We start from the raw sequence: 56640 nt of genomic DNA, 5'->3' as shown, positions 1-56640 counted from the left end.
CGTAGTCGGCGGGGGTGAATTTCACAGCCACGTCGGCGAACGGCTGCGCCACGAACGTCAGCAGCACTGTCGCGATCGTGCCGGCGACGAAGGAGCCGATGGCGGCGGTCGCCAGCGCCGGGGCGGCCCGCCCGGCGCGGGCCATCTTGTTGCCCTCCAGCGCCGCCACCATCGACGCCGACTCGCCGGGGGTGTTGAGCAGGATCGCGGTCGTCGAGCCGCCGTACATGCCGCCGTAGTAGACGCCGGCGAACAGGATCAGGGCGCCGGTGGGATCGAGCCGGTAGGTGATCGGCAGCAGCAGCGCGACGGTCAGGGCCGGCCCGATGCCGGGCAGCACGCCGACGGCGGTGCCGAGGGTGACGCCGAGGAACGCGAGCAGCAGGTTGGTCGGGGTGAGCGCGTCGCCGAACCCGTTGAGCAGCAGGTCGAGGGAGTCCACCTCAGAACCCCCAGGGCCCGGCCGGGAGCGAGATCCCGATCGCGGCGTCGAAGGCGAGGAAGACCAGCGCCGCCACGCAGAAGCCGGTGGCGAACGAGCGCAGCCGGTGCGGGGCGCCCAGCACGACAGCTGTGCACCCGAACAGCAGCGTCGCGGAGACGACGTACCCCAGCCAGGGCACCACGACCGCGAAGCCGAGGAGCACGCCGAGCAGCACGCCCATCCGCTTCCAGTCCTGGGCGGTGGTGTGCGCGGAGACCTCCCACACGCCCATGTCGCGGCGCCCGCGGATCGCGAGCAGCACCCCGACGAGGAACATCAGCGCGCCGACGACCCAGGGCGCGGTGGCGGCGCCGACGAGGTCGTCGCCGTTGTCCAGCCGCCCGGCCTGGACCAGCACGACCGCGCCGATCACGACCATCAGCGCGCCGAGGACCATCGTGGCCAGCGCCGTGCGCCGGTCGTCGGCGACGCCGAGCTGCTCGGCCTCCTGCGGGCCGACCAGGTCGCCGCGGACGTTGACCGACTCGTGGCGCCGGGACCGGCGGCTCACGAGACCCGTCCGATCCCGAGGTCGGCGACGACCGCGTCGACGCGCTCGATCTCCGCGGTCACGAAGGTCCGGAACTCCTCACCCGGGGCGAACGCGTCGGTCCAGCCCTCGCGCTCCAGCGCCTCGGCCCAGGCGTCGGTCTCGACCATCTCGGCCATCAGGTCCTCCAGCCCGTCGCGCTCCTCGTCGGTGAGGCCCGGCGGCGCCACCACCCCGCGCCAGTTGGTGAGCTCGACGTCGATGCCTCCCTCACGCAGGGTCGGCACGCCGGGCAGGGCCTCGCTCGGCTCGGCACCGGACACCGCGAGCGCCCGCAGCGCCCCGGCATCGATCTGCGGCTTGAGCTCCGAGACGCCGGAGAGCCCCACGGTGGCGCTGCCGCTGAGCAGCGTCGCGACGGCCTCGCCGCCGCCGGAGTGGGCGATGTAGTTGATCCGGCTGGCCTCCAGCCCGGCCGCCTGGGCGACCAGGCCGGCCAGGATCTGCTCGGCACCGCCGGCCGACCCGCCGGCCCAGGAGACCGACCCGATGTCGGCCTCGAGCGCGGCCACCAGGCCCGCGGGGTCGCGGATCCCGGAGTCGGCCGGCACCACGATCGCGAGCGGCTCGGTGGTCAGCTCGGCGATCGGGGTGACGTCGGTCAGGTCCACCTCGGGCTCGTTGGCAGCGATCGCGCCGACCATCACCAGGCCCATCACCATGAGCTGGTTGACCTGCCCGTCGAGCTGCGCGAACTGGCTCAGCCCGATCGTGCCGCCGGCGCCGCCCACGTTGTAGACCTCGCTGCGCCCGGTCAGGTCCTGCAGCGCACCCTGCATCTCGCGGGCGGTGGAGTCCCAGCCGCCCCCGGGGTCGGCGGGCGCCATCACCTGGAGCTGCCGGTCGCCGAGCAGGTCCTCGGCTGCCGACGAGGCCTCGTCGCCGGTCCGGGTCACCACGACCAGCGCGACCGCCAGCACCACCGCGAGGGCGTACGGCAGGAACCTCTTCACCCCTGCGCGATACCCCGTGACCCAGGTCACAAACGCCTGTCACCCCCGCACACCCCGGGACCGCCCCGGGGCGCGGTCGCTCAGCGCCGGGCGCTGAGCGCCGCCACGTCGGCGAGCAGGGTCGCGACGGTCTCCTCGGCGCACTGCCGGTTGGCCCCGATGCCGCCGGAGGGGCCGCGCTTGATCCAGCCCACGACGTACGCGCGCTCGGCCGCGCCGCCCACCACGCGGCCGGCCTCGTGCGGCACGGTGCCGGTCGCGTCGTCGAAGGGCAGGCCCGGGACCGGGGCGCCGCGGAAGCCGATGGCGGGGACCACGAGCCCGGCCTCGAGGGTCTCCGGGCCGGTGGGACGCACCAGCCGCACCCGCTCGGCGCGGCCCTCGCCCTCGATGGCCGCCAGCGTGGAGGAGAACGCCAGCACGACCCGCGGCCGTTCGGCCGGCGGCAGGTCGGCGAGCGGCTCCTCGGTGCGCACCACGTCGAGGTCGGGGTGGTGCTCGAGCTCGAGCATCTCGCTGTTGCTGTACGCCGCGTGCTCGGGGCCGCGGCGGCCCAGCAGGACCACCTCGCGGATCCGGCTGTCGCGCAGCGCGGCCAGGGCGGGACGGGCGATGTCGGTGCCCGCGAGCCGGTCGGGGTCGGTGAGCAGCACCCGGGCCACGTCCAGCGCGACGTTGCCGACGCCGGCGACGACTGCCCGCTCGGTGTCGAGCGGCACGCTGCGGGGTGCGTCGGGGTGGCCGTTGTACCAGCCGACCAGGCGCCGGGCCGGGACCACGCCGGGCAGCTCCTCGCCCGGCACGTCGAGGCGGCGGTGGTCGCTGGCGCCGACGGCGTACAGCACGGCGTCGTGATCGCGCAGCAGCTGCTGGTGGGTCACGTCACGGCCGACCTCCACACCGAGCCGGGTCTTCACCCGCGGGTGCTCGCGCAGGGCGGCGAAGCGGGACCCGATCCGCCGGGTCCCCGGGTGGTCGGGGGCGACTCCGAAGCGGATCAGCCCCCCGGCCTCGGAGAGCCGCTCGACCATCGTGACGCGCACGCCCGCGGTGACCAGCGCCTGGGCGGCGTACCCGGCCGACGGGCCGGTGCCGACGACCGCGACCCGCAGGTCGCGCGCGCCGGCCGGCGGCGCGGCCGGGAAGTGCGGCGGGCCCCACTCCTGCGGCTCGGTGCCGTCGTACCAGGCCGCATTGAGCGCGGCGTAGGCCTCCTCGGGCCCCCGCAGCAGGTCGATCGGCTTGACCGCGTCGACCGGGCAGGCGTCGGCGCAGGCGCCGCAGTCGATGCAGATGCGCGGGTCGATGTGCACCATCTCGGTGCTGCCGAACTCGCGCTCCTCGGGCGTGGGGTGGATGCAGTTGACCGGGCAGACCGACACGCAGGAGGCGTCGTTGCAGCAGGCCTGGGTGACGGCGTAGGCCACATCGGCTCCTAGAGCATGTGCACGCGGCGGTAGATCGCGCGTGCGGGACGGGTGAGCAGGCCGACCTCGGCGAGGAAGTCCATCAGGTGCACGCAGCTGGAGCGCATCATCGTCTGGTGGTGGGTGTTGCGGGCCGCCTCGGCCACGGCCCGGTCCGCGTCCAGGCCGGCGGCCGCGTACACGTCCCTGTTCACCATGTTCTTGACGATGACGTAGGCAGCGATCGCGATCACGGTGCTGCTGGCCCGTCGGCGGGCCGCGCCCGCGCCGGCCATCCGGTCGCGGATCTCCTGGCGGGCGAACTTCATGTGCCGCGACTCCTCGACCACGTGGATCTTGCTGGTCGTGCGGACGATCGGCAGCACCTCCTCGCCCCGCATCCAGTCGCGCTGCATGACGTCGAGGATCTCCTCGGCGACCAGGATCCCGCCGTACGCCTGCTCGGCCCCGGCGAACGACTTGAACAGCCGGGCCAGCTCCACGGCTGGCCGGGTGGGGAAGTAGGCGGAGATGCCCATCTTCTGGCAGGCACGGGCGAACATGATCGAGTGCCGGCACTCGTCGGCGATCTCGGTGAGCGCGAACTGGAACTCCGGGTCGGAGTAGTCGCTCACGTAGCGGTCGCGCAGCACCATCTGCTGCAGGATCATCTCGAACCAGATGCCGATGCTCATGATCGAGGCGACCTCGTGGCGGGTCAGCGTCACCCGCTGCTCGTGGCTCAGCTCCTGCCACAGCGGGGTCCCGTAGAGCGTGCTCCACTCCGGGTTGAGGCCGTAGTGGTCCGGCGAGAGCGGCGCGTCCCAGTCGACCTCGGTCATCGGATCGTAGGAGAGGGTCGCGCTGGACTCCAGGAGCCGGCGGGAGACGTCGGCGCTGGACTGCGCCTGGGGCGCGTGCTGCTGGGTGGCGGTCATGCGGATCACCTCCGGGTCGTGGGTACGACGCGTACCCCTAACTTTGAGCGTACGTCATGTACCCCCTACATGGAAGGCTTAGACTCGATTCCGTGTCCGCTTCTCCCGCTCCCGACGACGGCGCGCCCGACGGCCGCGCCGCCCGCTGGGCAGGGCAGCACGAACGCCGGCGGGCGGAGTTCGTCGACGCGGCCCTGGCCGCTATCGCCGAGCACGGACCCGACGTGTCCACCGAGCAGATCGCCCAGCGCGCCGGCGTCGCCCGGACCCGGCTCTACAAGCACTTCTCCGGCGCGGGCGAGCTGAACCGGGCGATCGCCGCTCGCGCTGTCGAGCTGGTCTCGGCCGAGCTGACCCCGCTGTGGGAGGCCTCCGGCACCCCGCGCGAGATCATCGAGGGCACGGTGGTCGCCCACCTCGGCTTCCTCACCGAGCACCGCAACCTCTACCGCTACCTGGTCCGGCACTCCGCCTCGGGCGCGATGGACGGCCACGACGCGGTCACCGACATCAAGGGCGCGATCGCGGGGCACCTGACCGGCCTGTTCGCGGAGTTCCTCAATGCCGCGGGCGCCGAGATCGGGCTCGCCGAGCCGCTCTCCCACGGGCTGGTCGGCTTCGTCGACGCGGCAGCCAACCGGTGGGTCGACTCCCCCGGCTCGCTGCCGCTGGAGCAGATGACCGAGTTCGTCTCCGGCTCGATCTGGGCGATCCTCGAGCACCAGCTGCGTGCCGTCGGCCTCCAGATCGAGCTGGACGAGCCGCTCTTCGGCTGAGCGCTCCTAGGCCGGCTGGTAGGACCAGACCTTCCCGGTGAAGGCCCGGCGCGCCGGCGCCCAGTCCACGGCCCGCGGGGGCCGGTCGTCCCGGGAGGTGCGCACCGAGACGGCGTACCGCCGCGACGGCCCGAGGCAGTCCGGCAGCAGCCGCACCACCGTGCGACGCCCGGCCATGCTGACCCGGGCGCAGTCGCGGTCGCTGATGTCGCGGCCGTCCCGGGTGAAGGAGCGGGCCCGGAACACGGCGTACTCGGAGAAGGAGTACGCGGTGATGTGCAGGTCGGGCGCCCGGTCGGCGTCGAGGTTGACCCAGACGTCGGTGGCGTCGCCGACCCGGACCCGCCGCGCGTGCTTCACGACGACCTTGGCCCGCGTGTTCGCGGCGGGGGCCGAACGGAGGGTGAGGGACCGGATGTCGTACGCCGCGCCGGGGTCCGCGGGGTCGGTGTAGGTCCGCTGGACCGGGGTGGCGGCGGCCGCCGAGGGGGCGGTCAGGACCCCGGTGGCGGCGACGAGTGCCGCCGCGGCGGCGGTCAGCCGGATCGGGCGGGACTGGAGGAAGGTCATGGGGGGCTCCGTTCGCTGGGTGCTGGGTGCTGGGTGCTTCCCGAGCCTGCCCCCTCAGCTGGCCCGGCGCATCCCCAGGACCGGTGCTTTTCCACAGCGGCCCCGGGCGCCCTTGCCGCCCCCGGGCCGGTGCGGCGTACTGGACGGCATGACGCAGCTCGAGCTCGACCCCGGCACTGACGCGACGATCGCCCGCTGCCACACGCTGGCGACGCGGCGGATCGGCGAGCTGGCCCGCCCTCCGGTCCTCGACGCCGGGCCGGCGACCGGCGACCTCCTCGCGATCTGCTCCCGGCTGGTCGGGACCGCCGGCCAGCTCGCCGTCGTCAGCGCGGCGACGGCCGCCGCGGTCCGGGCCGTGGGTGCGGAGCTCGGGTCGACCGACGAGCAGCTGCACGCTCGCTTCGAGCGGCTGCGGGGCGGGTCGTGAGCGCCCTCACCGCCGGCATCGAGACCCGGGTGGACGGCTCCCCCGACAGCGTCGACGCAGCCGCCACCTGGCTGCGGACCTCGCTCGCGTCGGGCCTGCGCGGCGCCGGCGACCAGCTCGCCGCCGCCCGGGCCGCAGCGCTGGCCGGGTTCCACGGCCAGGCCGGCTCGTCCTACGAGCGGCTCGACGCCCGGCTGCTGCGGCTGGTCGACGAGCACGCCGCACGGGTGGAGCGCGCGGCCGGCGCCCTCACGGCGTACGCCGCCCGGCTGCGGGCCCTGCAGCAGCTGATGGCCTCGTGCCGCGACCGGGCCACCGCGGGCGGCCTGACAGTCGCCGGCACCCTGATCCTGGAGCCGCCGGTGCGGGTCCTGGGCGCGACCGGGGACCCGGCCGAGCTCTACGACCAGCTCGCCCGGGAGGTCCCTGCCGAGCACCTGCGCTTCGTGGCCTGGGCCGCGGAGCACCTGGCCGCGGCGGCGCGCGACGTCGAGACCGACGACGTCGCGCAGTGGGCGCAGCTGGTCCGCCGGCACTTCGACGGGCTCGGCCGCAGCGTCGGGCAGAAGCTGGCGGAGCACGCGGTCGAGGAGATCGCCCGCTCGCTGCAGGACCGGGCCGACGACCTGGAGCGGGCCCGCGGCACCGGCGAACCGCCTCGGCGGGCGCCGGGACCGGTGCCGCTCGACGAGGCGGACCGGCTGCGCGGCCTGTCCAGGCTCGCCGACGCCACCGGCCGGGCGCTCGGGCCCGCCGGCACGGCGGTGGACGGCCTCGGCGCCCTGGAGGGCGACAAGCCGGCCGGCGGCCTGCTCGCGGTCGGTGTCGGCACCGGGCTGGCGCTCGCCACAGCGCCGGTCACCGTGCCGACGGTCGGGACGGTCGTGGTCGGCGCCGCGGTCGCCTACTTCGGCAGCGAGGGCACCAAGTGGGGCTGGGACCGGCTGCCCGACAGCTTCACCGACCCGGCCGACGAGTGGGTCGAGGACCAGTGGGAGGACACCAAGGACGAGGCGGGCGAGGCCTGGAAGTCGGTGAAGGGATGGTTCTGAGCTGGGTGATCCGGCTGCGACCGGTGCCCGCCCCGGAGGCGGCCTACCGCAGCGTGGCGCACGTGGTCGTCCTCGTCCAGATGCTGTTCCTGATCGCCGTCGAGGGGCTCTTCGCCTGGCTCGGCGTGCTCACGCTGTCGGTGCCCGGGGAGGAGAGGGTCGGCGGCGTGACGTTGGGCGTGGCACTCACCGCGCTGGCCATGACCGTGGCCTTCCTGGCCGGCCTCGTCCGGCCACTGCGGCGCGGGGATCCGCCGCCCGCCGTGCCCGTCGGCGACGGGCTCGACCTGCCGGTGCGCCGGCTGCCGATCGCGACCGCGCGCGTCGGGTTCGTGGCCTGCGCCGCAGCCGGCGCCTTCGCGATCGGGTGGCCCCCGGGGCCGGGTGACCGAGTCCTCGGCGTGGTCATCGTGCTCCTCTTCGCCGGCGCGCTCACGCTGACGTGGGTGGTCTCACCCCAGATCCGCTTCGACCCCGACGGCCTCACGCTGCCGCTCTGGATCCCTGCCCACCGGCACCTGCCCTGGGCGGAGATCGAGCGCATCGAGGCGCTCGGCAACTTCCACCCGCACCTGGGGGTCGTCCTGGTCGGCTCGACCAGGCCGATCACCTGCTCGCTGCACTCCCACGCCTGGGCGCCCTCGGCGATCCTCGCCGCCGCCCGGCACTTCACCGAGCACCCGGAGCTGCGCGCGACGCTCACCGACCCGGCGGCGCTCGAGCCGTTCCGGACCTGGTCGTGATCCGGGCCGCCCCTCAGAGCTCGAAGACGATCCGGGCGGTCGTGCGCCCGGCGAGCACGTCCTCGACCGACTCGTTGACCTGGTCCAGGCTGCGGGTCTGCGACACGACGCGGGTGCGGCCCCGGGCGTGCAGCTCGAAGACCTCGGCCAGGTCCTCGCGGGTGCCGACGATCGACCCGATCACCGAGAGGCCCTTGAGCACGGTCGGGAAGATCGGCAGCGCCATCGGCCCCGCGTCCTCGGCCGGCAGCGCGACGCAGACCAGGCGTCCACCGCGACGCAGCGCGGCGAAGGCCTGCTCGAAGACCGACGGGATCACCGCGAGCACCACCGCGACGTCCGCGCCGCCGAGGGCCTCGATGGCGGCGACCGGGTCCTCGGTGCGGGCGTTGACGACGTGGTCGGCGCCGAGCTCGGTGGCCATCTCGAGCTTGGCGTCCTCGACGTCGACGGCGATCACGGTGCCGCCGACGATCCGGGCGTACTGCACGGCGAGGTGCCCGAGGCCGCCGATCCCGAAGATCGCGACCCGCTCGGTCGGCTGGATGCGGGCGACCTTGATCGCCTTGTACGTCGTCACGCCCGCGCAGGTCAGCGGCGCGGCGTCGATCGGGTCGACCCCGTCCGGCACCGGGACCGCGTAGTCGGCGTCCGCCACGGCGTACTCGGCGAAGCCGCCGTCGACGGAGTAGCCGGTGTTCTGCTGCTCCTCGCACAGCGTCTCCCAGCCACTGATGCAGTGGTCGCAGTGCCCGCAGGCATGGCCCAGCCAGGGCAGCGCCACCCGCTCGCCGACGGACCGCTGGGTCACCCCCGGGCCGACCTCGGTGACGATGCCGACGCCCTCGTGCCCTGGCACGAACGGAGGGCTGGGCTTGACCGGCCAGTCCCCGTGGGCGGCGTGGATGTCGGTGTGACACAGTCCGCTGGCCTCGATGCGGACCAGCACCTGCCCGGGACCCGGGGTCGGCACCTCCCGGTCCTGGAGCTCGAGCGGTCGGTCGAATGCGGTGACGACGGCTGCCTTCATGATGTCCTCCGAGTAGGACAGGCACGGTGCCTGGCTTCCCAGAGTCCACCCATCGGGCCCTCGACGGAAGGGCGCTCAGTCCTGCGACCAGGCCGCCCAGAGCCGGGCGTAGCGTCCGCCGGCCCGCACCAGCTCGTCGTGACCGCCCAGCTCGACCGGCTCCCCGGCCTCCAGCACGAGCACCCGGTCGGCGCTGCGGGCCTGCACGAGCCGGTGGGCGATCGTGATCGTGGTCCGCCCCTCGGTGGCCGCCAGCGCGGCCTCCTCGAGCACCCGGGCGCCGGCGGAGCCGGCCTCGGCCGTCGCCTCGTCGAGGACGACCACCCACGGGTCGGCGACCAGGACCCGGGCCAGCGCGAGCTGCTGGGCCTGGGCCGGGGTCAGCGGAACGGTCCCGGCGCCCACCTCGGTGTCCAGGCCCTCCGGCAGCGCCGCGACCCAGTCCGCGGCGCCGACGCTCCGCAGTGCCGCCTCGAGCTCCGCGCGGGTCGCGCTCGGCCGCGCCAGCAGCAGGTTGTCGGCCACGCTGCCGGCGAGGACGTGGATCTCCTGGGTCACCGTCGCCACCACGGGCCGGTCCGCCAGCGCCGCCGCGCGGACCTCGACCCCGCCGATCGTGACCGAGCCGCTGGTGGGGACCAGGCGCCCCGCGACGACCAGCCCGAGGGTGCTCTTGCCGGCGCCGCTGGCGCCGACCACCGCCAGCCGCTCCCCCTCCGCGACCTCGAGGTCGACGCCACGCAGGGCGGGGTGCTCGGCGTCGTACTCGTGGCTGACAGCGGTGACCGCGACGCCTCGGTGGGCCGGCGCCGTGCCGCCGCCGCGGGCCGGGGCCGGGAGCAGCGCGATGCCGGCGAGCCGGGTCAGCGAGGCGCCGGCCGACTGCACCTCGTCGAAGAGGAACAGCACCGCGCCGACCGGGTTGAACAGCCGGTGGAAGTACAGGGCGGCGGCGGTGACCGCGCCGACCGTCGCCGCGTCGGCGCGCACCAGCGCGAAGCCGGTCGAGAGCACGAGCAGGAGCCCGACCGCCTCGGCGCGGTTGTTGCGGCCGCCGAAGCGCATCAGCAGGTCGAAGACGTCGATCGAGAGGCTCGCCGAGCGCCAGGACGCCCGATCGACCGTGCGCTGCTGCTCCTCGGCGAGCCCGAAGGCGCGCAGCGTCCGGCTGCCGTGGACGCCGGTGAGCAGCGCCTCGGCGCGGTCGCCGTTCGCCTCCCGCTCGCGCCGGTAGTAGGGCCCCGACCGGGGCAGGTACCAGCGCAGGGCCACTGCATAGAACGGCGCGGCCGCGAGCCCGGCCAGGCCCAGGCGCCAGTCGAGCGCCGCGAGCCCGCCGACCGTGAACACGATCGTCACCACTGAATTGACCAGCAGCGGCACCGCCTCGGTCAGCGACCCCGCGACCACGCGGACGTCGTCGCCCACCCGGGACATCAGGTCGCCCTGGCCGGCGGCCTCGAGCTCCTCGGTCTCCAGGTGCAGGGCCCGGTCCAGCACCTGCTCGCGCAGCTCCGCGAGCGCCGGCTCGCCGGCGCGCGCCAGCGTGGACACCGACAGCGCGGTGGCCACCGCCCCCACCACCGCCGCGCCGCCGATCCAGGCCGCGGCGCTCAGCACGTCCCGGGTGCTGCCGCCGGTGCTGACCAGGTCGGCCACCCGGCCCAGCTGCCACGGCGCGACCAGTCCGGCGAGACCGACGAGCGCGAACATCACCGCGCTGGCGACGAAGGCGCCCCGGCGCCGCATCAGCAGGGTCCGGGCCAGGCCCGCGGCCTCGGCCGCGCTCGAGACCGGCAGCCGGGTCATCGCAGCACCGCCGCTCGGTAGGCGACGTCCGTGGCCAGCTCGCGGTGCGACCCGCGGGCCACGACCCGCCCGGCGCGGAGGTGGACGACGGTGTCGGCGTGCGCGAGCAGCGCCGGGCTGCTGGTGAGGACCACCGTCGTGCGCGTCGGCGCCCCCGGCTGCTCCGGGTGCCGCAGGCCGTGCAGGCCCTCGGCGATCCGGGCCTCGGTGACGGCGTCGACGGCCGTGGTGGGGTCGTGCAGGACCAGCACGGCGGGGTCCGCCGCCAGCGCCCGGGCCAGGCCGAGGCGCTGACGCTGGCCGCCGGACAGCGCGGTGCCGCCGACGCTCACCCGCTCGTCGAGCTTCGCGGCCGACTGCTCCACGACCTCGTCGGCGGCCGAGGCGCTCAGCACCCGCGCGAGGCGGTCCTCGTCCACGTCGCCGCGCGGGTCCACGTTGCTGCGCAGCGTGCCGTCGAAGAGGTCGACGTGGTGGTCGGCCACGAGCAGGACCTCGCGGACCTGCTCGACAGCCAGGTCGGTGATCGGGGCGCCGCCGAGGCGCACCGCCCCGTCGGCGGGGGCCGCCTCGCCCCGCAGCAGCGTCATCAGGGCCGCAGCGTCGGCCGGGTCCTCGACGACCACGGCCACCGAGCGACCCGGTGCGGCAGCGAAGGTGACCTCGGCCAGTGGTCCGAACGACACCCGGTCCAGCTCGAGGCCGGCTCCCGCGCCCGGTGCGGGCGGCACTGCCGATCCGGTCCCCGGTCCACTCGCCACCAGCGGCGGCGTCGCCAGGAACGAGACGATCCGCTCGGCCGAGGCCCGGGACTGGGCGAGCTGTGCGACCAGGTAGGTCAGCATCCGCAGCGGCTCCCCCAGGAACTGGCTGATGCCCACCACGGCGACGAACTCGCCGACACCCACCTCGCCGTCGACGGCCCGCAGGCCGGCCACCAGCGCCACGACCGCCAGGAAGACGCCGCTCAGGCCGACCGTCATCCCCTGCATCAGGCCCTCCCAGCGGGCCGCGCCGACGCTGGCCACCGCCGCCCGCTGGCTCTGGGTGCGGTAGCGCTCCAGCGCCGCGTCCTCGGCCCCGATGCCCTTGAGCGGGCGCAGGCCGCGGACGAAGTCGCCGGCGATGCCGGCCGCCGACCCCAGCGCCTCCTGGCGTACGCCGCTGCGGCGTACCAGCCGGGGGGCGAGGGCCTGGGTCGCCACCAGCACACACGGCACCCCGACCAGCACCACCAGCGCCAGCACCACGTCGATCGCGGCCAGCACGACCGCGCTCACCACGAGGCCGACCGCGGCGGCGAGCGTGAACGTGAGCTGGCGGACGACCGTGGCCACCATCTCGGCGTCCGTGGTCGCGATGGTCAGGACGTCGCCGGGCAGCCGGTCCGACCGGGCCCCCCGTGGTGAGAGGACGTGCCCGGAGACCTCGGTCCGCAGCGCGTGCGACTCGACCTGCAGCGCCCGGAGCCCGACCCGGGCGCCGAAGCGGTAGGAGAGGCTGAGCACGACGAAGTGGACGGCCAGCACGACCGCCCACAGCACCATCTGGGCCAGGTCGCCGGTGACGACCGCGCGGTCGATGATCACCCCGATCAGTGCGGGGACCATCAGCTCGGCGACCTGCCACACGGTCACCAGGGCCACGGACACGACCAGGGGTCGCCGTTGCCGGCGCAGGGTACGGCGGATCAGTGCCCCCGCCGTGCGGGGCGGGGCGCCGTCAGCGGCGTACCTCAAGCGACGTCGGCCTCCATGGCCGCGACGAAGTCCGCCTTGACCCGGCGCCACTCCTCGTCGGCCAGCGTCCGGTGCCAGTACGGCGAGCAGGACATCGCGGCGCGGCTGAGTCCCCGCTCGACCAGCAGGTGGCGCCGGATGCCGCGGATCTCGTCGGCCTCCCCGTGCACGAACGCGTCGACCCGGCCGGCGGGGAACGCCAGCTGCTCGAGCGCGTCGAGCAGCAGCCGGTCCGGGGCGGCGCTGCCGGCCCGGTGCAGCCACCGCAGGTCCAGCCGGCCCGGCGACTCCAGCGGGAGCTCGTGGCTGGCGTCGTCGCAGACCAGCCGCACCACGACCGGCCGGCCGGCGGGGACGGCGCCCAGCGAGGCCGCGATCGCCGGGAGCGCGGACTCGTCACCGACGAGGAGGTGCCAGTCGGCCTCGGGGTCGGGGCGGTAGCCGCTGCCGGGTCCCTCGAGCACGAGGACGTCGCCGGGCCGCGCCGCGGCCGCCCACGGGCCCGCCACCCCGGCGTCGCCGTGGACCACGAAGTCGATCGTGAGCCGGCGCCGCCCCTCGTCCCAGGCCCGGACCGTGTAGCGCCGGCGCGCCGGCCACCACTGCCGGTCGTGCTCGGCGCGCACGGTGGCGGGGTCGAAGACCGGCCCGTACGGCGCCCCGGCCGGCGGGACCGCGATGTTCACGTACGCGTCGGTGTGGTCGGGCATCGCGAACCCGGCGAGCCCCTCCCCGCCGAGCACGACCCGCACGATCGAGGGCGTCACCCACGCCGTCGACTCCACCTGTCCGAACATCGCACCGCTTTCCCTGAGACGTCGAGCACCATCGCTGCGCAATTAGGTTAGCCTTACCAACTGTCAGGCGCGGACCCGTTCCAGCCCCTGGCTTCCGGTGCTCAGCGGAGCACTTCCATGCCGAAAGGAAACACCGTGCCCCCATTCCGCCTCCTGGCGGGCTCTCTCGGAGCCGCTGCCCTCCTCCTCGCCGGGTGCGGAGGATCCTCCGACGACGACGGCGACCAGGGCTCCTCGAAGGAGTCGTCGGGTGCCTTCCCGATCACGATCGAGCACGCGCTGGGCACCACCACGATCGAGGAGGCCCCCGAGCGGGTCGCGACGGTGAACTGGGCCAACCACGAGGTTCCGCTCGCCCTCGGCGTCGTGCCGGTCGGCATGGCGGCGGCGAACTTCGGCGACGACGACGGGGACGGGGTGCTGCCCTGGGTCGCCGACAAGCTCGAGGAGCTGGACGCCGAGACGCCGGTGCTCTTCGACGAGACCGACGGCATCGACTTCGAGGCCGTCGCCGACACCGCCCCGGACGTGATCCTCGCGTCGTACTCGGGCCTGGACCAGGAGTCCTACGACACCCTGAGCGAGATCGCCCCGGTGGTGGCCTACCCGGAGTCGCCGTGGTCCACGGACTGGCGCGACATGATCCGCCTCAACAGCGAGGGCATGGGGATGGCCGAGGAGGGCGATGAGCTGATCGCCGACCTGGAGTCCGAGATCGACGCCACCGTCGCGAAGCACCCGGACCTCACCGGGAAGACCGCGATGTTCCTGACCCACGTCGACACCACCGACCTCAGCGAGGTCAGCTTCTACACCACCCACGACACCCGGGCGCGGTTCTTCGAGGACCTCGGCCTCGGGACGCCGGAGAGCATCGCCAGCGCGTCGGCCGAGACCGACGAGTTCTCGCTGACCCAGAGCGCCGAGCAGGTCGACGCGCTCGACGACGTCGAGGTGATCGTCACCTACGGCGACCAGGAGCTGGTCGACGCCCTCGAGGGCGACCCGCTGCTCTCGAAGATGCCGGCGGTCAAGAACGGCGCCATCGTGCTGCTGCCGAACAACCCGCTCGGCACCGCCGCGAACCCCACCCCGCTGTCCATCTCCTACGTCCTCGACGAGTACGCCGGGATGCTGGCCGAGGCAGCTGCCGGGACGCAGTGACCGCACCCGACGTCGAGACCGACACCGCCTCGGCCGCCGCCCTCGTGCGGCGGCCGAGGCGGCTTCGGCTCGTGTGGCTGCTGGTCGTCCTCGCGGTCCTGGTCGCCCTGACCGCCTGGTCGGTGGCCGTCGGCTCGCGCTCGGTGACCTGGGAGGACATCGTGGCCGCCCTGGGCGGCAGCAGCGAGACCCTCAGCGAGGCAGCGGTCACCAAGCGGATCCCGCGCACGCTGCTGGCCGTCGTCGTCGGCGCCGCGCTCGGCCTGGCCGGCGCGGTCATGCAGGGCGTGACCCGCAACCCGCTCGCCGACCCCGGGATCCTGGGCGTCAACATGGGCGCCTCCCTCGCGGTGATCACCGGCATCGCGTGGTTCGGGCTGACCTCCCCGTCCAGCTACATCTGGGTCGCGATCGTCGGGGCGGCCGTCTCGGCGGTCTTCGTCTACGCGGTCGGGTCGCTGGGCCGCAGCGGCGCCACCCCGCTGAAGCTGGCGCTCGCCGGCACGGCCACGTCCGCGGCGTTCGCCTCCTTCATCACCGCCCTGGTGCTGCCCCGCAACGACATCGCCGGCGGCGTGCGCTCCTGGCAGATCGGCGGGGTGGGCGGCGCCTCGTTCGAGACGATCCGGCTGGTCGTCCCGTTCCTGCTGGTCGGGTTCGCGCTGTGCCTGCTCACCGCGCGCGGGCTCAACTCCCTGGCCCTCGGCGACGACGTCGCGGCCGGGCTCGGGGAGCGGGTGGCGCTGACCCGCGGCACCGCCGCCCTCGGCGCGGTGCTGCTGTGCGGCGCCAGCACCGCGGTCGCCGGCCCGATCGGGTTCGTCGGCCTGGTCATCCCGCACCTGTGCCGGATGCTGGTCGGCGTCGACCACCGCTGGCTGCTGCCGTTCTCCGCGATCGCCGGCGCGAGCCTGCTCACCGCCGCCGACGTCGTGGGGCGCATCGTCGCCCGGCCCAGCGAGATCGACGTCGGCATCATCACCGCCCTGGTCGGGGCCCCGTTCTTCATCCACGTCGTCCGCCGGCAGAAGGTGCGCGCGCTGTGAGCACCCAGACCGTCCAGCAGGTCACCCGCGGCCGGGTCCGGCGTACCGTCCGGCGCCGCGCCGTGATGGCCGTGCTCGCCGTCCTGCTCGTGGCGGGCTTCGCGACCAGCCTGATGGTCGGGCGCACCTTCTACCCGCCCGGCGACGTGCTCGCGGTGGCGCTCGGCCAGGACGTGCCGGGGGCGTCGTTCACGGTCGGCCGGCTCCGGCTCCCCCGCGCGGTCCTCGCGGTGCTCTCCGGGCTCTGCTTCGGCCTGGCCGGCGTCACCTTCCAGACCATGCTGCGCAACCCGCTGGCCAGTCCCGACATCATCGGCATCAGCGCCGGCGCCAGCAGCGCCGCGGCGTTCGCGATCGTGACGCTGTCGCTGAGCGGCCCGGCGGTCTCCGCGTTCGCCATCGTCGTCGGCCTCGGCGTGGCGATCCTGATCTACGTGCTGTCCTTCCGCGACGGCGTCGCCGGGACCCGGCTGATCCTGATCGGGATCGGCATCGCCGCGATGCTCGAGAGCGTCACCAGCTACATCCTGAGCCGGGCGGCGGCGTGGGACCTGCAGGAGGCCACCCGCTGGCTGACCGGCAGCCTCAACGGCGCCGGCTGGGGCGACGTGGTGCCGACAGTGGTCGCGCTGCTCGTGCTGGGCCCGCTGCTCCTCACCCGGACCCGGGACCTCGAGATGCTCCAGCTCGGCGACGACGCGGCCTCCGCGCTCGGCGTCCGCGTCGAGCGCACCCGGCTGTTCGTGATCGTGGCTGCGGTCGGGCTGATCGCCTTCGCCACGGCCGCGACCGGCCCGATCGCGTTCGTGGCCTTCCTCGCCGGGCCGATCGCGGCCCGGCTGGTCGGGCCGGGCGCGTCGCTGCTGATCCCCTCCGCGCTGGTCGGCGCCCTGCTGGTGGTCGTCGCCGACTTCTGCGGCCAGTACGCCTTCGGGCACCGTTATCCCGTGGGCGTGGTCACCGGCGTGCTCGGCGCGCCGTACCTCGTCTACCTGATCGTCCGCTCCAACCGCACCGGAGGCTCGCTGTGACCGCCCAGCACACGCTCACCGTCGAGGACCTCACGCTCGGCTACCGCGACCGGACAGTGATCGAGGCGCTCGACCTGGCCGTGCCGACCGGGAAGGTCACCGCGATCGTCGGGGCCAACGCCTGCGGGAAGTCCACGCTGCTGCGCTCGATGTCCCGGCTGCTGGCGCCGCGCGCGGGACAGGTGCTGCTCGACGGCAAGCAGGTGCACCGCCTCCCGGCCAAGGAGCTGGCCCGCACCCTGGGGCTGCTCCCCCAGTCCCCGGTGGCCCCCGAGGGCATCGTGGTCAGCGACCTGGTCGGACGCGGGCGCAACCCGCACCAGCGGATCCTGTCGCGGTGGAGCGCCGAGGACGACCAGGCAGTCGCCGCCGCGCTCGACGCGACCCAGACCGCCGACCTGGCCGACCGTCCCGTCGACGAGCTCTCCGGCGGGCAGCGCCAGCGGGTCTGGATCGCGATGGCGCTCGCCCAGCAGACCGACGTGCTGCTGCTCGACGAGCCCACCACGTTCCTCGACGTCAGCCACCAGGTGGAGGTCCTGGACCTGCTCACCGACCTGAACCGGTCCCGCGGCACCACGATCGTGATGGTGCTGCACGACCTCAACCTCGCCGCGCGGTACGCCGACCAGCTGATCGCCCTCGCCGGCGGCCGCCTGCACGCCGCCGGCGACCCGCATGCAGTACTCACCGAGGAGACGGTCCGGGCCGTCTTCGGCCTGGAGTCCAGCGTCGTCGTCGACCCGGTCTCCGGCCGGCCACTGATGCTGCCGATCGGGCGGCATCATGTGGCCGGGGCCTCGGTCCCGACCTCGGTCGGGGCCTCGGTCCCGGACCAGCGGTGAGCTGGCCACCGTTTCGGGCTGGGCTCCGGGCCCGGCGGTGAGCTGGCCACCGTTCGGTGCGCCGAAACGGTGGCAGACTCACCGCTCCCCCGGCGGACCCGGCGGACCCGGCCAGCCCGGCCAGCCCGGCCAACCCGGGGAGCCTCAGACCCCGGGCGCGAACCGGTAGCCCATGCCGGGCTCGGTGACGAACAGCCGCGGGTGGGACGGGTCGGCCTCGAGCTTGCGCCGGATGCTGGCCAGGTGCACCCGCAGGTAGTTGGTCTGGCGCTCGTAGCTGGGGCCCCACACCGCCCGCAGCAGGTCGGTCTGCCGGACAAGCCGGCCGCGGCCGCGGACCAGGTGCTCAACGATCTTCCACTCGATCGGGGTCAGGTGGATGTCCTCGGTGCCCCGGCGGGCCCGGGAGTCGCTGACGTCGAGGACCAGGTCGCCGACCTGGACGCACAGCGGCGGCTCCTCGGCGCCCGCGCGGCGCGCGGCGGCGCGGACCCGGGCCAGCAGCTCCTCGATCGAGAACGGCTTGGTGATGAAGTCGTCCGCGCCGAGGTCGAGCGCCTCGACCTTGTCGTCGGACCCGGTGCGCGCCGAGACCACGATGACCGGGACCTGGGTGAACGAGCGCAGCTGGCGCAGCACCGCGACCCCGTCGAGGTCGGGCAGCCCGAGATCGAGCAGGACCACGTCGGGCATCCGCTCGTCGACGATCTGGAGCGCGGAGCGCCCGTCGCCGGCCGTCTCCACGTCGTAGTCGCGGGCCCGCAGGTTGATGGAGAGCGTGCGGCAGATCGCCGGGTCGTCGTCGACCACGAGCACGAAGGTCATGCGGATTCCTTGCCTGGGATGCGGAGCTCGACGACGAAGGTGAGCCCTCCGCCGGGAGTCTCCTCGGTGCTGATCGTGCCACCCATCGCCTCGGTGAAGCCGCGCGCCACCGCGAGGCCGAGCCCGACGCCGTCCTGGCGGGGCACGTCGCCGAGACGCTGGAAGGGGGCGAAGATCCGGCTGTGGTCCCGGTCCGGTACGCCGGGGCCGCTGTCGGCGATGCGCAGAGCGACGACGTCGCCGCGGACGGCCGCGTCGACCCGGATCCGGGACGGCGCGGGGGTGTACTTCAGCGCGTTCTCGCAGATGTTGGCCACGACCCGGTCCAGGAGGCCGGGATCGGCCAGGACGGTGGGATCGCCGGTGGGGTCCTCGGCGCAGCCGAGCGCGACCTCGATCCGCTCGTTCCCCTCCAGGGAGGCGATCGCGTCGTGGACCACGCCGGCCAGCGACACCGGCGAGAGCGAGACCTGCACGGTGCCGGTGTTGATCCGGCTCATGTCGAGCAGGTTCGCGACCAGCGCGGTCAGCCGGTCCGTGGACTCCTCGATGGTCTCCAGCAGGTCGGCCTCGTCCTGCTCCGACCACCGCACGTCCGGCGACCGCAGACTCGCGACCGCCGCCTTGACCGCGGCCAGTGGCGAGCGCAGGTCGTGGGAGACCGCTGCCAGCAGCGCCGTCCGGGTGCGGTCGGTGTCGGCGAGCCGGGCCCGCTCGAGCTCGGCGCCGATCGCCCGGCGGCGCTCCTCCATGACCTTCGCGTAGGCGGCGTACGCCGTCAGCAGGCCCCGGTCGGTGGCCGGGAGCCGGGCGCCGTCGAGCGCCAGCGTGGTGCGCTCGTCGACCGCGGCCGCCATGTCGGCCGCCTCCGAGGAGGCCGGGGCCGCCCCGTGGCTGGCGACCACCTCCTCCGCGTCCTGCTCGCCGCGGCGCAGGACCGCCGCCCCGCGGGCGTTGAACAGCTCGCAGGCCGAGGCGAGCAGCCCCGACAGGTCGTCGCTGGCGTTGAGCAGGCTGTGGGAGAGGACCGTGAGCGCGTCCGCCTCGGCGCGCGCCTTCGCCGCCTGGGCGGTACGCCGGGCCGCGGTGTCGACGACTGTCGCGACCGCGATGCCGACGATCATGAACAGCAGGATCGCGAACGCGTTCTCGGGCTCGTCGACGGTCAGTGTGTGGACCGGAGGCGTGAACAGCACGTTGAGCAGGACCCCGCTGACCACCGCCGAGACCACCGCCGGCACCAGGCCGCCGATGAGCGCGGTCGCCACCACCAGGACCATCAGCGCCATCGCCTCGGTCGGCAGCCCGTGCACGTCCTCGGTCCAGATCAGCAGCAGACTGCCCAGGAACGGCGCCAGCACCCCGAACCCGAACCCCAGGCCGCGACGCCGCCCGCTCAGGCTCTCGGCGGCGCGCCACCGGGTCCCGGCCCGGGCGTAGTCGTGGGTGACGATGTGGATGTCGATGTCGCCGGCGCCGGCGATCACCCGCTCGCCGATGCCGGGCCGCAGCAGCGTGGAGATCCGGCCCCGCCGGCTGGCGCCGACCAGGAGCTGGGTGGCGTTCTCGGCCCGGGCGAAGTCGAGGATCGCCTCGGCGGGGTCGTCGCCCACGACCGCGTGCAGGGTGCCGCCGAGGTCCTCGGCCTTGCCGCGCAGCTCGGTGAGCCGGTCCGGCGACATCGCGGTCAGCCCGTCGGGCCGGGTCACGTACAGCGCGCGCCACTCGGTGCCCGAGCCCCGGGAGGCGATCCGGGCGGCGCGGCGCATCAGCGTCAGCGACTCCGGCCCGCCGCTGACCGGGACCACGATCCGCTCCCGGGCCGGCCAGCTGGCCTCGATGTGGTGCTCGGTGCGGTAGCGGTCCAGCCCCTCGTCGACGCGGTCGGCCAGCCACAGCAGCGCCAGCTCGCGCAGCGCGGTGAGGTTGCCCTCCCGGAAGTACTGGGACAGCGCGGCGTCGACCTTGTCCGCGGCGTAGATGTTGCCGTGCGCCATCCGCCGCCGCAGCGCCTGCGGGCTCATGTCGACCAGCTCGATCTGGTCCGCCGAGCGGACCACGTCGTCCGGCACGGTCTCGCGCTGCCGGACGCCGGTGATCGCCTCGGTGGCGTCGTTGAGCGACTCCAGGTGCTGGATGTTGACGGTGGTGACCACCTCGATGCCCGCGTCGCGCAGCGCCTCGACGTCCTGCCAGCGCTTCGCGTAGGCGCTGCCCGGGACGTTGGTGTGCGCCAGCTCGTCGACGAGCACCACCGCCGGGTCCCGGGCCAGCACGGCGTCGAGGTCCATCTCCTCCTGGACCGTGCCGCGGTAGGAGACCGAGCGCCGCGGCACCACCTCGAGGCCGCGCACCGCCTCCTCGGTCCGGGGCCGGCCGTGGGTCTCGACGTACCCGACGACCACGTCGGTGCCGCGCCGCTGCCGGCGGTGCCCCTCGTCGAGCATCGCGAAGGTCTTGCCGACCCCGGGCGCGGCGCCGAGGTAGACCCTCAGCCTGCCGCGCTCGGGGCGTCCGGCGCCCACCTGGCTCAGCTGGCTCACCTGATCATCACGACCGCATCTTCTCCTGCACCGCCAGGTTGAGCTCCAGCACGTTCACGCCCGGCTTTCCCAGGAAGCCCAGGACCCGCCCGGCGGTGTGGTCCGCGACGAGGTCGCGGACCGTCTGCTCGTCCAGGCCGGTGGCCGCGGCGACCCGGGCGGCCTGGAGCTCGGCGTACGCCGGGGAGATGTGCGGGTCGAGGCCGGAGCCGGAGCCGGTCAGCGCGTCGGCTGGCACGTCGGCGGGGTCCGCGGACTCGGCGTCCGCCACCGTGGCACGCCGCTCGGCCACCAGGTCGAGCAGGTCCGGGCTGCTCGGGCCGAGGTTGCTCGGGGCCGAGGCGAGCGTGTCGTAGTCGTTGGCCGAGGGGCGGGAGTGGAACCACTCCTCCCCCTCGAACTGCTGGCCCAGGAGCCGGGAGCCGACCACCTGGCCGTCGTGACGGACAGGCTGGCCAGCGGCGCGGTCGCCGAGTGCCTGGCCGACGCCCCACACGGCGACGGGGTAGCCGACGCCGAGGATGGCGGTCAGGACGAGGAGGGCGCGCAGGCCGGCGAGGGACTGGCGGGCGAGGTCAGGAAGCATGATGATCAGCCGATTCCGGGGATGGTCGAGACGAGCAGGTCGATGAGCTTGATGCCGACGAACGGCACGAGCACGCCGCCGAGGCCGAAGACGAGCATGTTGCGGCGCAGGATGGCGGTGGCGGAGGCGGCGCGGAAGCGCACCCCGCGCAGGGCGAGCGGGATCAGCGCGATGATGATCAGCGCGTTGAAGATGACCGCCGAGAGGATCGCCGACTGCGGCGTGGCCAGGCCCATGATGTTGAGCGCGTCCAGGGACGGATAGGCGGCCACGAACATCGCGGGGATGATCGCGAAGTACTTCGCGACGTCGTTGGCGATCGAGAACGTCGTCAGCGCCCCGCGGGTGATCAGCAGCTGCTTGCCGATCGCGACGATGTCGATGAGCTTGGTCGGGTCGGAGTCGAGGTCGACCATGTTGCCGGCCTCCTTGGCGGCCGCGGTGCCGCTGTTCATCGCCACCCCGACGTCGGCCGCGGCGAGCGCGGGGGCGTCGTTGGTGCCGTCCCCGGTCATCGCGACCAGCCGGCCGCCGGCCTGCTCCTTGCGGATGTAGGCCAGCTTGTCCTCGGGGGTCGCCTCGGCGAGGAAGTCGTCGACCCCGGCCTCGGCCGCGATGGCCTGGGCGGTGAGCGCGTTGTCGCCGGTGATCATCACCGTGCGGATGCCCATCGAGCGCAGCTCGGCGAACCGCTCGGTCATGCCCTCCTTGACCACGTCCTTGAGGTGCACGACCCCCAGGACCCGGCCGGACCCGGCCGCCTCGTCCCGGCAGGCGATGACGAGCGGGGTCCCGCCCGCCCGCGAGATGTCGCCGATCGTGTCGGTGACGGCCGTCGGGGGCGTCGTCCCGACCCACTCCGCGACGGCGGAGGCGGCACCCTTGCGGATCAGGGTCCCCTCGGCGAGGTCCACGCCCGACATCCGGGTCTGGGCTGTGAACTCGACGAACTCGGCGCCACCCGGCAGGTCACGGTCGTCCGCGCCCTGCTCGAGGGCGAGCTCGACGATGGAGCGGCCCTCGGGAGTCTGGTCGGCCAGGCTGGAGAGCCGCGCCGCGTCGCGCAGCTCGGACTCGCTCACGCCCGGCGCCGGCACGAACCGGCTGGCCCGGCGGTTGCCGTAGGTGATGGTGCCGGTCTTGTCCAGCAGCAGGGTGCTGACGTCGCCCGCGGCCTCGACCGCGCGGCCGGACATGGCCAGCACGTTGACGCGCACCAGCCGGTCCATGCCGGCGATGCCGATCGCCGAGAGCAGCGCGCCGATGGTCGTGGGGATCAGGCACACCAGCAGCGCGACCAGCACCACCACGTCCTGCGGCGCCCCGGCGTACTCCGCCATCGTGGGGAGGGTGGCGACCGCGGCGAGGAACACCAGCGTCAGGCTGACCAGCAGGATCGACAGCGCGACCTCGTTGGGGGTCTTGCGCCTCGAGGTCCCCTCGACCAGGGCGATCATCTTGTCCAGGAACGTCTGGCCGGCCGCCGCGGTGATCCGGACGACGATCCGGTCCGAGAGCACCTTGGTCCCGCCGGTGACCGCGCTCCGGTCACCGCCGGCCTCGCGGATGACCGGGGCGGACTCGCCGGTGATCGCGGACTCGTCGACCGAGGCGATGCCCTCGACGATGTCGCCGTCGCCGGGGATGACCTCCCCGGCCTCGACGACTACCCGGTCGCCGACCTGGAGCTCGGTGCCGGCCACCTGCGTCTCGGCCCCGGAGGAGTCCAGGCGCCGGGCCACGGTGTCGCTGCGGGTGGCCCGCAGCGACGCGGCCTGGGCCTTGCCGCGGCCCTCGGCCACCGCCTCGGCCAGGTTGCCGAACACGACGGTGAGCCAGAGCCAGATCGCCAGCGAGATCGCGAAGACGCTCGGGTCGGTGACCGCGACGACGGTGGTGAGGATCGAGCCGAGCCAGACCAGGAACATGACCGGCGAGCGCCACAGGTGCCGCGGGTGCAGCTTGCGCAGCGCCTCGGGCAGCTGCTGGACGCCCTGGGTGGCCAGGGTCCGCAGGGTCAGACCGGTGGTGGGCTTGTCGCCCGCGGGAGGTGTCGGGGTGGTCGGGCTGGTGGCGGTGCGGGTCGCGGTGCTCATGCGAGTGCCTCTGCGATGGGGCCCAGGGAGAGGGCGGGGAAGTAGGTCAGGCCGGTCAGGATCAAGATCACGCCGACCAGCAGGGCCACGAAGATGGGCTTGTGGGTCGGCAGCGTGCCCGCGGTGGCGGGGACCTTGCCCTGCTCGGCCAGCGAGCCGGCCAGGAGCAGGACGAACACGATCGGCAGCAGGCGGCCCAGCAGCATCGCCAGCCCGATGGTGATCTGGAAGAAGTCCGAGGTCACCGTGATGCCGCCGAAGGCGCTGCCGTTGTTGTTGGCGCCGGAGGTGTAGGCGTAGAGCACCTCGCTGAAGCCGTGGCCGCCGGCGTTGCCCATCGCGTCCGGTGTCGAGTCCAGCGCCATCGCGATGCCGGTGCCGATCAGCACCAGGGCGGGCGTGGTGAGCGTGTACAGCGCGACGTACGTCATCTGCCGCGAGCCGATCTTCTTCCCCAGGAACTCCGGGGTGCGGCCCACCATCAGGCCGGCGATGAAGACGGCCACGATGGACATCACGAGGATGCCGTAGATGCCGGAGCCGACACCGCCGGGAGTGATCTCGCCGAGCATCATGTTCACCAGCGCGGCACCACCGCCGACCGGCGTGAAGGAGTCGTGGGCGGCGTTGACCGCCCCGGTCGACGTCCCGGTGGAGACCATGCCGAACAGGGCGCTGGCCCACTCGCCGAACCGGGTCTCCTTGCCCTCCATCGCGGCGCCGGCGGCCTGCCCGGCCTGGGACCGGGCGCCGGCCTCGCCGGCCGTGATGATCGCCAGCGAGATCGTCATCAGCACACCCATGGCGGCCAGGACCGCGAGGCCCTGGCGGCGGTTCCCGAGCATGGTGCCGAGGGTGCGGGTCAGGCTGATCGGGATCACCAGCATCAGGAAGATCTGGAGCAGGTTGGTGGCCGCGTTGGGGTTCTCGAAGGGGTGGGCGGAGTTGGCGTTGTAGAAGCCGCCGCCGTTGGTGCCGAGGACCTTGATGGCCTCCTGGCTGGCCACCGGGCCGCCGGTGAGGACCTGGTCGTGACCGGCGAGGGTCGTCATCGTGGTGTCGCTGAAGCTCTGCACGACGCCGCCCGCCATCAGCAGCACGGCGCCGAGGAAGGCCATCGGGAGCAGGATGCGCAGTGTGCCGCGGGTCAGGTCGACCCAGAAGTTGCCGAGCTCGCCGCTGCGGACCTGGACGAAGCCGCGGATCAGCGCCACCGCGACCGCGATGCCGACCGCCGCGGAGAGGAAGTTCTGGACCGCCAGGCCGGCCATCTGCGCGGCGAAGCCGAGCGTCGACTCGCCGCCGTAGGACTGCCAGTTCGTGTTGGCCACGAACGACGCGGCGGTGTTGAACGACATCCAGAACGGCATGCCGTCCAGGTCGCGGTCGAACGGCAGCGCGGCCTGGCCCATCAGGATCGCCATCAGCACCACGACGCTGACCAGCGAGAACCCGACCACGCTCAGCGCGTAGGCCTTGGGGCTCTGCCCGGCGGCCGGGTCGACTCCGGTGAGCCGGTAGACCACCCGCTCCACGCGCAGGTGCGAGGTGCCCGTGTACACGCGCGCCATGTAGTCACCCAGCGGCACGTACACGGCCGCCAGCAGCAGGATCAGGGCCGCGATCTGCAGCAGCCCGGCAACGTTGTCTGACACTAGAAACGCTCCGGACGGATCAGCGCCGTGAGGAGGTACGCCGCGACGGCGAGGACCGCGACGATCAGGAGGCCGTTCTCAACATTCATGCGGCCAACTGAAGCGCCCGCCGACGCCCGGACCGGCGAACTTGACGCGGTCTTGACGCGGGTTGACGCGGTCTTTCCGGGCGCTGCCGATCAGGCGGGGCGAGGCCCGCCGCGTCGCGTCAGGCGGAGCGGAACGGGTAGTCGGTGTAGCCGACCGCACCGGGGCCGTAGAACGTCGCCTGGTCCGGCTCGTTCTCGGGGTGCTCGCCCCGCCACCGCTCGACCAGGTCCGGGTTGGCGAGCGCGGCGCGGCCGACCGCCACCAGATCGGCGTGGGCGTCCTCGACCAGCTGCACGGCCTCCGCGCGGGTGGTCACCCGTCCGAAGCCGCTGTTGGCCATCAGCGGACCTGCGAAGCGCCGGCGCAGCTCCTGCACCAGGTCGCCGGCGGGGTCGGCGTGCAGCACGGAGAGGTACGCGAGGCCGAGCGGACGCAGCTGGTCGAGCAGCGCGCCGTACGTCGCGAGCACGTCGGCGCGGTCGGTCTCCAGGGCGTCCTGGATGTTGTTCTCCGGTGAGATCCGCAGGCCGACCCGGCCGGCGCCGACCGCCTCGACGACGGCTGTCACGACCTCGACGACGAAGCGGGCGCGGGCCTCGGGCGAGCCGCCGTACTCGTCGGTGCGCTGGTTGGACGCCGGGGAGAGGAACTCGTGGAGCAGGTAGCCGTTGGCGCCGTGCACCTCGACGCCGTCCAGGCCCGCGGCGATCGCCCGCCGGGAGGCGGCGACGAAGTCGGCCTTGATCTCCTGGGCCTCCGCGCCGGTGAGCGCGTGCGGCACCGGGTAGGGCTGCATGCCTTTCTCGGTGTGGCTCTCGCCCTGGATCGCGATGGCGCTCGGTGCCTCGACGCGGCGCCCGCCGTTCACGTCCGGGTGGGTCACGCGGCCGCCGTGCATCACCTGCATCACGATCTTGCCGCCGCGCGCGTGGACGGCCTCGGCGACCCGCGCCCAGCCGGCCTGCTGCTCCTCGGTCACCATGCCGGGCTGGCCCACGAAGGCCTGGGACTCGTAGCGGGGGTAGGTCCCCTCGGTGACGATCAGGCCGAGGCTCGCGCGCTGGGCGTAGTGCTCGACGAGGAGGTCGTTGGGGACGCCGCTCGCGCCGGCGCGCATCCGGGTCAGCGGGGCCATCGCCACCCGGTTCGCCAGTTCGAGGTCGCCGAGGGTCACGGGGGTGAAGAGGTCCATGTCGGTGTCCAACAGCGGGCGGCGACACGGCTGTTCCGCGGAACGCCGGTCCTGCGGGGTGTTCCTCGCCTCACCGGTCCTGCCGGCCCGGGCTCAGGCCGACCACCCGAGGTCGAGCGCGCCCTCGCCGAGCTCGTCGGCGGAGAGCAGCGAGGCCTGCTGCGAGGCCACGGGCCCGGGGCGGTGGGACCCGAGCTCGGACCGGCCGTCGACGACCAGCCGCAGGGCGCGGCGCAGGGAGGTCAGGACGACGTCCTCGCGGTGGCCGTCCAGGTCGACGCGGCCGGTGCGCACGGCGACGATCGCGGCGATCAGCGCCAGCCGGTCCCGGTCGAAGGCCTCGGCGATGCTGCGGGTCGGCACCGGCCCGTCGTGGAGGAGCTCGAGCAGCATCCGGACCCGGCGGTGCTCCGGGGCCGGGGCCGGCTCGGCCGGTCGGGCCGGCTCCAGGAACTGGCGACCCCGGACCCGCACCGTGAGGTCCCGGGCGACCGCCTGGACCTGGTCCTGGAGGACCGCGACGACGACCCGCAGCTGCTCCGGCGCGAAGGGCACCGCACAGATCCGGGCGGCCAGCACGATCGAGTCGCCCTCGACCTGGAAGCGTCCGAACTCGGCGTCCCGGTTGAGCAGGGCGGCCTCGAGCGGCAGCCGGTCGACGTCCTGGGCGTCACAGACGACGTGGGCGAAGACGTCGACAGCCGGCCGGTCGTCGACGACGCGGACGAAGAGCATCGACAGACCGGCCGGGACCGGGATGTCGCCGTCCGGGTCGTGGCGGAACGCGTCGCCGAGCGCCACCCGCATGGCGTCGTCGACCAGGCGCCGGAGGTGCGCGTGGTCCTCGGCGTGCACCGCCAGCGGCTCGTCGTCCGGGGCGGGCGGCGCCAGTTCGGTGTCGTCACCGCTCCCCCAGCCGTAGACGAACGCCGGGTGCTGGCAGCCGTAGACCTCGCGCAGCGTCCGCACCACGAGCACCGCCACCTCCTCGGCCTGGCGCAGCTCGACGTCCACATGGAAGTTCGCCTCTCCCGGGACCGGGACACCGTTCTCGTCCAGGCACGGCGCCCGCCACCCGATCTGGAGGAGCCGGTCGACCGCCCGGTCGTCGAGGGCGTACTGCTCGTCGAGATAGACGTTGCTGACCGCCTCGGCCCGCAGCAGCGCGCCCCAGCGGAGCACCTGGAGGTAGGGCGCCGCGCCGTCGAGCTCGTCGTCGTACGCCGCGACCTGCACCTCGAGCGGCAGCACCTCGTCCTCGCCCAGGAGCACCAGCCGGTCGGCCAGCTCCTCCCGGAACTCGGCCCAGGCGGCCTCCACCTGATCGTCCAGCTCGGGTCCGTCCGTGGTCATCGCGCCCTCCTCGGGTGTGGGGACCCGACGCTAGGGGCGAGCACCGACAGTTCCCGGCTGACCTGGGCGAGCGGGAATAACCGGCCGCCCACCGCACTTTGCCCAGATACCCCCTAGGGGTACCTGTCGACTCGAGGAGGACCGATGGACCAGCACCAGCTGCACGACCACCAGCCGGGCCACGGCGGCGGCGTGAACGCGATGGCCGCGAACGCGACACTGCACTGCCTGACCGGCTGTGCGATCGGCGAGATCCTCGGCCTGATGATCGGCACCGCCCTCGGCCTGGCCACCGGTGCGACGATCGCGCTGGCCGTCGGGCTGGCGTTCCTGTTCGGCTACGCCCTCTCGACCCTGCCGCTGCTGCGGGCCGGCGCGTCGTTCACCGCCGCCCTGAGCCTGGTCTTCGCCGCCGACACGATCTCGATCGCCACGATGGAGCTGGTCGACAACCTGGTCATGGCGCTCATCCCCGGCGCGATGGACAGCGGCCTGGTCAACCCGATCTTCTGGATCGGCATGATGATCGCCCTCGCGGTCGCGTTCGTCGCGGCGTTCCCCGTCAACCGGTACCTCATCGGTCGCGGCAAGGGCCACGCCCTGACCCACCAGTACTCCGCGCAGCACACCCACTGAGGAGCCACGATGAGCACCACGACCCTGGCCGGCGCCATCATCGGCTTCCTGTTCGGGGGCCTGACGGTCTCCATCGCCGCCGAGCTCGAGAACGACGACGGCCCGGACCCCGACGAGGGCACCCACGGCGCGGGCTACCACGCGACCCGCTGACCGCCGGGGCGCTCAGCCGCCGGGCGTCTGCACCGCCTCGCCGCGGCCGAGCTTGCTGTGCCGATAGCCGTAGGCGCCGTAGATGATCGCGCCCAGGACGAACCAGGCCCCGAACCGCAGCCACGTGGCCGGGTCGAGCTTGGTGATCAGCCACAGCGAGAACGCGATCCCGAGCAGCGGGGTGAGCGGCATCAGCGGGACCCGGAACGTCCGCGGCAGCTCCGGGGAGCGGTAGCGCAGCACGATCACCGCCGCAGAGACGACCACGAAGGCGAGCAGGATGCCGATGTTGGTCAGCTCGGCGGCCTCCCCGATCTGGGCGAACCCCGCGATGCCGGCCGCGACGATGCCGACGATCCAGGTGGGCCGGCTCGGGGAGTGGTGGGCGTTGGTCCGAGCGAACCAGCCGGGCAGCAGCCCGTCGCGGCTGATCGCGTACCAGACCCGCGACGCGGCGAGGGTGAAGGAGAACAGCACGGTGATGATGCCGACGATCGCGCCGATCGCCACGATCTCGGAGAAGCCGCCGAGCCCGACGGCGCTGAAGGCCTCACTGAACGCCGCCTCGCCGGTGAGGTCGGAGTAGTTCACCATGCCGGTGAGGACGGTGGCGGCCAGCAGGTAGAGCACCATCGCGACGGCCAGCGACAAGATCACCGCCTTCGGCAGGTTGCGCTCGGCGTCCTTGGACTCCTCCGCGGCGGTGCTCATCGCGTCGTACCCGAAAACCGCGAAGAAGACGATGGCGGCGCCGGTGGCGGCACCCCCCAGCCCGTTCGGGAAGTACGGCGTCAGGTTGTCGGCGTCGATGTAGAAGGCGCCGACCACGATGACGGCCAGCACGATCAGCAGCTTCACGCCCACCAGCCAGGTCTCGACCCGGGTGCTGGTCCTGATGCCGCGGTTCAGCAGCCACGCGACGCCCAGGCACAGCAGCACCGCGAACAGGTCGACGCGGTGCCCCTCGCCCGTGCCCGGCGCGCCGAGCATCCACGCGGGCAGGTCGAGCCCGACCGACTCGGCGAGGAACGAGATGTACTGCGAGACTCCGATCGCCACCACCGCGACGATCGCCGTGTACTCCAGCAGCAGGTCCCAGCCGATGAACCAGCCCACCGCCTCGCCGAGCACCGCGTACCCGTAGGTGTAGGCCGACCCGGCCGCCGGGATCAGGCCGCCGAACTCGGCGTACGACAGCGCGGCGCAGGCGCTCGCGACGCCGGCGATGAGGAACGAGACGGTCACCGCCGGGCCGGCGTCCTCCTTGGCGACGGTGCCGGCGAGCGCGAAGATCCCCGCCCCGATGATCGCGCCGAGCCCGATCGCGGTGAGCTGCCACAGCCCGATGCTGCGCTCCAGCCCACCCTCGGCGGGCGGCGCCTGCACCGGCTTTCGTCGGAAGATCCCCGTCTGCGGTGGCACCGGACGGGTGGACGAGGAGTCGTGCTCGGCCATGTCTAGACGTTCCCCGTTGCGGGCCGCTCATGCCTGGGCCGCCCCCGGCCGCCCTTCCGCCTACCAGAGCGGACCGTCGTTGAGGAAGGCGAGCGCCGCACGCACGGCCTCGTAATCGCCGGCCTCCAGAGCCGTGGCGATCACCTGGTCCTCCCCCGCCAGCGCCTGGACGTAGGCGAGGAAGTCCGGGTGGTCGAGACCGTGCGCTCGCCAGAACGGGTCGGCGGCGGCCCAGTAGGACGTCGTCACGCTGGGCCTGGGCTCCCGGTCGAGCCGGAAGTCGATCCGGTCCTGCGCACTGCCGACGCGCTCGTGCGGAGGGATGACGCGCACTAGGCTCAGACGACCGCGGCGCAGGTCCTCGTTCAGCACCCCGCGGACCTGCTCCGGGCTGACGCCTTCGTTCCAGACCGTCGAGAGCATCCCGTGCGCACCCTCGGACCAGTTGGCGCCCTCGTTCAGCCATCGGTCACCGATGGCCGCGGCGTCCTGACCGGGGCTGCACGCCGCCCAGGACATGACGAACGGGCCAGGGCACAGGATGCCGGTCACCTGCGGGATGCCATGACCGTCCAACTCGGTACGGACCACGTCGCGCACAGCGAGCGGCACGTAGAACGATGTGTTGCGCAACTCGAAGGTCCCGCTGCCCTCGTGACCGCCCATCGGCAGAGCCCACATCGTCTCACCCGCGGGCATGTCGGCGAGCTCGACGAACCGCACCCGGATCTTGACGTTCTCCTGCGTCATGGTTTGAGGCTGGCACGGTCGACCGACAACCGGGCCGGCTCGTCCACAGTCAGCTGGCCAGCTCGGCCACCCCGGCGACGAGCCGGTCCACGTCCTCGACGTTGGTGTACGGCGCCAGGCCGGCCCGCACCGCTCCGGCGTCGCCCAGCCCGAGCCACCGGGAGGCCTCGATCGCGTAGAAGCCGCTGGCCGGGGCGTTCACGCCGGCGGCGGCCAGGTGCTCCTGGACCTCGCGGTTCTCCCGGCCGGCCAGGGAGAAGAACACCGTCGGCGTCCGCCGCACCGGGTCGCTGTTCAGCGTGATTCCGTCGATGGCCCGCAGGCCGGCCAGCAGCCGCCCGAGCAGCCGGTCCTCGTGCTCCTCGAGGGCCCGCATCGACTCCAGCACCCGGGTGCGCCGGTCGGTGGCCTGCGAGGCGAGCCCGGCGAGGTAGTCGATCGCCGCGGTGGTGCCGGCCAGCAGCTCGTAGGGCAGCGTGCCGAGCTCGAACCGCTCGGGCACCGCGTCGCTCGAGGGCAGCAGCTTGTCGGGCCGCAGCCGCTCCCACCGCTCCGGCGCCGCGACGACGACCCCGTGGTGCGGCCCGAGGAACTTGTACGGCGAGCACGCGTAGAAGTCCGCCCCCAGCGCCGCGACGTCGACCGGGGCGTGCGGCGTCAGGTGCACGCCGTCGACGTAGAGCAGGGCTCCCGCGTCGTGCACCGCGTCGGCGATCGCCGGCAGGTCCGGCCGGGTGCCGAGCACGTTGGAGGCGCCGGTGACGGCGACCAGGCGGGTGCGCCCGGACAGCTCCGCGCGCACGTCGTCGAGCTCGCCGGTCTCCCGGTCGAACCCGACCCAGCGCACCGTGGCGCCGGCCCGCTCGGCGGCCTGCACCCACGGCCGGATGTTGGAGTCGTGGTCGAGCCGGGTCACGACGACCTCGTCCCCCGGCCCCCAGTCCTTGGCCAGCGCCCGCGAGACGTCGTACGTCGCCTGGGTCATCGACCGCGCGAACACCACGCCGCCCGGGTCGCACCCCAGCAGGTCGGCGACGGCGCGCCGCGCACCGAGCACGACCTCGTCGGCGCGGCGCTCGGCGGCGGTGACCGCGCCGCGATTGGAGATGCCGGCGGTGAGCGTGGCCGCGACCGCCTCGGCGACCTGGCGCGGGACCTGGGTGCCACCGGGGCCGTCGAAGTAGGCCACGCCCTCGTCGAGGGCCGGGAAGTCCTTGCGGATGCGGTCGACGTCGAAGGTCATGGCGACATCATCACCCGGTGAGCCACGGCACCGACACCGGGTGAGGTCGGGCACACTGGGCGCGCCTCGGCCTTCCTAGCTCCCCGAGGCGCCCGCCAGCAGAAGGTCAGCAGAAGGACTGAGGCCCTTGCAGACTCCCGGCTCGGTGGTCGCGTGAAGCGCGAGTACCTCGTCACCCTCCCGCCCGGCGAGGCCGCCAGACTTCGGGCGTTCGACAACAAGACCGACGCCGAGAAGCCGTGGCCCCTGGGTCGGAACCGCACGTTCCGACGCAAGAACACCTCGACGTTCGTCGTCCGGGAGTACGTCGGGTCGGTGCTCTTCGGCAGCGCCATGGTGGCGACGATCGGGACGGCGACCCTGACGGAGGGCGATCAGGTCCGGGTCACCGTGCGGACGGCGGCGCTCGGCATCGGCTACCTCCTCATCGGCGGCGGCGTCCTGCTCGTCTGCCTCACCCCACGGGACGGCATCCCGGCACTCCTGATGGGAGCGATCCTGATGCTGGCCGGCTGGTTCCTGTTCGCCAGGCGGCCGGGACTCGCCGACGACCTCGACGAGGTCGAGAAGGTGCTGCGCGCCGAGCTCCGCGGTCACTGGCAGCCGGTCGGGGCGGACGCGGCGGCCGGCGGTCCGCCCCGAAACGGCTTCGAGACCGCCACCAGGCTGACGAACTTCCTCCACGGAGACGACGTCGACAGCGTCCCCGCGGCTCCCGCCGGATGGTCCGTGACCAACCTCCTGCCCGCCCGGGCGGTCCTCAACGACGGATCGCTCGAAGTGCGGCGGCGGGGCCGGGTCCTCGCCAGGATCCCGACGGACTCGATCAGTTCCCTGGCGCAGATCCCGTGGAAGCCCGACCTCGTCAACCAGCATCCCGCGGTGGAGACGTGGGCCGTCGGCCACGACGGACGACCGCTGGCGGTCATCGGCTGGGACACCCGGATCGAGCGCCAGGCCCGGGACGCCGGACTGCCGCTGCGGCGCTTCGCCCACAGCATCGACCGCGACGTGATCGCGCAGGTGTGGGCCGGTCGACCCGCCTATCCGGTCGCCGTCCACGTCGAGCCGACTGCTCGGCGCTGACCGACGATCCGCCGACCGTCCTCGGTCGAGTCTCGACCCGGAGAACCAGCGAGGGCCCCGAGACTCCTTGCGGGATCTCGGGGCCCTCACGGCCGTGCAACGTGCCGACGGCCTAGGACATCAGCTGCAGCCGCTGGTGCTTCCGCAGCCCTCGCACACGTAGCAGGAGCCGGCGGGGCGCATCTTGGTGCCGCAGGTGAAGCAGAGCGGGGAGTCGACAGCGGTGCCGGTGATCTTCTCCATCAGCTCGGCGGAGGTGTGCGCCTCCTTCACCGGCTTGGCCGGGACCTCGCGGGCCTCGGCGCCGTGGGTGTCCTTGGTCTCGACATCGACGACCGCGGAGGTCTCCAGGCCCTCGCGCACGTCGAGCGTCAGGTCCTCCTCGATCAGCTCGGCGGCCGAGCCGGTCTCGACGACCGGCTCGTAGGAGCCGGTCTCGAGGTAGCGCTGGCGCTCCTCGGCGGAGAAGATCCCCATCGCCTCGCGGGCCTCGAACGGCAGGTAGTCCAGGGCCAGTCGGCGCCAGACGTAGTCCATCAGCGACTGCGCCATCCGGACGTCCGGGTCGTCGGTGAGGCCGGCCGGCTCGAAGCGCAGGTTGGTGAACTTCGAGACGTACGTCTCCAGCGGGACGCCGTACTGCATGCCGATGCTGACCGCGATCGAGAACGCGTCCATCACGCCGGCCAGGGTCGAGCCCTGCTTGCCGAGCTTGAGGAAGACCTCGCCGAGCGAGCCGTCGTCGTGGGCGCCGGAGGTCAGGTAGCCCTCGGCACCGCCGACGGTGAACGACGTGGTCCGCGAGACCCGCGACTTCGGCAGCCGCTTGCGGGTCGGGGCGTAGACGACCTTCTCCACGACCTTGGCCGGGGCGGCCTCCTCGGTCCGGTTGGAGTCGGTGCCCTTGTTCTCGCCCTTGCCCGAGGACATCGGCTGGCCGACCTTGCAGTTGTCGCGGTAGATCGCGGTCGCCTTCAGCCCGAGCTTCCAGGACTGCAGGTAGACCTCCTCGATCTCCTCGACGCTCGCGGTCTCCGGCAGGTTGACGGTCTTGGAGATCGCGCCGGAGAGGAACGGCTGGGCCGCCGCCATCATCCGCACGTGGCCCATCGGCTTGAGCGCCCGGGCGCCCATCGCGCAGTCGAAGACCTCGTAGTGCTCGGTCTTCAGGCTGGGCGCGTCGATGACGTGGCCGTGCTCGGCGATGTGGGCGACGATCGCCTCGATCTGCTCGGGCTGGTAGCCGAGCTTGCGCAGCGCCCGCGGGACCGTCTGGTTGACGATCTGCATCGAGCCGCCGCCGACGAGCTTCTTGAACTTCACCAGCGAGAAGTCGGGCTCGATGCCGGTGGTGTCGCAGTCCATCATGAAGCCGATGGTGCCGGTGGGCGCGAGCACCGAGGCCTGCGCGTTGCGGAAGCCGTTGGTCTCGCCGAGCTTGATCACGTCGGCCCAGGCCTTCGTGGCCAGCTTGTGGACCTGGCCGTCGGCCACGTGCATCGGGCGCACGGTGTCGTTGGCGGCCTGGTGCTTGCGCATCACCCGCTTGTGGGCGTCGGCGTTGCGGGCGTAGCCGGCGTACGGGCCCACGATCGCGGCGAGCTCGGCGGAGCGCTTGTAGGAGGTGCCGGTCATCAGCGAGGTGATGGTGGCGGCCATCGCGCGCCCGCCCTCGGAGTCGTAGCCCAGGCCCATGGCCATCAGCAGCGCGCCGAGGTTGGCGTAGCCGATGCCGAGCTGGCGGTAGTCGACGGTGGTCTGGCCGATCGCCTCGGTCGGGAAGTCCGCGAAGCAGATCGAGATGTCCATCGCGGTGATGATGACCTCGACGGCCTTCGCGAACAGCTCGCCGTCGAAGGTGTCATCGTCCTTGAGGAACTTCATCAGGTTCAGCGACGCCAGGTTGCACGAGGAGTTGTCCAGCGACATGTACTCCGAGCACGGGTTCGACGCGGTGATCCGGCCGGTCTCGGGGTTGGTGTGCCAGTCGTTGATCGTGTCGTCGTACTGCAGGCCCGGGTCGGCGCACTCCCACGCGGCGGTCGCGATCTTGCGGAACAGGTCGCGGGCGTCGACGGTCTCGATGACCTCGCCGGTCTTGCGGGCCCGCAGGCCGAAGTCGGTGCCGTCCTCGACCGCGCGCATGAACTCGTCGGAGACCCGCACGGAGTTGTTGGCGTTCTGGTACTGCACCGAGGTGATGTCGGCGCCGCCGAGGTCCATGTCGAACCCGGCGTCACGCAGCGCGCGGATCTTGTCCTCCTCGCGCGCCTTGGTCTGCACGAACTCCTCGATGTCGGGGTGGTCGACGTCGAGCACGACCATCTTCGCCGCGCGCCGGGTGGCGCCGCCGGACTTGATGGTGCCGGCGGAGGCGTCCGCGCCGCGCATGAAGGAGACCGGGCCCGAGGCGGTGCCGCCCGAGGAGAGCAGCTCCTTGGAGGAGCGGATCCGGGAGAGGTTCAGGCCGGCGCCGGAGCCGCCCTTGAAGATGAAGCCCTCCTCCTTGTACCAGTTCAGGATCGAGTCCATCGAGTCGTCGACCGAGAGGATGAAGCAGGCCGAGACCTGCTGCGGCGACGGGGTCCCGACGTTGAACCACACGGGGCTGTTGAAGGAGAAGTACTGGTGCGCCAGCAGCCAGGTCAGCTCGTGCTCGAAGATCTCGGCGTCGGCGTCGGAGCTGAAGTAGCCGTGCTCGGTGCCGGCCTTGGTGTAGGTCTTCACGACCCGGTCGATGAGCTGCTTGAGGCTCCACTCGCGGGCGTCGGAGCCGACGGCGCCGCGGAAGTACTTGGTCGTGACGATCGTGGAGGCGTTCACCGACCAGAAGTCGGGGTACTCCACGCCACGCTGCTCGAAGACGGCCTCGCCGGTCTTCCAGTTGGTCTGGACGACGTCGCGGCGCTCCCAGGTGATCTCGTCGTACGGGTGCACACCAGCGGTGCTGAAGACCCGCTCGATCTTCAGGCCCCGGCCGCGGGCGCTGCTGTCTCCCGTGGTCGTGCCGCTCACCGTCTCGGTCATGCCGTCTCCTCTGTCGCTGTTGCTGCTGGTTTCACTGCTGGCTTGGTACTCACTGCTTCGACTGATGGTCTCGCCGACCACCGACATCCGGTGGGGGAAGAGGTGGTGCGCCCGGCACGCAGCTTCCCCACTACGTGCCGGGCGGTCTGGGGTCAGCCCGTGGCGACGGGCTGGGGTGGCATCCGGTCGGCCCGGAGCATCGCGATCTCGGACTCGAAGTCGTCGACCGACTCGAAGGCGCGGTAGACGCTGGCGAAGCGCAGGTAGGCGACCTCGTCGAGGGCGCGCAGCGGGCCGAGGATCGCGAGGCCGACCTCGTGGGCCGGGATCTCCGCGGCCCCGGAGAGCCGCAGGGTGTCCTCGACGTCCTGGCCCAGGCAGGCCAGCTGGTCCTCGCTCACCGGTCGGCCCTTGCAGGCCTTGCGGACGCCGGCGATGGCCTTCTCCCGCGCGAACGGCTCGGTGGCGCCGGAGCGCTTCAGCACGCTGAGCTGCATCAGCTCCACGGTCGTGAAGCGCTTGGCGCAGGCCGAGCAGGTACGCCGCCGGCGGATCGAGCCGCCGTCGTCGGCGACCCGGGAGTCGAGCACCCGGGTGTCGGTGTTGCGGCAGTACGGACAGTGCATCGGGTGCCTCCTCTCGGGCGCGCCGAGAACACCCGACGAGGGGTGCCTGGACCTGTGGATAACGCGGGCTTCGCTGTGCAGAACACTGTGTAGAACACGCACTTGCCTGTGAGTAGTCCGCGGCTAGCTGTGCACTAGATGTGGATAACTACACGTGTGTAAGTACTAGATGTTGGGGTAACCGTACGCGCGCACCACCGAGGGCGCAAGTACGACCAGACCAGGTCGGCGTGTCGCCGGAAACGCGCAGGTCAACGCCCCGCGAGGGCTGCCAGATCGCGCCACCAGGAGAGCCGGTTGGGGCGTCCGTCGTAGTCCTTGCGCTGGTTGGCGCCGCTGGTCCCGGGCAGCACGAAGACCTGCGACTCCCCCAGGTACCAGTCCGCCGGCCCCAGCCCCGGCCGGCGTACGCCGAGGGCGCGCGCGGCCTCGTGGGCGACGCCCTTGGAGGTGAAGGCCAGCCACTCCGGGCGCCACTTCTCGACCTTGGCGACGAGCTCGTCGATCTCCACCCAGCGCGGGTCCCAGTGCCCGACCAGGTCGGTGAGCCCGAGCCCGAGCCCGACGACTTCGCCCTCCTCCTCGGGCCGCAGCTGGCGCGGGGAGAGTCCCGAGAGGTGCAGCGACTGCCAGAAGCTGTTGCCGGGACTGGCGTAGTAGTGGTCGCGCAGCGTCGTACTCTCGGCGCCGGCCAGGCCGCAGAAGACGATCACGGGGTCCGGGGCGACGATGTCGGGGAGCACCTCCATGTCCACAGCCTGCCGGTCGGGACAAGCCCGGACGGATGGGCGGGTCCAGCCCGCACAGCCTTGGCGGATCGGCCACAATGAGCGCGTGGCGAGCAAGGGCAAGCGAGCGGGGTCCCGACGGGCGCGGCGCAGGCCGCCGACCACCGCGCCGATCCTGGTGGGGCTCGCCGCCGGCGTCACCCTCCTGGTCGTCGCGTGGGGCTACCTGGTGTACGCCGCCGTCGACTTCGGGTCCAGCGCGCGCGGCGGGGACAGCCGGTCCTGGTGGTTCCTCGCGCTCGCCTCGGCTGGCGCCGTCGCCTGCCTGTTCGCGGGGCTGATGCTGATCGCCCGCCTGCTGCGAGCGCTCGGGGTGACCAGCACCCCGGAGCCGGCACCGGCCGCCGCCCCGACGGACGAGCCGCCCACGGTCACGATCCCCCGTCCCCCCGGGGGACGGCGCGCCGCGCGCTGATCCCCTGCATCGTCCGGCGGAGACGGCGCAGGGGGCGGGGCCGATGGCCCCGCCCCCTGTCTTCCCCGGATCGCCGGCCGGGGTCGAGTCGGCCGACGACGTCTGGATGGGCGCTCAGCCCTGCGGCACCCGGAGCCGCTGCCCGGCGACGAGCATCGAGGACTCGAGCGCGTTGAGCCGCTCGATCTCGCGCATCGTGGAGCGGACGTCGCCGTCGGCCGCGAGGTCGGCGGCGATCCCCCACAGGGTCTGACCGGTGCCGACGGTGACGACAGTGGTCGCCTCGGCCGCCCCGGACTCGGGCGAGGCCACGGAGCCGGCGGACCAGAACACCACGACGGCCAGCATGACCACGACGGCCGCCAGCAGCACCACGGCTCGACCGCGGCGCGTCAGCCGGACGCCGGCGGCGCCGGAGCGAACGGCGCGGGGCTGCGCGACAGCGGGCCGGACGGCCGGACGGACGAGCGAGTGGCTCATGGTGCTCATGACTGCCTCCTGGGGAGATGGTGGCCGGACGACCAGATGTCTATCGGCGAGCACCGACAGTCCTGTTCAGGTCAGCCGATGAGCCGCTCGATCAGACGTTCGATCGAACACGTGTGCGACGCTAGAGCAGGTGTTCGAACAAAGCAAGGACCTCGGCGAACACGTGTTCGAGCGTGTCGCGGCTCGTCGAGGCGCCACCGCCTTGCTCGCCACCGCGGGTTCACTCCGCACCGGCGCCCGGCACGGTGGCCGGGTAGACGAAGTCCTCGTCCGGAAGCAGGTGCTGAACCCCGCGCATCGCATCGCCCCACAACGGTGCCGCGTAAGCGGAGGCGGACGGGACGCCGATGACGGTGCCGCCCACGACGGAGCCCTGGAGCAGCGCGGGAGCGCCCTCGGAGCCGACCCCGGCGATCACCGCTGCGGTGGCCAGCGCCGGCGTGTGTCCGACGAACCAGACAGACAGGCCCTCGTTGTTGCCGGTCTTCCCGGCCGCCGGCTTGTCCAGGGCGGCGGCCGAGGCGAACCCGCCCTGCTCCAGGACGCCGCGCAGCACGTCGTTGACGGCGTCGGCAGTGGTCGGCGCGACGGCCTGCTCACAGCGGGGCGCGTAGCTGCCGAGCACGGCATCCCCGGGACCCCGGACCTCAGCGACTGGTCGCGCATCGCAATGGAGCCCGCGGGCCGCAAAGGTCGCGTAGGCCTCGGCCATCTCCACAGGGCTGACGTCGGCCACCCCGAGCGGGAAGATCGGGACGCGCTCGGGCTGCACGCCGTCGGCTCCCTCCGGAGCCGTCAGGCGGACGCCGAGGTCACGGGCCAGGTTGTACGGCTCGCAGATACCGGTCTGCTGCGCCAGCCGCAGGTAGAAGGTGTTGATCGACAGGCGCGTACCGGAGTACAGGTTCTCGGACCCGTCGGAGGGGGCCGCGTTGTTGCCGACGGTGAACTCGCCGGCATACGGCGGCGCCCCCGCGCAGTTGGCGTAGTCGGCCTGGTCGAACGACATCGTGTTGGGCGTCGCGTAGGTCGTGTCCAGGCCGATGCCCTGCTCGATGGCCGCGGCCAGGACGAAGGTCTTGAACGTCGATCCGGCCTGGAAGCCCTGGGAGCCTCCGTACTCCGGCGGGACCCCATGGTTGACGAAGGTCTCACCGTTCGCGGTGTCGCCGCCCATGGGTCGAGACTGGGCCAAGGCGAGCACGTCGCCCGAACCGGGCACGATCATGGCGACCGCGCCGATCGCCGCGTCGGTGGGGTCCGTCCGGTCGGCCACAGCCTGCTCGGCGGCGCGCTGGTGCCGCCGGTCGAAGGTCGTCCGGATGGTCAACCCGCCCTGACGGAGCAGGCGTTCGCGCGCCTGTCGCGTGGCCCCGAGCGCAGGATCCTGGAGGAGGTACTGCACTGCATAGTCGCAGAGGAAGGGGGCCTCGCCCGCCAGGCAGCCGTTACGCACCGGGGTCACGGTGAGGCCCAGGTCGGTGCGTGACACGCGTCGTGCCCGGCGCTCACTGACCAGCCCCAGTCCGGCCATCCGCCGCAGGACCGTCGCCCGCCGCTCGCGAGCCCGTCGCGCGTTCTCGGTGGGGTCGTAGGCCGAGGGGCTCTGAACGAGCCCGGCCAGCAGCGCCGACTGCGGCAGGTCGAGATCCGCGGCGTCGGTGCCGAAGTAGCGCTCCGCCGCCGCCTGGATGCCGTAGGCGCCTGCCCCGAAGTACGCGGTGTTGACGTAGCGCTCGAGGATCCAGTCCTTGGTGTGGTCCCGCTCCAGCGCGATCGCCAACCGGAGCTCCCGGAGCTTACGGGTCACCGACTGCTCCGTCGCGCTGCGTCGCTCCGCGTCGTTGCGAGCCTGCGTGACCAGCGTCAGCTTCACCAGCTGTTGGGTCAGGCTCGAGCCACCCTGGACCATCGAACCCGAGCCCACGTTGGCGAGCAGGGCGCGCGTCGTGCCCGGCAGGTCGATGCCCCCGTGCTCGTAGAAGCGTGAGTCCTCCACTGCCAGAAGTGCCTCGACGAAGGTCCTGGACACCTTGTCGAGAGGGACGATGACCCGGTTCTCCTCGAAGAGGTGGGCGAGCACGTTGCCGTCGGCGTCCAGCACCGTCGAGCGCTGCGGAAGCGGCAGCAGTTCCATCTCCTCGGGGACGACGTCTGCTGAGCTCGTCACGTCGCGCGCGATCCCGGCCCCGATCCAGGCGACCGGTAGCGCCATCGCAGCGACGAGCACCCCGATGGTTGCCGACGCGGCCACGAAGCTCAGGACCGGCCGGCTCGCGTAGCTGGAGCGAACCGCCGCGCTCGCCACGGACGCTGCCTCGTGTTCGTTGTCCACGGGTCCACAGTCCGATCCCCTCCTCATGCTGTCCAAGCCTCACAGGTGCATTCCGATGCGGTTTGCGCATACTGGGTCCCATGAACCTGGTGGCAGCCTGCGAGGCGTTCGTGAGCGTTGCGGAGCGAGGCAGCTTCACCCGGGGGGCAGCTGCCGTCGGAATGTCCCAGCCCGGGGCGAGCCGCCGCATCGCAGCACTGGAGCGCCACCTCGGGGTCTCTCTCCTCGACCGGTCGGGCCGGTCGCCAGCGCTGACGCTCGCGGGCCACCGCGTGCTCGAACCCGCTCGGCAGGTGGTCCGCGCCTCCGAGACGCTCCTGCTCGAGGTCGAGGAGGCTGGCCTGCGGTCACTCCACCTGGCCGTGCCCACCGGGTGCGACGTACGAGAGCTGGCCGCTGTCGAGCTCGCCAGCAGGGACGCGGGAATGCAGCTGGTGCTCACCGAGGCCGAGCCGCGGGTGCGGGCCGATCTGCTGACCCGCGGGCGCGTGGAGGCCCAGGTGGCGGCAGTCCCGGGCGCGGACGGCGACTGGACGGTGACGCTCGGACTGGCCGGCGCCCTTCCCCGTCCGGGTCGCGTCCACCTCGACCAGCTACGACCCTCCGGCCGGAGCCCGGCCAGCGAGGCTGCGCACGTCCACCTGCTGCCCGAGGACGACGTGCCCCACCTGCGCGACCCCCTCTTCGCGGCTGCGGAGTCCGCCGGGCTCGGTGTCGCTCAGATCTCGGTGACGACGTCATTGGCAGCTGCGCTGGCGAGCGTCCTCGCCTCCACGGATCTGGTCGTGCTGTCCGAGCACGAAGCGCGGCGCCTTGACCTGGCCTGGTCGCCACTGGCGCATCCCCCTCTGACGCGGGGATATGCCTTGACCTGTGCGATGGCCAGCGACTCCGCCCGACTGCGCGCTGCGATCGGCACCCAGCTCGCTGCAGCGCTGGGCGTCGGCCTAGGGAGCCAGCCCGGGGGGCGACCATGACCTCGGGCACCGTACGGCTGCTGCGCGATCTCAGGGCCGAATTGGACGCCGCCGGCCTCACCGGCTGGTTCCTGGTGCGCGATCTCGACTCCGGGGAGGAGATCGGGATCGATCCCGACGCCGTGGTGCCGCTCGCGTCGTTGGTCAAGGTGCCGTTGGCCGCAGCCGTGCTCGACCGGGTTGCCTCGGGCGAGCTGAGTGAGGGAAGGCAGCTGCGCCTGGCTGGGCGAGGAAGTCGCGAGATCGGACCGGCGGGGCTCACCCGGTTCCGGTTTCCGGCCACCATCGCGCTCGCAGACGTCGTCTACCTCAGCACGTGCCTGAGCGACAACGTGGCCGCTGATGCACTCTTCGACCTGGTGAGTCCCGCGCACGTGACGCACTACGTCCGTGGGCTAGGGATCACGGACCTGACCCTGCGTCATCGACTCTCCGACCTCACCGAGACGCCTGCCGAGGCCTTGGTGCAGACACCGCAGCTCGCGCAGACGCTGGCAGCGCACGGCGGAACGCCGAGCGGCGGCCACCGCGTGCGCCAGCTGGACAGCGCCCGCGCCAATTCCGGCACTGCTCGTGCCTGCGTCGACCTGCTCGAGGTGCTGTGGACCACGCCGGGCCCCGTCGTCCCTGAGGTCTCCGCGCGAGTCCGCGAGCTCATGGGGCAGCACGTCGTGGCGCGACAGCGACTCTGGCCCGACTTCGCTTCCGACGCGACCACCTGGTCGTCGAAGACCGGGACGCTGCTCAACCACCGCCATGAGATCGGCGTGGTCGAGCACGCCGACGGCGACCGCTACGCCGTGGCGGCACTGACGGCCTCCCGGGTCTCCGCGGGGATCCAGCACGTCGCCGAGGCGACCATGGCTCGGGTCGCCCGTCGGCTGCGCGACCATCTTCGTCACTGACCGTCCTGGGGGCGGCGCTTGGGTCGGACGGTCGGTGGCGACGCTTTCGCCGTTCGGACCCGGCCACGCGCGTCGCGTGCCGGGTCGCGCTGCAGGGGGGTGGCCGCGACACGCGGTTCGAACAGATGTTTGAACCCGCGGCCCTCCGGGGCTAGCGTGGGCACACGCACCCGGGTGGCCCGGGCGCGGCACGCACTGCGGGAAGGCACACATGACCAGGAAGAAGAGCGACACGGTCGCCGAGCTCCCCGACGGGCCCGCCGACGCCACCGGCCTGACTCCGCGCCAGCAGCGGGTGCTGGCCCACATCAAGGACTGCATCGAGAAGCGCGGCTATCCGCCGAGCATGCGCGAGATCGGCAACGCCGTGGGCCTGACCAGCTCCTCCAGCGTGGCCCACCAGCTGAAGGTGCTCGAGGAGAAGGGCTACCTCAAGCGCGACCCGAACCGTCCCCGCGCCCTCGAGGTCTTCCTCCCCGAGGTGATGGCGGCGCGCCGGGCGATGTCCTCGGCCGACGACAGCGGCGTGGACGAGACCGGCGTCGGCGACACCCGGCCGGAGGCCACCTACGTCCCCGTCGTGGGCCGGATCGCCGCCGGCGGCCCGATCCTGGCCGAGGAGCGGGTCGAGGACGTCTTCCCGCTGCCCCGCCAGCTCGTCGGCGACGGCCAGCTCTTCCTGCTCGAGGTCTCCGGCGACTCGATGGTCGACGCGGCCATCTGCAACGGCGACTACGTCGTGATCCGCCAGCAGCCCACCTGCGAGAACGGCGAGATCGTGGCCGCGATGATCGACGGCGAGGCCACCGTGAAGACCTTCCAGCGCAAGGACGGCCAGGTCTGGCTGCTCCCCCACAACGAGGCGTACCAGCCGATCGACGGCACCCACGCGACCATCCTCGGCAAGGTCACCGCGGTGCTGCGCAGCCTCTGACCCTCGCGCACCTAACGCGCCCCCGTTCCGGCTCCGGCCGGGCGGGGGCGCTCGTGCGTGCGGCTCAGCCCGTCTTCGCGGTCGCGCTCAGGCGCTGCAGCGCCTGGCGCACGATCGCCGGGTCGCTGGTGGTCCACATCGTCGGCAGGCTGGCCTTGAGGAAGCCGCCGTACCGGGCGGTGGCCAGGCGCGGGTCGAGCACCGCCACGACCCCGCGGTCGGTGGTGGTGCGGATCAGGCGGCCGGCGCCCTGCGCCATCAGCAGGGCCGCGTGAGTGGCGGCGACCTGCATGAAGCCGTTGCCGCCGGCCTTGTCGGCGGCCTTCTGGCGCGCCGACATCAGCGGGTCGTCGGGGCGCGGGAACGGGATCCGGTCGATGAGCACGAGCTGGCAGGTGTCGCCGGGGACGTCGAGCCCCTGCCACAGCGAGAGCGTGCCGAACAGGCAGGTGTGCGGGTCCTCCACGAACTGCCGGGCCAGCTCGGGCAGCTGGGCGTCGCCCTGCGCGAGCGTGGTCAGGTGCGGCAGCCGCTCGCGGATCGCCTCAGCGGCAGCCTCGGCCGCCCGGCGGGAGGAGAACAGCCCCAGGGTCCGGCCGTCGGCGGCGTCGATGAGCTCGGCGATCTCGTCGAGCTGGGCCGCACCGAGACCGTCGCGACCCGGCGGCGGCAGGTGCCGGGCGACGTAGAGGATGCCCTGCTGGCCGTAGTCGAACGGCGATCCGACGTCGATGCCCCGCCAGTGCAGGCCCTCCCCGCTCGGGGTGCCGCCGTCGAGGACCCGCTCGGACGGCTTCAGACCCACGCTCGTGGCGACCGAGCTGAAGTCGCCGCCGAGCATCAGGGTCGCGGAGGTGAACACGACTGTCTTCTCGGTGAGCAGCTTGTCGCGCATCTGCCCCCACACCTGCAGCGGCGCCACACACAGCCGCGGCGGCATCCGCTCGGTGCCCTCGTTGAGCCACAGCACGTCGTGCTCGGAGGCGGCCGCCATCCGCTCGGCGGTCGTGAAGACCTCCTGCACGGAGCCGCGGGCCTGGGTGCGGCCGGGGTCGGGGTCGCCGTCCTTGTCGCCCTTGGGGTACGCCGAGATGCAGGCGCGCGCGGCGTCGCGGACCAGCACCAGCGCGTCGTGGAGATCGGCCGGGATGGTCTCGAACCGACCCGGGCGCCCCTCGGCGACCGCGGCGCGCAGGGCGTCCGCGGCGTCGGCGAGGTCGTCGGCCTCGCTGCCGTCGACGTGGCGCTGGGAGCGCCGCGCGGCCCGCTCGACCTCCGCTGCCCACAGCTCGTCGGTGGCGGCCTGGGTGACCCGGGCGGTCAGCTCGTGGGCCTCGTCGATGACCACGACGTCGTAGTCGGGGATCATCGGCACGCCCTCGATGGCGTCGATGGCCAGCAGCGAGTGGTTGGTGACGACCAGGTGCGAGCGGTGCGCCTTCTCCTTGGCCAGCTCGGCGAAGCACTCCTGGCCGAAGGGGCACTTGGCCGCGCCGAGGCACTCGCGGTGGTTGACGCTGACCTGGCGCCACTCCCGGTCGGTGTGGCGCGGCGCGTTGTCGCGCTCGCCGCTGCCGGCGTCCTCGGCCTCCTTCTCCGCCCAGGCGCGCAGCTCGAGGATCTTCGCGCCCATCGAGCCCTCGGGCATCTGCACCAGCGCGCCCTGGTCGTCGGGGACGCCCTCGCGGACGCGGTGCAGGCAGGCGTAGTTGGAGCGGCCCTTGAGCACGGCGTACGACGTGTCGACGCCGCGGTGCCCGGCTAGCGCCTCGGTGAGCCGGGGCAGGTCGCGCTCGACCAGCTGGTGCTGCAGGGCGAGCGTGGCCGTCGCGACGACGACCCGCTCCCCGTGCAGCAGGCTCGGGACGAGGTAGCCCAGGGACTTGCCGGTGCCGGTGCCGGCCTGGACCAGCAGGTGCCGCTCGTCGGCCATCGCCGCCGCGACCTCCTGGGCCATCTGGACCTGGCCGGCCCGCTCCTGGCCGCCCAGCGCGGAGACCGCGGTGGCGAGCAGCTCGGTCACACGGGGGGTCTCAGGCACCGCAGAACCCTAACCGTGACCACCCCCCGCCGGCCGCCCGGACTCACAGGGGAGTGATCACCAGCGCACGTGGTCGAGGTAGAGGTGCCCGACGGCGGCGCTGGTGAGCGGCGTGACGTCGGGGGTGTCGTTCTCGACGATGTACTCCTCGACCCGGTGCGCCCCGAAGATCCGCGGGAAGTCGATGACCCCGGTCCCGAGGTCGGCCATGTCGCCGGTCGCGGCGTCGCGGTCCTTGACGTGGAACTGGAGCACCCGCTGCGGGGCCTGCCGGACCACGTCGATCGCGAACCGGTCCGGGTCCGCCGCCCCCACCCCGACGCCGCCGGTGTAGGCCCAGTACAGGTCGACCTCGAGGTGGACCAGGCGCGGGTCGAGCCGCTCGGTGAGCACCTCCCACGGCGTCACGCCGCCGCCCAGGTCGGTCGTGAACTCGTGGGCGTGGTTGTGGTAGCCGTAGCGCAGGCCGTACCGCCTGGCCAGCTGCGCCTCCGCGTTCATCTGGTCGGCCCAGCGCTGCCAGTCGGCCAGGCTGCTCGACGCGAGGTAGGGCACGACGACGTAGCGCTGCCCGAGCGTCACGGCGTTCTCCAGCTTGGTCCGCAGCGCGGTGCGGTCCGCGCTGATGCCGTCGTGGCTCGACGTCGCCCGGATCCCGAGCCCGTCGAGGAAGTCCCGCAGCGCGGCGGCCGTGCGGCCGTAGTAGCCGGCCAGCTCCACCCGCTCGTAGCCGTACTGGGCGAGCCGCTCCAGCACCACGTCGAAGCCCGGGTCCCCGCCGAGGGCGGCGCGCAGCGTGTAGAGCTGGATGCTGACCCGGTCGTGGGGTACGCCGCGGCGCCGCCCGTGCTGGCCGTGCCGGTCCGGTCCGGGGTGCCGGTCGCCGGCGGCGGCCGGCTGCACCAGCCCCGACCCGACCGCTGCCACGCCCGCCGCTCCCAGCGCCGCCCCGCGGAACAGCGTCCGCCGGCTCGCGCCCTTCTCCTCCAGTGACCGGCGCAGCGCGCCCTCGCCGTCGTGACCGAAGCACATGATCCTCGTCCTTCCCGCAGTGGTCCCCCGGGCCGGGCGGCCCGGGCGGTGGGTCAGTCGTCGGTGGCGAACGCCGCGTCGAAGGCCGCCGCGGGGGCGTCGAAGGCGAGGCGGCGCACCAGCGCGAGCGCCTCGGGGGCGCCGACCAGCCGGTCCATGCCGGCGTCCTCCCACTCCACGGAGATCGGGCCGGCGTAGCCGATCGTGTTCAGCATCCGGAAGCACTGCTCCCAGGGCACGTCGCCGTGGCCGGTGGAGACGAAGTCCCAGCCCCGGCGCGGATCGGCCCACGGCAGGTGCGAGCCCAGCCGCCCGTTGCGGCCGTTGCCGGTCTGGCGCTTCGCGTCCTTGCAGTCGACGTGGTAGATCCGGTCCCGGAAGTCCCACAGGAAGCCGACCGGGTCCAGGTCCTGCCAGACGAAGTGGCTGGGGTCCCAGTTCAGCCCGAACGCCGGGCGGTGCCCGATCGCCTCCATCGCCGCGTGGGTGGTCCAGTAGTCGTAGGCGATCTCCGAAGGGTGCACCTCGTGGGCGAACCGGACGCCGCACTCGTCGAAGACGTCGAGGATCGGGTGCCACCGGTCGGCGAAGTCGCGGTACCCGGCGGCCACCATCTCCTCGGTCGCCGGCGGGAACATCGCGACGTACTTCCAGATCGAGGAGCCGGTGAACCCCACGACCGTGTCCACCCCGAGCCGCTGCGCGGCCCGCGCCGTCATCCGCATCTCCTCCGCCGCCCGCTGGCGCACCCCCTCGGCGTCGCCGTCGCCCCAGATCCGGGCCGGCAGCATCGCCTGGTGGCGGGCGTCGATCGGGTCGTCGCAGACCGCCTGGCCCTTGAGGTGGTTGGAGATCGCGAAGACCCGCAGGCCGTACTTCTCCAGGACGTCGAGCTTCGCGCGCACGTAGCCGTCGTCCTCGGCGGCGAGCCACGGGTCGAGGTGGTCGCCCCAGCAGGCGATCTCCAGGCCGTCGTACCCCCACTCGGAGGCGAGCCGGGCCACCTCGTCGAAGGGCAGGTCGGCCCACTGGCCGGTGAACAGCGTGATCGGGCGGGGCATCGTGGTTCCTTCCTGCCCGGCGCTAGGCCGGGATCTCCTGCCAGCGCCGGGTGTCGGAGCTGGTCTCCACGGCGGCGAGCACGCGCTGGACCTGGAGGCCGTCGGCGAACGTCGGGTCGGGGTCGACGCCCGCCCCGAGGGCCCGGACCAGGTCGACGACCTGGTGGGTGAAGGCGTGCTCGTAGCCCAGGCCGTGGCCGGGCGGCCACCAGGCCGCCACGTAGGGGTGCGCGGCCTCGGTGACCAGGATCCGCCGGAAGCCGGCGGTCTCGGCGGGCTCCTCGGCGTCGTAGAACGTGAGCACGTTCATGTCCTCGAAGTCGAAGGCAAGGCTGCCGCGGGACCCGTTGAGCTCGACCCGGATGGCGTTCTTCCGGCCGGTGGCGAACCTGGTCGCCTCGAAGACCCCGAGGGCGCCACCGGCGAACCGGGCGACGAACGCGGCCGCGTCGTCCACGGTGACCGGGCCCCGCTCGGCCGCCGCCGTCCCGGACAGCCCCACCCCGCCGGCCGCGAGCAGCGGCCGCTCCTTGACGAAGGTGTCGAGCTGGCCGGAGACCTCGAGGATGCGGTCGCCCGCGATGTGCTGGGCCAGGTCGATCACGTGCGCCCCGATGTCGCCGAGCGCCCCCGAGCCGGCCCGCTCCTTGTCCAGCCGCCAGGTCAGCGGCGCCTCGGGGTCGGCGATCCAGTCCTGGAGGTACTGCGCACGCACGTGCCGCAGCTCCCCGATCCGCCCCGCCGCGACCAGCTGCCGGGCCAGGGCGACTGCCGGCACCCGGCGATAGGTGAACCCCACCATCGTGCGTACGCCGTGCGCGGCCGCGCGCTCGGCGGCCGCCGCCATCTCCTCCGCCTCGGCCACGGTGTTGGCCAACGGCTTCTCGCACAGCACGTGCTTGCCGGCCTCCAGCGCCGCCACCGCGATCTCGGCGTGGGAGTCACCGGGCGTGCAGATGTCCACGAGGTCGATGTCCTCGCGGGTCACGGCGCGGCGCCAGTCGGACTCGCTGGCCGCCCAGCCGAGCCGGGTCGCGGCGTCGGCGGCCCGGCCGGCGTCCCGGCCGCAGACCAGCGCCATCACCGGGTCCAGCGGCAGGTCGAAGAACCGCGGCGCGCTGCGCCACGCCTGGCTGTGGGCGGCGCCCATGAAGGCGTGGCCGATCATCGCCACCGCCAGCGGGGGATGCTGGGAGGTCAACGTCGCCCCTCAGGACTCGAAGGCCGTGTCGATGAACTGGTCCACGTTCTCGGAGGTGACCACCGGCGCGTAGAGCTGGATGGTGCGCGGCACCTCGACCTCGACGAGGTCCCCGAGCGCCTTCTGCTGGACCAGCAGCCGGGCCAGCTTGACCCCGTCGGCGCCCTGGGTGGAGGGGTAGATGACAGTGGCCTGCAGGACGCTGTCGCCGTCCTGGATCGCCCGCATCGCGTTCGCCGACCCGGCGCCGCCGACCATGAAGAGCTCGTCGCGCCCGGCGTTCTCGATCGCGGCGAGCACGCCGACGCCCTGGTCGTCGTCGTGGTTCCACAGCGCGTCGATGCGCGGCGCCGCCTGGAGCAGGTTGGCCGCGGCCTCCTCGCCGCCCTCGACGGTGAAGTCCGCCGCGACCCGGTTGCTCACCTTCAGCCCGCACTCGGACAGCGAGTCCTCGAAGCCCTGGCTGCGGTCCTGGGTGAGCGGCAGCGAGTCGATGCCGGCGATCTCGGCCACCACCGCGTCCGGGTCGTCGCCGAGCTGCTCGCAGATGTAGGTGCCGGCCGAGACACCCATGCCGTAGTTGTCGCCGAGCACTGTCACCCGGGCAGCGTTCGGGTCGTCGAACTCGCGGTCGACGTTGACCACCGGGATCCCGGCCTCCATGGCCCGCAGCGCGACCGGGGTCATCGCCGCACCGTCGAAGGGCAGCAGCACGATCGCGTCGACACCCTCGTTGATGAAGGTCTCCACCTGGCTGATCTGGAGGTTGACGTCGTTGGTGCCCTCCGCGACCCGCAGGTCGACGTCCCCGTACTGGTCCGCGACGTTGCGGGTGGACTCGGTGATCGAGCCCATCCAGCCGTGGTCGGCCGCGGGGGCGGAGAAGCCGATGACCACCGTGTCGCCCTCCTCGTCGTTGGACCCCTGCTCGGCCTCGGACGTGCCGCCGCCGAGGTCCTCGTCGTCACCCGAGTCGTTGCTGGTGCAGGCCGCGAGGGCCAGGACGGTGGTGCCGGCGGCCAGGCCGGCGGCGATCTTCGTGGTGGTTCGACTCAGGGACATCTGGGTGCTCCTCGGACTCGGGTCGGGCATCAGGTGTTGCTGCGCGACGCCAGCCGCTGCTGGAGCAGGACGGCGGCGACGATGATGGCTCCCTTGAGGAGCGACTGCTCCGAGATGGAGCGGTTGTTGAGCGTGAAGACGTTGGTCAGCGTGGTGAAGATCAGCACGCCGAAGACCGTGCCGACGATCGTGCCGCGGCCACCGGAGAGCAGGGTCCCGCCGATGACGACGGCGGCGATCGCGTCGAGCTCGTAGAGCTGGCCGTGCGTGGCGCTGCCGGTGGTCGTGCGGGAGATGATCATCAGCGCCGCGATCCCGCAGCACACGCCGACCAGGACGTAGAGGTAGACGGTGTGGCGGCGCACATTGATGCCAGCCAGCCGGGCGGCCTCGGGGTTGCCGCCCACGGCGAGCGTCCGGCGCCCGAACGTGGTCCGGTTCAGCAGCACCCAGCCCAGGGCCGCGACCACCACGAACAGGATGACGATGAACGGGATCCCGAGGATCTCGCTGGTGAAGACGTCGGTGAAGGCGGGGACGTCGACGATCTGGGTGCGTCGCTCGGAGATGATCTCGGCCAGGCCGCGGGCGCTGGCCAGCATCGCCAGCGTGGCGATGAACGGCACCACCCCGCCGTACGCGATCAGCAGCCCGTTGACCAGCCCGCAGCCGGCCCCGACCGCGAGCGCGGCGCCGACCATGACCACCCAGTGCGTGTCCTGGGCCATCTGCTGGGTCGCCAGGGTCGTGGACCACACCGACGCGAGCGCGAGGATCGCGCCGACCGAGAGGTCGATGCCCCCGCCGGTGATCACGAAGGTCATCCCGATGCTGACGACCCCGATCGTCGCGGCGAGCCGCAGGATCGTCAGCGCGTTGTCGGTCGAGGCGAAGCGGTCACCCGCCGTCGCGACGCCGACCGCGCACAGCAGCACCAGCGCGACGACGAGACCGAGGTTGCGGCCCAGGCCCGAGCGCAGCAGCGCCGCGGCACCACCGGCCCGGCCCTGCTCCACCGCGTCGCGCTCGGCGCGGGTCGTCGACTCGCGGTCGGCGGCGCCGCGCGGGTCGGAGACATCGAGCGGGCTCTCGCTCATGCGGCCTCTCCTTCCATGACCAGGTCCAGGACCCGGGACTCGTCGAGCTCCTCGGCCGGCGCCTCGTGCACCACGACGCCCTCGCGGACGACCAGCACCCGGTCGGCGAGGCCGAGGACCTCCTCCACCTCGCTGGAGACCACGACCACCGCGACCCCGGAGTCCGCCAGCCCGCGGACCAGCTGGTAGATCTCGGTGCGGGCACCGACGTCGACCCCCCGGGTCGGCTCGTCGAGCAGCAGCACCCGGCACTCGCGCAGCAGCCACCGCGCCAGGACGACCTTCTGCTGGTTGCCGCCGGAGAGGGTGCGCACGGCCTGGTCCACGCCTGCGGGGCGGACGTCGAGCGACTCGGCCATCACCCCGGCCCGGGCCCGCTCGGCCCCGGAGTTGAGGAAGCCGCCGCGCGCGAAGCGGGCCAGGGTGGAGAGCGTGATGTTGCGGTAGACCGCCTGGTCCAGCAGCAGGCCCTGGCTCTTGCGCTCCTCGGGCGCGAGCCCCACGCCGGCGCGGACCGCGGCGCCGACCGAGCCCCGGCGCAACGGCCGGCCGTCGACGCGCACGGTCCCCGCCGCGGCCCGGCGGGCGCCGTAGATCGTCTCGATGATCTCCGAGCGCCCGGCGCCGACGAGGCCGGCGAGCCCCACGATCTCGCCGGCGTGCACGGTGAGGCCGACTCCGCCGAAGACACCGGCGAGGGCCAGGCCCTCGACCTGGAGCACCGGCTCGCCGCTGGCGCGCGGGGTCTGCGGCCGCGGCGGGAAGACGTACTCGATCGAACGGCCGGTCATCAGCCGGATCAGCTCGGCGGTCGTCGTCTCCTCGGCCGGGAGGCCGGTCGCGACGGTGATCCCGTCCTTGAGCACGGTGATCCGGTCCCCCACCTCCCGGATCTCCTCGAGCCGGTGGGAGATGTAGACGACCGCGACGCCCTCGGCGGCGAGGCCGCGGATCACCCGGAACAGGTTGCGCACCTCCTGCTGGTCCAGCACCGCGGACGGCTCGTCGAGGACCAGCAGCCGGGTGTCGTGCGAGAGCGCCCGGGCCATGCTGACCACCTGCTGGGCGGCCGGGGAGAGGCTGCCGACCCGCCGGGCCGGCGAGATCTCCCCGTGCCCGAGTCGGCCGAGCAGCTCGGCGGCGACCCGGTGCGCACGCTGGCGCTGGATGAGGCCGCCGCGGGCCAGCTCGTGGCCCAGGAAGATGTTCTCGGTGACCGTGAGGTCCGGCACCAGGTCGAGCTCCTGGTAGATCGTCGAGATGCCGGCCCGGATCGCGTCCAGCGGGCTGCCGAGGTCGACCGGGGCGCCGTCCCAGGAGATCGTCCCCTCGTCGGGCCGGTACGCCGCGGCGAGCACCTTGATCAGCGTCGACTTGCCGGCGCCGTTCTGGCCGAGCAGGCAGTGCACCTCACCGGCCCGGACCTCGAGGTCGACCCCGCCGAGCGCGCGCACGCCGGGGAACTCCTTGACGATTCCGCTCATCCGCAGCAGCGCATCGGGTCCGGTCACGGCCTGCCTCCGCCCGTGGTGTGACGTACGCCACATCGACGTCCGTGCGGCCACAAGTTAGCCCCGGGCGTCGGCAGATCTCAAGGGTTACGGCGAAAGTAGGGGATGTGATGAACAGACTTTGCAAATCTGTTGGACAAAGTCTCGGTGGGACGAAGTCAGTTGGCGCGACCCGCGAGCGGGGCGTACACCGATCCCGAGATCAGCCTGGCCGCGCCGATCACGCCGCCCTCGGCGCCGAGCTCGCTGAGCACGATGGGCAGGCTGCCGGTCGCCAGCGGCAGCGAGCGGCCGTAGGTCACGCCCCGGATCTCGGCGAGCAGCGCGTGCCCCAGGCCGGTCACCCCGCCGCCGATCACGATCATCCCCGGGTTGAAGAACGAGACCAGCGTGGCCAGCACCTCGCCGACCCGCCGTCCGCTCTCCCGGATCAGCTGCACGGCCTCGGTGTCGCCGCGCTGCAAGGCCAGGCCGACGTCGGCCGCGGTGAGTACGCCGTTCTCCGCCAGCCGCTCGGCGAGGAACGTCGACCGGCCGGCGCGGGCGGCCGCGGTGGCGTCCCGGGCCACGGCCGCGCCACCGGAGAATGCCTCCAGGCAGCCGGTGTTGCCGCAGGCGCAGGTGGGACCGAAGTCGTCGACGCGGATGTGCCCGATGTCGCCGGCGCAGCCGTCGACGCCGCGGTAGAGCTGGCCGTCGATGACGATCCCGCAGCCGATGCCGGTGCCGATCTTGACGAACAGGAAGTCCCGCACGCTGCGGGCCACCCCCGCGTGCTGCTCGCCGATCGCCAGCACGTTGACGTCGTTGTCGAGCAGCGCCGGGCAGCCGAGCTCGCGGGAGACCGCGTCGCGCACCGGGTAGCCGTCCCAGCCCGGCATGATCGGCGGCGTCACCGAGATCCCGCGGTCGAAGTCGACCGGGCCGGGAACCCCGATGCCGGCGCCCATCGGCCGCTCCACCCCGACCTCCGCGAGGACGCTGCGGACGCCCTCCAGCGCGGCACCCAGGACCACCTCGGGTCCCTGGCGGATGTCACAGCTCAGGTGCCGGGTCGCGAGCACCGTGAGCCGGCCGTCGGTCACCCCGACCGACATCCCGGTGGCTCCGATCGAGATGCCGACGAACCGGATCCCCTCGGCCAGGTCGACCATCGTGGAGCGGCGGCCGCCGCGCGAGGCCGCGGGCCCCGCCTCCTGGGCCAGGCCCAGCTCGACCAGCCGGCCCACCTCGGCGGCCACCGTGGTCCGCGAGACCTGCAGCCGGTCCGCGAGCTGGGCCTTCGACAGCGGGCCGTCGTCTCGCAGCCGAGCCAGCAGCCGGGCCTGCATCGGGCTCTCGGCCCGGCCCGCCAAGGAGTGCCGCACGGGGGCGATCCTCGCACGCCTCAGCGCTGAAGGGCACCGATCCGCTGCGCGACCGCGTTCCCGAACTCGCGGTGGCCCGCCTCGGTGAGGTGCAGCCCGTCGTCGAGGTAGGCCAGCTCGAGGTCGTCGGCGGCGACGTACGGCACGCCGTGGCTGGCGCACAGGGCGCTGAGCTGGGCCTGCACCGCCGGCACCCGGCCGGTTCGCCGGGGCGCGCTGGGCGGACCGACCACGACCAGCTGACGCTCGCCGACCACCCGGACCAGGCGCTCGAACCCGGCCCGGACCGCCGCCGGCGGCTGGTCGGTGTCGTTGAGCCCGCCCTGGACGACGACCAGGTCGTCGTCGGTCCCGAGCGCCTGCGCGGTCCTGGTCGCGAACGAGACGTCGCCGCAGCCGCTGGCCCCGCGGCTGAAGCCGGACCCGGAGAAGCCGGCCACCCGCACCCGGCCCTCCAGCCGGGACGGCCAGGAGGCGTGGGGGTTCTCCAGCAGCAGCCCCGCGGCGTAGGAGTCGCCCACGACCAGGACGTCGGCCCCGGTGCCGTCGACGAGCCCGGCGCGGGTCGCCGACGCCGCGGTGAAGCGCTCGCACCGGTCCGGCCGGCCGCCGATCGCGTGCTCGGCGACGACGTACGTCGTGACGAGCACCGCCAGCAGGGCCAGCAGCACTGCCGGCACGCGCCGGCGCCGGTCGGGCAGGACCCCGCGGACGTTCACCCTGCCAGTGTCCGACCGCCCACCGTGCCGCGCGAGCCGTTTGTCGGATCCGGGCCCGGTCGTGACCGAATCGTCACGCGGGGGCCGGCACGGCGTACGACTCCAGCTCCCCCGCGAGGTCCTCGTTGGCGCGCCCGCGCACCAGCGAGCCCTCGGGGGTGTGCTCGACCGAGTCGAGCTCGCCCTGCTGGTGGATCCGGTTGACCAGGTCGCCGCGTTCGTAGGGCAGCAGCGCGCAGAACTCCACTGTCGGCCGGGGCAGCTCGCCCTCGATCACGGCCAGCGCCTCGGCGATGCCCTCGCCGGTCTTGGCGGAGACGACCACGCAGTGCGGCTCGCGCTGCTGGAGCCGGGCCAGGACCAGCGGGTCCGCGGCGTCGGCCTTGTTGATCACGATCAGCTCGGGCACCTCGGTGGCCCCGATGTCGGCGAAGACCTCGCGCACCGCGGAGATCTGCCCCTCGGGGTCGGGGTGGGAGCCGTCCACGACGTGCAGGACCAGGTCGGCGTCGGCGACCTCCTCCAGCGTGGAGCGGAACGCCTCGACCAGCTGGTGGGGCAGGTGCCGGACGAACCCGACGGTGTCGCTCATCGTGTAGACGCGGCCGTCGGAGGTCGTGGTGCGCCGGGTGGTGGGGTCCAGCGTCGCGAACAGCGCGTCCTCGACGAGCACCCCCGCGTCGGTGAGCCGGTTGAGCAGCGAGGACTTGCCGGCGTTGGTGTAGCCGGCGATCGCGACGCTCGGCACCTGGTTGCGGCGCCGCTCGGCGCGCTTGGTGTCGCGGGTGCCCTTCATCTCGCGCAGCTCGCGACGCAGCTTGGCGATCTTGGTGTTGATCCGGCGCCGGTCGGTCTCGATCTTGGTCTCACCGGGGCCACGGCCACCGATGCCCTCACCGCCGGAGACCCGGCCACCGGCCTGGCGGGAGAGGTTGCCACCCCAACCGCGCAGCCGCTGCTTCATGTAGCTGAGCTGGGCCAGCTCCACCTGGGCCTGGCCCTCGCGGGACTTCGCGTGCTGGGCGAAGATGTCGAGGATCAGCGCGGTCCGGTCGACGACCTTGACCTTGAGCCGGTCCTCGAGGTTGCGCAGCTGCGAGGGGGCGAGCTCGCCGTCGCAGATGACGGTGTCGGCCCCGGTGACCTGGACGATCTCCTGGAGCCCCTCGACCTTGCCTCGTCCGATGTAGGTGGCCGGGTCGGGCGTCTGGCGGCGCTGGTAGATCGCCTCCAGCACCTCCGAGCCGGCGGTCTCGGCGAGCAGCGCGAGCTCGGCCATCGAGTTCTCGGCGTCCTCCACCGAGCCGTCGGTCCACACGCCGACGAGCACGACGCGCTCCAGGCGCAGCTGGCGGTACTCGACCTCGGTGATGTCCTCGAGGTCGGTGCGCAGCGTGGCCACGCGGCGCAGGGCGTGGCGCTCAGCGAGCTCCATCGCACCCTGGGTGGGGTCGGCGGGGTCCTCGGAGTCGGCTGCGTGGCCGGAGTCCGCGTCGGCGTCCCAGCCGGCGGTCTCGTCGAGCTCGGCGTCGAGGCTGAAGTCAGATGCGTGAGAGTTCGTCATACGCCTTCCAGAGTAGGTGTTGGGCTCAACGCGCGCGACCGGTTACCTATGCCCGCCCGGGGCACCTATTTCGCACTGGGTTTCGCCCTGGGTTTCGCCCGGTCTCGCCCCGGTTTCCCCCGGGGCCTGTCGGGTTCGTCCAAGCGCACGTCGGAGGTATCCGCCACCATGGGGGCATGAACCCCCATGTCGAGAAGTTCGAGGACGCCGCCCACCGTTTCACCACCGTCGTGCAGGAGAGCACGGACTGGGCCGCCCCCACGCCCTGCGCCGGCTGGAGCGCCGGGGACCTGATCGACCACGTCGTCGACACCGAGCGCGACTTCCTCGCCGGCCACGGCGTGCACCTCGGGGAGCGACCGACCGGCGCCCCGGACGACGTGTGGGCCAGCCACCTCGCCGCGCTGGTGCCGGTGCTCGGCGACGACGACTTCTGGGAGCGCGAGGTCGACAGCCACTTCGG

General features: G+C 73.1%; 52 protein-coding genes and 1 pseudogene (2 of these 53 cut by a window edge). 17 read left to right on the top strand and 36 right to left on the bottom strand.

Annotation, left to right across the window (positions count from 1 at the left end):
* From EBO35_RS03180 to EBO35_RS03160, 5 genes are all read right to left on the bottom strand, one after another.
* On the bottom strand, positions 1 to 442 hold the start of the coding sequence (locus EBO35_RS03180; RefSeq protein ID WP_122816444.1) for a tripartite tricarboxylate transporter permease. The gene continues 1043 nt to the left of window position 1, outside the view; 442 of the gene's 1485 nt are visible here — the first part of the coding sequence; its start codon is at positions 440 to 442; its stop codon lies beyond the left edge, outside the window.
* A 1-nt stretch (position 443) separates the two neighbouring features.
* On the bottom strand, positions 444 to 995 hold the full coding sequence (locus EBO35_RS03175; protein WP_122816443.1) for a tripartite tricarboxylate transporter TctB family protein: 552 nt from the start codon (positions 993 to 995) through the stop codon (positions 444 to 446).
* The gene (locus tag EBO35_RS03170; protein ID WP_206422648.1) at positions 992 to 1987 is read right to left on the bottom strand and encodes a Bug family tripartite tricarboxylate transporter substrate binding protein; all 996 of its coding nucleotides are present in this window, start codon (positions 1985 to 1987) and stop codon (positions 992 to 994) included. Before EBO35_RS03170 ends, EBO35_RS03175 begins: the two co-directional genes overlap by 4 nt.
* An 80-nt stretch (positions 1988 to 2067) precedes the next feature.
* A complete protein-coding gene (locus EBO35_RS19850; RefSeq protein WP_122816442.1) occupies positions 2068 to 3414 on the bottom strand; it encodes an FAD-dependent oxidoreductase in 1347 nt (448 codons plus the stop codon).
* An 8-nt stretch (positions 3415 to 3422) separates the two neighbouring features.
* Positions 3423 to 4331, bottom strand: a complete 909-nt coding sequence (locus EBO35_RS03160) for an AurF N-oxygenase family protein (protein ID WP_122816441.1) — start codon at positions 4329 to 4331, stop codon at positions 3423 to 3425.
* 92 nt (positions 4332 to 4423) lie between these two features.
* Between EBO35_RS03160 and EBO35_RS03155 the strand changes: the two genes are divergently transcribed.
* Positions 4424 to 5107, top strand: a complete 684-nt coding sequence (locus EBO35_RS03155) for a TetR/AcrR family transcriptional regulator (protein WP_241153839.1) — start codon at positions 4424 to 4426, stop codon at positions 5105 to 5107.
* Between the two features lie 6 nt (positions 5108 to 5113).
* Here the strand turns inward: EBO35_RS03155 and EBO35_RS03150 are convergent, their stop codons facing one another.
* Positions 5114 to 5677, bottom strand: coding sequence for a hypothetical protein (locus EBO35_RS03150; RefSeq protein ID WP_122816439.1), 564 nt, complete (start codon positions 5675 to 5677; stop codon positions 5114 to 5116).
* 148 nt (positions 5678 to 5825) lie between these two features.
* On the opposite strand from EBO35_RS03150, the gene EBO35_RS03145 reads away from it, so the two are divergent.
* The 3 genes from EBO35_RS03145 to EBO35_RS03135 are packed head-to-tail and all read left to right on the top strand — an operon-like array spanning position 5826 to position 7902.
* A complete protein-coding gene (locus EBO35_RS03145; protein ID WP_122816438.1) occupies positions 5826 to 6107 on the top strand; it encodes a hypothetical protein in 282 nt (93 codons plus the stop codon).
* Complete coding sequence (locus tag EBO35_RS03140) at positions 6104 to 7159, top strand: hypothetical protein (RefSeq protein ID WP_122816437.1); 1056 nt, start codon at positions 6104 to 6106, stop codon at positions 7157 to 7159. The genes EBO35_RS03145 and EBO35_RS03140 overlap by 4 nt, the downstream gene beginning before the upstream one ends.
* On the top strand, positions 7150 to 7902 hold the full coding sequence (locus EBO35_RS03135; RefSeq protein WP_122816436.1) for a hypothetical protein: 753 nt from the start codon (positions 7150 to 7152) through the stop codon (positions 7900 to 7902). The genes EBO35_RS03140 and EBO35_RS03135 overlap by 10 nt, the downstream gene beginning before the upstream one ends.
* A gap of 13 nt (positions 7903 to 7915) precedes the next feature.
* On the opposite strand, the gene adhP is transcribed toward EBO35_RS03135, so the two are convergent.
* The 4 genes from adhP to EBO35_RS03115 form a co-directional block, all read right to left on the bottom strand.
* Positions 7916 to 8932 carry an alcohol dehydrogenase AdhP gene (adhP, locus tag EBO35_RS03130; protein WP_122816435.1) on the bottom strand — a complete coding sequence of 339 codons (1017 nt, stop codon included), beginning with the start codon at positions 8930 to 8932 and terminating at the stop codon, positions 7916 to 7918.
* 75 nt (positions 8933 to 9007) lie between these two features.
* Entirely contained in the window at positions 9008 to 10741 is a 1734-nt protein-coding gene (locus tag EBO35_RS03125; RefSeq protein WP_122816434.1) for an ABC transporter ATP-binding protein, read from the bottom strand.
* Positions 10738 to 12480: an ABC transporter ATP-binding protein gene (locus EBO35_RS03120; protein ID WP_164477778.1), complete on the bottom strand. Its 1743-nt coding sequence runs from the start codon at positions 12478 to 12480 to the stop codon at positions 10738 to 10740. Before EBO35_RS03120 ends, EBO35_RS03125 begins: the two co-directional genes overlap by 4 nt.
* Complete coding sequence (locus EBO35_RS03115) at positions 12477 to 13277, bottom strand: siderophore-interacting protein (RefSeq protein ID WP_122816432.1); 801 nt, start codon at positions 13275 to 13277, stop codon at positions 12477 to 12479. Before EBO35_RS03115 ends, EBO35_RS03120 begins: the two co-directional genes overlap by 4 nt.
* A gap of 135 nt (positions 13278 to 13412) precedes the next feature.
* Here EBO35_RS03115 and EBO35_RS03110 point away from each other — a divergent pair, with 135 nt between their 5' ends.
* The 4 genes from EBO35_RS03110 to EBO35_RS03095 are packed head-to-tail and all read left to right on the top strand — an operon-like array spanning position 13413 to position 17363.
* Complete coding sequence (locus EBO35_RS03110; RefSeq protein ID WP_206422647.1) at positions 13413 to 14441, top strand: iron-siderophore ABC transporter substrate-binding protein; 1029 nt, start codon at positions 13413 to 13415, stop codon at positions 14439 to 14441.
* Positions 14438 to 15487, top strand: a complete 1050-nt coding sequence (locus EBO35_RS03105; RefSeq protein ID WP_122816430.1) for a FecCD family ABC transporter permease — start codon at positions 14438 to 14440, stop codon at positions 15485 to 15487. Before EBO35_RS03110 ends, EBO35_RS03105 begins: the two co-directional genes overlap by 4 nt.
* On the top strand, positions 15484 to 16518 hold the full coding sequence (locus tag EBO35_RS03100) for a FecCD family ABC transporter permease (RefSeq protein ID WP_122816429.1): 1035 nt from the start codon (positions 15484 to 15486) through the stop codon (positions 16516 to 16518). Before EBO35_RS03105 ends, EBO35_RS03100 begins: the two co-directional genes overlap by 4 nt.
* On the top strand, positions 16515 to 17363 hold the full coding sequence (locus tag EBO35_RS03095) for an ABC transporter ATP-binding protein (protein WP_122816428.1): 849 nt from the start codon (positions 16515 to 16517) through the stop codon (positions 17361 to 17363). The genes EBO35_RS03100 and EBO35_RS03095 overlap by 4 nt, the downstream gene beginning before the upstream one ends.
* A 144-nt stretch (positions 17364 to 17507) precedes the next feature.
* Here the strand turns inward: EBO35_RS03095 and EBO35_RS03090 are convergent, their stop codons facing one another.
* From EBO35_RS03090 to EBO35_RS03055, 8 genes are all read right to left on the bottom strand, one after another.
* Entirely contained in the window at positions 17508 to 18188 is a 681-nt protein-coding gene (locus tag EBO35_RS03090; RefSeq protein ID WP_122816427.1) for a response regulator, read from the bottom strand.
* Positions 18185 to 20731, bottom strand: a complete 2547-nt coding sequence (locus EBO35_RS03085) for an ATP-binding protein (RefSeq protein ID WP_241153838.1) — start codon at positions 20729 to 20731, stop codon at positions 18185 to 18187. Before EBO35_RS03085 ends, EBO35_RS03090 begins: the two co-directional genes overlap by 4 nt.
* A 7-nt stretch (positions 20732 to 20738) precedes the next feature.
* Entirely contained in the window at positions 20739 to 21317 is a 579-nt protein-coding gene (kdpC, locus tag EBO35_RS03080; RefSeq protein WP_122816426.1) for a potassium-transporting ATPase subunit KdpC, read from the bottom strand.
* 5 nt (positions 21318 to 21322) lie between these two features.
* Positions 21323 to 23413 carry a potassium-transporting ATPase subunit KdpB gene (gene kdpB, locus EBO35_RS03075; RefSeq protein ID WP_122816425.1) on the bottom strand — a complete coding sequence of 697 codons (2091 nt, stop codon included), beginning with the start codon at positions 23411 to 23413 and terminating at the stop codon, positions 21323 to 21325.
* Positions 23410 to 25068 carry a potassium-transporting ATPase subunit KdpA gene (gene kdpA, locus EBO35_RS03070; RefSeq protein WP_122816424.1) on the bottom strand — a complete coding sequence of 553 codons (1659 nt, stop codon included), beginning with the start codon at positions 25066 to 25068 and terminating at the stop codon, positions 23410 to 23412. The genes kdpB and kdpA overlap by 4 nt, the downstream gene beginning before the upstream one ends.
* On the bottom strand, positions 25068 to 25157 hold the full coding sequence (locus tag EBO35_RS03065; RefSeq protein WP_122816423.1) for a potassium-transporting ATPase subunit F: 90 nt from the start codon (positions 25155 to 25157) through the stop codon (positions 25068 to 25070). The genes kdpA and EBO35_RS03065 overlap by 1 nt, the downstream gene beginning before the upstream one ends.
* A gap of 119 nt (positions 25158 to 25276) precedes the next feature.
* Positions 25277 to 26350 carry an alkene reductase gene (locus EBO35_RS03060; RefSeq protein ID WP_122816422.1) on the bottom strand — a complete coding sequence of 358 codons (1074 nt, stop codon included), beginning with the start codon at positions 26348 to 26350 and terminating at the stop codon, positions 25277 to 25279.
* 93 nt (positions 26351 to 26443) lie between these two features.
* Entirely contained in the window at positions 26444 to 27703 is a 1260-nt protein-coding gene (locus EBO35_RS03055; RefSeq protein WP_122816421.1) for a T3SS (YopN, CesT) and YbjN peptide-binding chaperone 1, read from the bottom strand.
* A gap of 144 nt (positions 27704 to 27847) precedes the next feature.
* Between EBO35_RS03055 and EBO35_RS03050 the strand changes: the two genes are divergently transcribed.
* Positions 27848 to 28339 carry a DUF4396 domain-containing protein gene (locus EBO35_RS03050; protein WP_241153837.1) on the top strand — a complete coding sequence of 164 codons (492 nt, stop codon included), beginning with the start codon at positions 27848 to 27850 and terminating at the stop codon, positions 28337 to 28339.
* Positions 28340 to 28348: 9 nt separating this feature from the next.
* Positions 28349 to 28492, top strand: coding sequence for a hypothetical protein (locus EBO35_RS19330; RefSeq protein ID WP_164477777.1), 144 nt, complete (start codon positions 28349 to 28351; stop codon positions 28490 to 28492).
* 12 nt (positions 28493 to 28504) lie between these two features.
* On the opposite strand, the gene EBO35_RS03045 is transcribed toward EBO35_RS19330, so the two are convergent.
* The 3 genes from EBO35_RS03045 to EBO35_RS03035 are packed head-to-tail and all read right to left on the bottom strand — an operon-like array spanning position 28505 to position 31940.
* Positions 28505 to 29947: an amino acid permease gene (locus tag EBO35_RS03045; RefSeq protein WP_122816420.1), complete on the bottom strand. Its 1443-nt coding sequence runs from the start codon at positions 29945 to 29947 to the stop codon at positions 28505 to 28507.
* Positions 29948 to 30007: 60 nt separating this feature from the next.
* Positions 30008 to 30697, bottom strand: a complete 690-nt coding sequence (locus tag EBO35_RS03040) for a hypothetical protein (RefSeq protein WP_122816419.1) — start codon at positions 30695 to 30697, stop codon at positions 30008 to 30010.
* A 49-nt stretch (positions 30698 to 30746) separates the two neighbouring features.
* Positions 30747 to 31940: a cysteine desulfurase-like protein gene (locus tag EBO35_RS03035; RefSeq protein WP_122816418.1), complete on the bottom strand. Its 1194-nt coding sequence runs from the start codon at positions 31938 to 31940 to the stop codon at positions 30747 to 30749.
* A 153-nt stretch (positions 31941 to 32093) separates the two neighbouring features.
* On the opposite strand from EBO35_RS03035, the gene EBO35_RS03030 reads away from it, so the two are divergent.
* Positions 32094 to 33026, top strand: coding sequence for a hypothetical protein (locus tag EBO35_RS03030; RefSeq protein WP_122816417.1), 933 nt, complete (start codon positions 32094 to 32096; stop codon positions 33024 to 33026).
* Between the two features lie 120 nt (positions 33027 to 33146).
* On the opposite strand, the gene EBO35_RS03025 is transcribed toward EBO35_RS03030, so the two are convergent.
* The 3 genes from EBO35_RS03025 to EBO35_RS03015 form a co-directional block, all read right to left on the bottom strand.
* Positions 33147 to 36053, bottom strand: a complete 2907-nt coding sequence (locus tag EBO35_RS03025; protein WP_122816416.1) for a vitamin B12-dependent ribonucleotide reductase — start codon at positions 36051 to 36053, stop codon at positions 33147 to 33149.
* A gap of 152 nt (positions 36054 to 36205) precedes the next feature.
* Entirely contained in the window at positions 36206 to 36679 is a 474-nt protein-coding gene (gene nrdR / locus EBO35_RS03020) for a transcriptional regulator NrdR (RefSeq protein WP_122816415.1), read from the bottom strand.
* 251 nt (positions 36680 to 36930) lie between these two features.
* A complete protein-coding gene (locus EBO35_RS03015; RefSeq protein WP_122816414.1) occupies positions 36931 to 37428 on the bottom strand; it encodes a mismatch-specific DNA-glycosylase in 498 nt (165 codons plus the stop codon).
* An 85-nt stretch (positions 37429 to 37513) separates the two neighbouring features.
* Here EBO35_RS03015 and EBO35_RS03010 point away from each other — a divergent pair, with 85 nt between their 5' ends.
* Positions 37514 to 37882: a hypothetical protein gene (locus EBO35_RS03010; RefSeq protein ID WP_122816413.1), complete on the top strand. Its 369-nt coding sequence runs from the start codon at positions 37514 to 37516 to the stop codon at positions 37880 to 37882.
* A 114-nt stretch (positions 37883 to 37996) separates the two neighbouring features.
* Here EBO35_RS03010 and EBO35_RS03005 read toward each other — a convergent pair whose 3' ends face one another.
* Both EBO35_RS03005 and EBO35_RS03000 read right to left on the bottom strand, forming a co-directional pair.
* The gene (locus tag EBO35_RS03005) at positions 37997 to 38371 is read right to left on the bottom strand and encodes a LysM peptidoglycan-binding domain-containing protein (RefSeq protein ID WP_122816412.1); all 375 of its coding nucleotides are present in this window, start codon (positions 38369 to 38371) and stop codon (positions 37997 to 37999) included.
* Between the two features lie 220 nt (positions 38372 to 38591).
* Entirely contained in the window at positions 38592 to 40679 is a 2088-nt protein-coding gene (locus tag EBO35_RS03000; RefSeq protein ID WP_164477776.1) for a transglycosylase domain-containing protein, read from the bottom strand.
* A 107-nt stretch (positions 40680 to 40786) separates the two neighbouring features.
* Between EBO35_RS03000 and EBO35_RS20345 the strand changes: the two are divergent.
* The 4 genes and pseudogenes from EBO35_RS20345 to lexA form a co-directional block, all read left to right on the top strand.
* Positions 40787 to 40963 (top strand): annotated as a pseudogene (locus tag EBO35_RS20345) (helix-turn-helix domain-containing protein); the annotation flags it as partial.
* Positions 40964 to 40978: 15 nt separating this feature from the next.
* A complete protein-coding gene (locus tag EBO35_RS02995; RefSeq protein ID WP_241153836.1) occupies positions 40979 to 41683 on the top strand; it encodes a hypothetical protein in 705 nt (234 codons plus the stop codon).
* The gene (locus EBO35_RS02990) at positions 41680 to 42588 is read left to right on the top strand and encodes a serine hydrolase (protein ID WP_122816409.1); all 909 of its coding nucleotides are present in this window, start codon (positions 41680 to 41682) and stop codon (positions 42586 to 42588) included. Before EBO35_RS02995 ends, EBO35_RS02990 begins: the two co-directional genes overlap by 4 nt.
* A 211-nt stretch (positions 42589 to 42799) precedes the next feature.
* Positions 42800 to 43522: a transcriptional repressor LexA gene (gene lexA, locus EBO35_RS02985; RefSeq protein WP_122816408.1), complete on the top strand. Its 723-nt coding sequence runs from the start codon at positions 42800 to 42802 to the stop codon at positions 43520 to 43522.
* Between the two features lie 64 nt (positions 43523 to 43586).
* Here lexA and EBO35_RS02980 read toward each other — a convergent pair whose 3' ends face one another.
* The 10 genes from EBO35_RS02980 to hflX form a co-directional block, all read right to left on the bottom strand.
* Positions 43587 to 45563, bottom strand: coding sequence for an ATP-dependent DNA helicase (locus EBO35_RS02980; RefSeq protein ID WP_122816407.1), 1977 nt, complete (start codon positions 45561 to 45563; stop codon positions 43587 to 43589).
* A gap of 57 nt (positions 45564 to 45620) precedes the next feature.
* Entirely contained in the window at positions 45621 to 46595 is a 975-nt protein-coding gene (locus EBO35_RS02975) for a sugar phosphate isomerase/epimerase family protein (protein ID WP_122816406.1), read from the bottom strand.
* A gap of 53 nt (positions 46596 to 46648) precedes the next feature.
* Positions 46649 to 47656 carry a sugar phosphate isomerase/epimerase family protein gene (locus EBO35_RS02970; RefSeq protein WP_122816405.1) on the bottom strand — a complete coding sequence of 336 codons (1008 nt, stop codon included), beginning with the start codon at positions 47654 to 47656 and terminating at the stop codon, positions 46649 to 46651.
* Between the two features lie 22 nt (positions 47657 to 47678).
* Positions 47679 to 48857: a Gfo/Idh/MocA family protein gene (locus EBO35_RS02965; RefSeq protein WP_241153835.1), complete on the bottom strand. Its 1179-nt coding sequence runs from the start codon at positions 48855 to 48857 to the stop codon at positions 47679 to 47681.
* A 9-nt stretch (positions 48858 to 48866) separates the two neighbouring features.
* Entirely contained in the window at positions 48867 to 49919 is a 1053-nt protein-coding gene (locus EBO35_RS02960) for a substrate-binding domain-containing protein (protein WP_122816404.1), read from the bottom strand.
* A gap of 29 nt (positions 49920 to 49948) precedes the next feature.
* Positions 49949 to 51016 (bottom strand): ABC transporter permease, encoded by a 1068-nt coding sequence (locus tag EBO35_RS02955; protein ID WP_122816403.1) that lies wholly within the window; start codon positions 51014 to 51016, stop codon positions 49949 to 49951.
* Positions 51013 to 52527, bottom strand: coding sequence for a sugar ABC transporter ATP-binding protein (locus tag EBO35_RS02950; protein ID WP_241153834.1), 1515 nt, complete (start codon positions 52525 to 52527; stop codon positions 51013 to 51015). The genes EBO35_RS02955 and EBO35_RS02950 overlap by 4 nt, the downstream gene beginning before the upstream one ends.
* A 158-nt stretch (positions 52528 to 52685) precedes the next feature.
* Positions 52686 to 53894: an ROK family transcriptional regulator gene (locus EBO35_RS02945; RefSeq protein WP_122816402.1), complete on the bottom strand. Its 1209-nt coding sequence runs from the start codon at positions 53892 to 53894 to the stop codon at positions 52686 to 52688.
* Positions 53895 to 53914: 20 nt separating this feature from the next.
* Complete coding sequence (locus tag EBO35_RS02940) at positions 53915 to 54613, bottom strand: SGNH/GDSL hydrolase family protein (protein WP_122816401.1); 699 nt, start codon at positions 54611 to 54613, stop codon at positions 53915 to 53917.
* Positions 54614 to 54686: 73 nt separating this feature from the next.
* On the bottom strand, positions 54687 to 56177 hold the full coding sequence (gene hflX / locus EBO35_RS02935) for a GTPase HflX (protein ID WP_122816400.1): 1491 nt from the start codon (positions 56175 to 56177) through the stop codon (positions 54687 to 54689).
* A 176-nt stretch (positions 56178 to 56353) separates the two neighbouring features.
* On the opposite strand from hflX, the gene EBO35_RS02930 reads away from it, so the two are divergent.
* Positions 56354 to 56640, top strand: partial view of a TIGR03086 family metal-binding protein gene (locus tag EBO35_RS02930; protein WP_164477775.1) — the 5' portion only. Its footprint extends 250 nt past the window's final position; only the first 287 of its 537 coding nucleotides appear in the window; its start codon is at positions 56354 to 56356; the stop codon falls past the right edge of the window.

This window comes from Nocardioides pantholopis (assembly GCF_003710085.1).
In the GTDB taxonomy this organism is placed as follows: domain Bacteria; phylum Actinomycetota; class Actinomycetes; order Propionibacteriales; family Nocardioidaceae; genus Nocardioides; species Nocardioides pantholopis.
This window is presented reverse-complemented; position numbering and strand designations above follow the sequence as displayed.

Excerpts from the sequence above, each read along its gene's own strand:
- EBO35_RS03160 (WP_122816441.1), bottom strand. The coding sequence starts at position 4,331 with ATGACCGCCACCCAGCAGCACGCGCCCCAGGCGCAGTCCAGCGCCGAC.
- EBO35_RS03150 (WP_122816439.1), bottom strand. The coding sequence starts at position 5,677 with ATGACCTTCCTCCAGTCCCGCCCGATCCGGCTGACCGCCGCCGCGGCG.
- EBO35_RS03145 (WP_122816438.1), top strand. The coding sequence starts at position 5,826 with ATGACGCAGCTCGAGCTCGACCCCGGCACTGACGCGACGATCGCCCGC.
- EBO35_RS03135 (WP_122816436.1), top strand. The coding sequence starts at position 7,150 with ATGGTTCTGAGCTGGGTGATCCGGCTGCGACCGGTGCCCGCCCCGGAG.
- adhP (WP_122816435.1), bottom strand. The coding sequence starts at position 8,932 with ATGAAGGCAGCCGTCGTCACCGCATTCGACCGACCGCTCGAGCTCCAG.
- EBO35_RS03125 (WP_122816434.1), bottom strand. The coding sequence starts at position 10,741 with ATGACCCGGCTGCCGGTCTCGAGCGCGGCCGAGGCCGCGGGCCTGGCC.
- EBO35_RS03115 (WP_122816432.1), bottom strand. The coding sequence starts at position 13,277 with ATGTTCGGACAGGTGGAGTCGACGGCGTGGGTGACGCCCTCGATCGTG.
- EBO35_RS03090 (WP_122816427.1), bottom strand. The coding sequence starts at position 18,188 with ATGACCTTCGTGCTCGTGGTCGACGACGACCCGGCGATCTGCCGCACG.
- kdpC (WP_122816426.1), bottom strand. The coding sequence starts at position 21,317 with ATGCTTCCTGACCTCGCCCGCCAGTCCCTCGCCGGCCTGCGCGCCCTC.
- kdpB (WP_122816425.1), bottom strand. The coding sequence starts at position 23,413 with ATGAGCACCGCGACCCGCACCGCCACCAGCCCGACCACCCCGACACCT.
- EBO35_RS03065 (WP_122816423.1), bottom strand. The coding sequence starts at position 25,157 with ATGAATGTTGAGAACGGCCTCCTGATCGTCGCGGTCCTCGCCGTCGCG.
- EBO35_RS03060 (WP_122816422.1), bottom strand. The coding sequence starts at position 26,350 with ATGGACCTCTTCACCCCCGTGACCCTCGGCGACCTCGAACTGGCGAAC.
- EBO35_RS03055 (WP_122816421.1), bottom strand. The coding sequence starts at position 27,703 with ATGACCACGGACGGACCCGAGCTGGACGATCAGGTGGAGGCCGCCTGG.
- EBO35_RS03050 (WP_241153837.1), top strand. The coding sequence starts at position 27,848 with ATGGACCAGCACCAGCTGCACGACCACCAGCCGGGCCACGGCGGCGGC.
- EBO35_RS19330 (WP_164477777.1), top strand. The coding sequence starts at position 28,349 with ATGAGCACCACGACCCTGGCCGGCGCCATCATCGGCTTCCTGTTCGGG.
- EBO35_RS03045 (WP_122816420.1), bottom strand. The coding sequence starts at position 29,947 with ATGGCCGAGCACGACTCCTCGTCCACCCGTCCGGTGCCACCGCAGACG.
- EBO35_RS03040 (WP_122816419.1), bottom strand. The coding sequence starts at position 30,697 with ATGACGCAGGAGAACGTCAAGATCCGGGTGCGGTTCGTCGAGCTCGCC.
- EBO35_RS03035 (WP_122816418.1), bottom strand. The coding sequence starts at position 31,940 with ATGACCTTCGACGTCGACCGCATCCGCAAGGACTTCCCGGCCCTCGAC.
- EBO35_RS03025 (WP_122816416.1), bottom strand. The coding sequence starts at position 36,053 with ATGACCGAGACGGTGAGCGGCACGACCACGGGAGACAGCAGCGCCCGC.
- nrdR (WP_122816415.1), bottom strand. The coding sequence starts at position 36,679 with ATGCACTGTCCGTACTGCCGCAACACCGACACCCGGGTGCTCGACTCC.
- EBO35_RS03015 (WP_122816414.1), bottom strand. The coding sequence starts at position 37,428 with ATGGAGGTGCTCCCCGACATCGTCGCCCCGGACCCCGTGATCGTCTTC.
- EBO35_RS03005 (WP_122816412.1), bottom strand. The coding sequence starts at position 38,371 with ATGAGCACCATGAGCCACTCGCTCGTCCGTCCGGCCGTCCGGCCCGCT.
- EBO35_RS02990 (WP_122816409.1), top strand. The coding sequence starts at position 41,680 with ATGACCTCGGGCACCGTACGGCTGCTGCGCGATCTCAGGGCCGAATTG.
- lexA (WP_122816408.1), top strand. The coding sequence starts at position 42,800 with ATGACCAGGAAGAAGAGCGACACGGTCGCCGAGCTCCCCGACGGGCCC.
- EBO35_RS02975 (WP_122816406.1), bottom strand. The coding sequence starts at position 46,595 with ATGTGCTTCGGTCACGACGGCGAGGGCGCGCTGCGCCGGTCACTGGAG.
- EBO35_RS02970 (WP_122816405.1), bottom strand. The coding sequence starts at position 47,656 with ATGCCCCGCCCGATCACGCTGTTCACCGGCCAGTGGGCCGACCTGCCC.
- EBO35_RS02960 (WP_122816404.1), bottom strand. The coding sequence starts at position 49,919 with ATGTCCCTGAGTCGAACCACCACGAAGATCGCCGCCGGCCTGGCCGCC.
- EBO35_RS02955 (WP_122816403.1), bottom strand. The coding sequence starts at position 51,016 with ATGAGCGAGAGCCCGCTCGATGTCTCCGACCCGCGCGGCGCCGCCGAC.
- hflX (WP_122816400.1), bottom strand. The coding sequence starts at position 56,177 with ATGACGAACTCTCACGCATCTGACTTCAGCCTCGACGCCGAGCTCGAC.